This window comes from Vibrio pelagius (assembly GCF_024347575.1).
In the GTDB taxonomy this organism is placed as follows: domain Bacteria; phylum Pseudomonadota; class Gammaproteobacteria; order Enterobacterales; family Vibrionaceae; genus Vibrio; species Vibrio pelagius.
The window spans coordinates 115,344-173,014 of the sequence record NZ_AP025505.1 but is presented as its reverse complement, the minus strand read 5'-3'; the positions used below and the strand labels follow the sequence as shown (position 1 = coordinate 173,014).

Sequence of the window (57,671 nt, the reverse complement as noted above, 5' to 3'; positions counted from 1 at the left end):
ATTTATGAGTCTCGAACCAATAACCGTGAAATAGATATAACTAATCATAAGGAATGGTTTGTATATAATATTTATAACTTAGACAATTAATTTGGTCTTCGTGCGTCTAGGTTGAACAGATTGTGGGGGGATGAATTAAATCCTTGGATATTCGAAGAGAAAGAGCGTGATTCGATTATCTACTATGCATTTAATTACGGTGTGAACTTAATATATTTAACTGATTCAATTGTAATCTCGAAACCACGGCCTTTGGCCGTGGTAATTACTACTACCGAAAAAGTGCCTACATTGGGGGTAACTTACTTATTCTTTAAATGAATAACAAGGGCTATTTTTAAGTTCATTACTCGTTTATTGGCAACGCTCGCTCTTTATTACTTGGGCTCCAAAATATCAGATTAAAATTCTCAAAGGTTATTCTATTTAGTGGTCGACTAAAATTGACCAAAGATATGTAATTTTTTCAGTAAAGTCTTTGAAATTAGTTGTGAGTGAGGCCTAGTTTACGTATTTTGTTGATATCAGACACCCGTTCTGCGTTTAATCGGACACCTTTCTTCCCAAGCTTTTCTCTACTTCTATGTTTACTCTACCTATCCGGTTTGTGCTAGCTTTCTCATTAATCACCTTTCAGCTCTATACGGTGGCTATTATGGAACAACCTATTTAGCAGAGCATCTGCGACAGTAGCGTTACCGTCCATGTTGTACCACTCCCTTACCGGCAACTGGGCAACTGACTGATGACGATCGTGCTACTCGTTTGGAATCTATCCTCAGGAAGTTCTATCACGTAGCCAGTATTATCTGGACTTAGTTTTTCCATTCCCCAGTCATCTTAGGTCAGCAGAGATTTTTGTGCTAGCGTCTGTAGTTGCTTTTGATACTTTCCATTTGCGTAATGCGAGCTTTGTCTTGGTGGAAGACGATACCTTTAACTATTCTTTGTGATTTACAAGCTATTTTTGAACGAATAACGCGCGAACAATTACTAGATAAGTCCATCAAGTCATTGGATCTTTTATATACCCAAAGGTTGTTTCCTATATTGTTACTGTATTCGGCTTAATAAACCGGAAACTTAAAATAAAAACGGCGGTAAATGATAAAGTTATATCGCCAAACACAACCTACCGTTCTCATGCCGTAAAGTTTGTACAAACGTCTTCTCTTATCACGATTACCCTCAAACCCATTACGACTGCTCGATGTTCATGCGGGTAACATGTTCAAGCCACAAAGATTATCAGTGGTACACGATTAAAAACGCGATGATTCTCAGAGTTCCTATCGAGCTATCCCCACAAACAAGCCGTATTCAGTTCCTTTACCGCGGTATCACAACCGAATCTATTTCCTGACTTGAGTCTTTTGCTCGACTTACTAACCGTTGACATAGCTATACTAAACAGTTGCTGCCTCTACTTCTTATCAAACATATTTCCCAGGTGGCGGGTGTTCATTTACATACGGTTAAGGAGATAAATAAGCGTATGCAAAATGTCGTACCAGAGTTGAATTGGGCAGATCTGAGACAATTGGTCATGTATGAGTTCGCTCTCTTCAGGTGTCATCGTTATGCCACGGTTATTGCGGATGATAAGACGCATCAAATGCTTCGGGCAGGCGTTGAACGCAGCCGAAAAGGTATCCGTCCCTTCTTTGAATTATGGCCAGCACATATATAGAAGCGGTTGCGATGGATATGAATACGGCTTTCGACCTCGAAGCACTGTAACGTTGCCTCAGCGTCCGCATGGTGGGCTACCTATTCCATGCAGTCGCCAAACTTGTTCGAGAAGTTATGGACAGAGTCAGATTTGAAGAAGTTTCTCAACTTAAATAGATCAATAAAGAAAATCTGTGAATTAAACGTTCACGCTCGGTACTCTTCAAAAAAAAAGAGGCAATTTAGGTAGTAAACAGGAGAGCTATCTAAGTGAGGTACTATGTATGAACAAGGATTTAATGGGGTGTATTCACTTGAAGCTCAGCTGAAAGAGTTATGGAAGTGTCAATTAGAAAGTCAAGCGCAAGCTCTTCCCAACGGATGGATCAGCTAGAAAGTTGATCTATCTAGCTATCCAAGATCCTTCCAAGAAGTGGACAATACCGATTATATTATGTTCGAAACCGAATCGCTGAATGTACGTCATCCCCACGACAGTTGCACAGATTTATACACAAGGTCTTCAAAGGTGAAAGCAGCGCGATGAACCTTACTTAATCGCTTTACCTAGCGGGATAGATTCCATCGCTTGTTGAGTCTTATTCCATTTGCACTACGATCAGTCTTTCCTGCTACTACACGAGCACTCAGTCCACATATCTACTAATGAGTAGACGTCATTGACTCAACATTTTTTGTAACGTCTCTTTCAATTCAGTTGAATTGTTAGCCTCATTAACACATTCTAAGGTCGCTTTGTATCCAATCTTGGACTTAGCATGTACCACGAGCGGCACCAAAGCGAGCTTATTACGAGATTCTGTCTCTAAATTGACTTCTATGCCGAAAATACACTTTTCCGTCAGCACAGAGATTCCCTTTTCTAGGTGATCTATGGCATCAAGTAGGTTGGTAGTCAGTAGCATTCCCCACGGGTTGTAGTCCAACTCTCCATGCACGTGTACTTGTTTAGATGAGTAACAATGCCCTTGTGCTTGCATAGCAGACTGAATTGCAAACTCGGGAATGGTAGGATTTACTTTTCCTGGCATTGCACTTGAACCAGCCTGTACTGCTGGAAGCGTAATTTCAGATAAACCGCCCTCTGGTCCGGAAGACATTAGGCGCAGATCTTTCGCTATCTTAATGATAAAGCCAGCTAAGTTTTCAACCTCGCTCACACAACGGATTTGAGCATCAAACGACTGGCTTGATTGAAACAAGTTGTCGTTCTTTCTGATCTCTAAGTCAGTAACATTTGCAAGTACCGAGATACAACGCTCCGCATAGGCAACTGAGCAATCACCCTTTCGACCAATAATATTACCACTTAAGTTAACCGCTAGTAGTTCATGACGACATTCGTTAAGGTGTTCTTTATAAGTTTTTAACGATGCTAAGTAGCCGCTCCAAAATTGCTTAAACTCAATCGTTACCGCATCCTGCATACAGGTTCTAGCGAGTTTTGAATGGTCGCCATGATTTGCCATTAAATACTCAAGTGCATATATCAAGCGCTCGATGGTAGTATTTAAGCAATCAAGGGCTTCGATAATCGCCAAATGACTGGCGGTTTGTAAGCAGTCACTTGTTGAATGATTCATGTTAATAGTGTCATTCGGGTGAGCAGGAGAATAAGTTCCGTACGGCTGGGCATAGTAGCTATGATTGACAATATTGGCGACGACCTCGTTGACGTTCATATTAACGGAAATACCACCGCCACCATGAAATGCGTGAACAGGGAATAACTCTCTTTGATAGTTTTCTAGTATGGACTGACAGGTGTTTTCAACGTTCAGTGAAAGAACAGGATCCATTTCTCCGACTTCCCTGTTTACACGAGCAGAAGCTAATTTGATCCGTAAAACAGCCTTGATGAGGGAAGCGTAATCACCCAGTGTTTTTTGATTACCTATAGGATAAAGGTTTAGAGCTCGTTGTGTTTGAGCACCATAAGGGAGTAATGCTGGAATTTTCACTTCACCAATATTATCGACTTCGATTCTGTATTGCATATTTTTCCTTAATTGGGCGGATAGAAACCGCCCAACATATTTGACTAGCTTTCGCCGTAATAGACCCAAATACTCTTAGTCTTGGTGTAAGAAGATAGCGAATGAATGGCCATTTCTTTACCCCAGCCACTCTGTTTAAAGCCTCCAAATGGGCTGGCAAGTCCATAGCAGCCATATTTGTTTACAAACACCATACCAGCATCAATCTGATCAACCATTCGATGTGCTCGAGTCACATTAGATGTGTATATACCTGCTGCAAGCCCATATTCCGTATTATTAGCTATTCTAACGGCGTCTTCTTCAGTTCTGAATCTGATACAGGAAAGCACCGGGCCAAAGATCTCTTCGCGAGCTATACGAGCATCTTCAGGCACTTCCGAGAAAATCGTTGGTCTAACAAAGTATCCGTTGTCATTGCCATTTGATGTATCTCGCTCACCACCAGCAACCAGTTTTGCTTCGGTTTTACCTATCTCAATGTAAGACATGATTTTATTGAACTGCGCTTCATTACATTGAGGCCCTTGTTCACTTTCAGGATCTAACGGATCACCACACTTAACTGCCTCTGCTTTAGCAATCAGTTTATCGAGAACATATTCATAAATCCCTTCTTGAATTAAGAATCGTGTCGGCTCAGAGCACTTTTCACCTTTATGAGAGAACATAACAGTAAAGGCGCGATCAATAGCTGCATCCAGGTTTTCAGTATCCTCAAAGAAAATACAAGGAGACTTACCGCCAAGCTCAAGGGTGACTGATTTCATGTTTGATTGGCCGCTATTCTCAATAATTTTGCGTCCAATTGGTGTACTGCCCGTAAAGGACACTTTTTGCACATTATTGCTGACGGTTAACTGATTTGAAGCAGCTCCGTCAGCAATCACTAAGTTTAAAACCCCGTCTGGAATATCAACGTTTTCAACAATTTTTTCTATCAAATATAAGGAGGTCAAAGGTGTAAACTCAGATGGTTTAAGAATGACCGTATTTCCCATCGCTAAAGCCGGCGCGATTTTCAACGCGGCCTGATAAAGAGGAAAGTTCCAAGGTGCGATAAGTGCACATACCCCAACCGGTTCTTTATTCGTGAAGTTAAGGTATTCAGGGTCGACAGGTGAAGTTTCGCCATAAAACTTGTCAGTCCAACCTGCATAGTACTCAAAGATATCAGCACAAGTTGGGATATCATCAGCCAACGACTCTGTTAAAAGTTTCCCGTTTGGTAACGTCTCTAGCACCGCTAAGACTTCAGTATGATCACGAATAACTTGAGCAATATCGCGAAGCACTTTCGCGCGTTCAGTCCTACTCACTTTACTCCACACACCAGATTGGTGAGCTTGTGAGGCAACAACCGTCGCTTCTTCAACTAACTGCTCATCGGCTAAAGGGATGTTACACAACACATCTCTATTGCTAGGGTTGGTAACCATCCAATTATTCTCTAAGTTGCCGAGAACCCATTGGCCACCAATAAATTGTTTTTTATCTTTGCTTAGCCACTCTTTAGCTTTAGTGATTGCTAAGTTGTATTGAGTATCCATATTTTCTCCAAACTGGGCAGTTGTCATTGTGGTCAGTCCTTAAAAACTTACAGGCATCACAATTTAACAACAACTGAATAAAAGTAATTAACATATGAGATTTAATCGCTAGAATTCAAACAAATCTATAAAAGCGCGCTATTTCGGAAATTAGTGTGAAACGCAGTGACCGAGTTTGAGTTCTAAGTCGCTGTATTTGTGACTAGGAGCAAGATAATGAGACAACTACCCTCGCTTAATGCAGTTCGAGTATTTGAAGTTGCAGGTACGCACTTAAGTTTCACCGCTGCGGCAAACATTTTAAATGTTACGCAGGGGGCGGTTAGCAAACAGATAAAACAACTCGAGGAGTATTTGGGTGTACCGCTTTTCAAACGCACATCTACTCGAGGGCTTCTTGAGTTAACTCCGATTGGCGAGCAAGTTCTCGACACAATTTCTCGTTCTCTTTCTGAGGTCGAGAAAGGATTAGAGGTCATACGGAACCCCAATCTTCAACAGCGATTAGTTGTTCTTGCTCCTCCAACATTTACTAGCCGTTGGTTGAGTGCTCACCTCGTTAACTTTGCTAAAGCATTTCCCCAGTATGACTTACAGATCTATAGCAAAAGAGAGCAAAGTACCCTATACGATATTGAAATCCTCTTTGATGAAGTCAGTGAATTCTACGCAAAAGACAACTTGTTATTTAAAGAAAAATACGTAGCAGTCTGTAATCAAGACCTCGTTACCGAGAGCATGAATATCGAGGCCCACACACATAAGATGCTCCATATTCGCCACCATGGTCATAACCTCCCGGCATGGAAAGACTGGCTTGAATCTGCCAATATTCAATTGACAGAGGGACATCGAAAAGGGATTTCGATGAGTACTCAAGAGCAGGTGATAAATACAGCGATCGCTGGTGGCGGATTCGCGGTAGTGGACCTCAATATGGTTTATCACTCACTTAAAAAACAGGAGCTAATCCAATTCCACCCTCTGCAATGTCGCAGTCGCTATGGGTATTTCATTCATGTCCCGACTCCCAAAGTCGGTACGAGTAAAGTTGAAGCATTTGTGTCTTGGTTGAAAGAAGAGTGCCTTAGCGTGTCGTAGATTCAATTTTTCAAACAACCACGATTGACAAGCAGAATGTAACTGGTTGTTTTTTATGAAATTAAATTCACCGTACATACAATAATGAACTAAACTCATAAATGCCTAACTTATATTCACTCGTGTTTTGTTGGCTTTTGAATCTAAATACTCAGGTCAACAAACAAAAATTAAACATTTCGTTTACATAATGCGAGAGGTGAATATGGAATACGTACAACTAGGTAACTCTGGCCTCAAGGTGTCTCGTTTGTGCCTTGGAACGATGAACATGGGCTCTAAGGAATGGAAGCCTTGGATCTTTAATGAGAAAGAGAGCGAGCCAATCATTCGTCATGCTATCGACCATGGTGTTAACTTTATCGACCTAGCAGACTTTTATTCATATGGGGCTGGTGAAGAAGTCGTTTGTAATGTACTCAATCGCATTGGTCAACGTGACAAGTTAATTGTCACAACTAAAGTTGGCTACCAAATGAATGATGACATCAACGCACAAGGCCACTCTCGCCAGCATATAATGAACTCCATTGATGCATCGCTAAAGCGCATGAAGATGGACTATGTAGATATTTACATGCTTCATTTCTTTGATGTAAACACTCCTATCGAAGAAACAATGTGCGCTCTGAATGATATCGTTCGATCAGGCAAAGCTCGCTATATTGGTGTTTCAACCATGTATACATGGCAGCTCGCTAAGATCATCCAGGTATGTGATCAAAACGGTTGGGTAAAACCTATCAACATGCAATTACAATATAATTGTGCTTACCGAGAGGAAGAGAGAGAGATGATTCCATATTGCCAAGACCAGGGCATCGGAGTGTCGGTATTTAGTCCTCTTGCTCGGGGTATCCTCACTAATGATATGCAGTCTAACCGAAACAAAACTGATTTCTTTACTGCCGAGATGTATAACGACAAGGCTTCATTTGATATTTCTACTTCTGTTGCCCGTGTAGCCCAGAGGCACAACGTAGCTCCCGCTCAGGTAGCTCAAGCTTGGGTACTATCTAAACAATACGTTTCCTCGATGTTAGTTGGTGCCGATACACCTGAACAATTCAACAGTGCCCTAGCTGCTTTGGAGATGAATCTAGATCAAGATGATATATTTGAGTTAGAACGCAATTATACGCCTTGCGATATAATCAACGATTACACCGCAGGAAATCGTATCCCTCGTGAAGCTCGCCTTCCTCAAGGTATTTACGCTAAATAAGCCTCATATAACATAATGTTCTTTGTTGATGAGTAAGAACTGAAAAAACGGTAGTTGATGGTATGATTAGATCGCCAAAAACTACCGTTTTTGTGTCTATTAGTCCTTCCCTACCTTCCTACTAAGAAGTTTTACAGATTATCAAGTCCCACAAAACTAACCCTTTAATAATAATTACTTTAAAGCCAGGTTCCACCGCAGTGTGAATGTCGTCGTTCATCAAGCTATGCTATGACTATTAGTTGCGAACTCTACATGAAGTTATGATGTTCGATATTCCTGTTGAGCTTGTGGTATAAAATCGATGGGTAAGCTGCGCTTCTTGTGGAATCCAACAAAGGGAATAGCCCAGGTCGATACATACTCATGGGTCACCAATTGCTTTCAAGGCTGTATCCAGAAACGGTTCCCAATGAAGCATACTTCGATTTGACCGGAGTAGGTTGGCTTACGATGAGTAAATTGATAAACACTGTCTTAGAATTATTGTACCAACGACTTCTTGAGGGTAGGGAACAGCTTATGATGGATGAATTCGCTAATTTTAAAGGCCATCGGTACGCGAGCGTCATCGTTGATGTAAAAGTCATTAAGCGCTCTGAATTTGTGTAAACCTAAGTTGAAAAGATATTCGCTCATTCTTTGGAAAACTCGGCGATAATGCTGCCAGCATTGAAGTTGTCATTAATGAGATGGACACCGTATTTGCTCTCGAAGTGAAGGTACATTACCCCAAAGGTCTTATTATCTATGACTTTTCATGTCGTGGTTAAGTTCGGTCGGGAGCTCATGGACAGTTTGTGCAGACCAAATTAAAAAGCAAAGTTGTGTTTGTTTCATGTCATTTAAATGGTTCATCGCGGATTAGCGGGAACTTAAAACAAAAACGGTAGTAAGTGATATGGTTTAGTCGCCAAACAAAAATCATACACAAACTACCGTTTCCATGCCGAATCATACTTTCCTATCTTCATTCTGGGAAGGCTTTCAAATAGTAAAGTCTCACCAGACAGCAACACTTATTACCCTTACTCTTAAACCTAACTCTGAAGCTAAATGCCTCTGTGGTCTTGAAGACGAAGCTATCCATGAGTATCAATGGCGTCATGTAAAGGATGCCATGTTACTCGGTGTTCCAGTTGAACTTTCCGTTCAAACTCGAAGGATTAAGTGTCGCGACTGCGGCATAAAAACAGAGTCTCTATCTTGGTTAGAGCCTTATGCTCGCATAACGAAGCGCCTAAAAAGCTATATAGAACAACTATTACCTCTTCTCCCTATTAAGCATATCTCCCAGTTAACGAGCGTTCATTGGCACACAATTAAAGAGATAGATAAACGCCGGCTTAGACAAGTTGTACCGTCAATAAAATGGGAAGACCTAAGGCAACTCGTCATGGACGAGTTCGCCATCTTTAAAGGACATCGATATGCCACGGTCATCGCTGATGCTAAGACTCACCAAGTCATTTGGATAGGATTAGGTCGTAGCCGCAAAGACATACGACCGTTCTTCGAGCAATTAGGCGAGCATGGGATAAATATCGAAGCCGTCGCGATGGACATGAATACGGCTTTCGATCTTGAAGTTCAAGCACACTGTCCGAACGCAAAAATCGTTTACGACTTATTCCATGTTGTCGCTAAGTTCGGTCGCGAGGTGATGGATAGAGTTAGAGTCGACCAAGCCAACAAACTTAAGCAAGACAAAAAAGCGAGGCAATGGGTGAAGCGTTCACGCTGGGTACTGCTGAAAAATAGAGGCAACTTAAATACACGCCAAGAAAGCTATCTTACTGAAATATTGAATATCAATAAGGACTTAATGACCACTTATATACTCGGAGCTCAACTCAAAGAGCTTTGGTATTGTGAATCAGAAGGGCGCGCTAAGGAGCTCTGGGACGCGTGGTGGGAACAAGTGCAAGAGAGTGGGATTAAGCCATTAAAAGAGTTCGCACGAAAACTCAGACCATATCTTCACGGGGTTATCGCATCGGCAAGTTATCCGTTAAATACCTGCACGCTTGAAGGGATAAACAACAAGATAAAGCTAATCAAGCGAATGGGGTATGGTTATCGAGATACTGACTACTTCTTCTTGAAGATAAAAGCGGCTTTCCCCGGAAAGCCGCGATGAACCATTTAAATACATGCACGTTAGAACGGAGTAATCACAAGATAAGCGACAAGGTATATGTTTACAGTGATATGAACTATTTTTCGTAAAATTAAAGCGGCTTTCCTATGGAAAACCGCGATGAACGTTATTTATAGTTTTTAATTACAAAAGATTACATATTTCGTCAGCTGATTTTTATTTAGCTCTCGATGTAGCCGATTCTTGAGTAGTTATGTTGTTCTTGAATGTTGATAACGATAGATCTGGTTCAGTGTAGTTAGAGCTGTCCAGTATCGGTTCTTCCGAATTACGCACAATTGTAATTAGTCGAATAAGTGAGAATAATGCGCCAATACATATAATCATTCCAGGTAGTCCTGCAAGGTTGAATAGCATCTTGATTGCATCTACGCCAATGTAGCTAGCGCTGATCCAAGCGATGAATGCGATAGAGCCTCCCCAGACCACCTTAATCCAAATTGGTGATGACATATTCTCTGATGATGCATCATTGATACAGAGAGAACCAATCGCATCTGTGTTGGAATCTGCTGCAGTAATAAAGGTGATGAAACAAGCAATAATGAATATAGAACTAACCGCAGTTGTTAATGGAAATTGTTCAAAAAGCACATAGATTACTGATGCGAATCCAGTCATTTTATATGCTTCGTATAAAGTTCCACCAAGAGTGCTATCTAGATATAAAGAGCTTCCACTAAATGTGCTGAACCAGAAAAATGCAAACACACACGGTAGCGTTACATTTACAATAATGAACTGACGAACTGTATATCCACGAGCGATCTTACCAAGAAATAGAGATGTGAGCGGCGCCCAAGCAAACCAACTTGCAAAGAAAGCTACCGTCCACCATCCTGGCCATTGAGAATTAGCAGCTGCACCAGTTACTAAGTTCATTGAGAACCAATTTGATAAGTATAATCCAAAAGTTTCAACGCCAAGTGATAAGATGTAGCTAGTCGGGCCAATGAAGAAAAAGAACGCTATTGCAATAAAATAAATCCACGTATTGATTCTTGATAGTATTTGAATTCCTTTATGAAGACCTGTAGTAGCTGAAAATAATGCTGAGCCGATGATGATTATGGCGATAATGCCGTATGTAATTGGTGATTTATTTATACCTAAAACACTTTGTGCGCCATCATTAATGATTAGTAAGCCTGATGTTAGCGTTGCGGACATGCCCATGACTACCGCAAACAAAGCTAGACCGTCAATGACGTCCGCTAACCTTCCATCCATCATTTTGCCCAATAGAGGTCTAAACATAGAGCCGATAGAAAACTTCATTTTGAGATTGTGAAGCGCAAGGGCAAATACAAGACTAGCCACAGTATAGATTGCATAAGGAGTTATGGTCCAGTGAACGAATATTGTGGACATCGCGAACTGAGCTGCTTGAGGTGTTTGTGCTTCAACACCAGAATGAGCAGGAGGGTTGTAGTAGTGAACAATAGGCTCCGCGACAGCCCAGAATAGGATGCCCATAGCAATCACAGTGGTTAGTGATACCGCAAACCACTTAAAGGGGGTGTAAATACGTTTGGCTCCTTGACCACCAATGACAACTTTACCCAAAGGTGATACATAAGCATAAGTCACAGCGCCGACCATGCAGACAGCGGATAAATTAAATAGCCAAGATAGGTTATTGATAATTGCATTATTCATTTCAGTAGTTGCTGAGATGAAAAATTCTTTATTAATTAGTGTGAATGTTATAGTGATAATCATACATATGATTGCAGGTAAGAATGTAGCCAGTCTTAAATTTCCCATTTTATATTCTCCTTTTTGGCAACGTGTGAATAATGTTACACAAAGGTTAATTCCAAAACTGAAATTTAGTATTTTAAGTATTACTTTAAATCATAGTGTGATCTTGATTTTCTGTAATAGATTGAATTTATTTCTCTTTTTAGTTTTGTAGTTTACTGTTTACCTGACGTTAGTGTGAGTTGAAGTGTTGTATATTTTTACTTAGTGTTCACCACCAAGGTGGAGTTAGGTTTTTACAAGAAATCACTCGGTAACAAAAGTAGCCCGTGGAGGGTACTCAAAGGAGTTATAGTGAACCTCTTTGATAATGACCAATTCCCAAATATGAAATTGGTACTCGCTATGCTGTTTTTGTATTGTTTTTTGATGGGTTTGATTGATTTTTTCTAGTATACTGTTGATTGTATTAGGATTTTTCCGGCCATATGAAAAGAGCTTAAAGCAGTCACTTTAAGCTCTTTGTTTAAATTGTGGTTTAGAACGCTAGATTGGATTACTGCAGGTACGCATTTAGCATCCACATTAACTTCTCTTGTTCACGGATGTAGTCACCCATAAGTGCAGCTGTACCTTCATCAGATGCATCTCCTGCCTGTTCAAGAATGCCGCGCTGTTTGAGCAGTAGCTCGCTGAAACCATTTACAAGACCAGTTACGCAGTCTTTACCTTGCGTGGCATTTTGATGTTCATTGATCGAACTTACTTCAAGATAGCGGCTGAAAGCGTGATCGGGAGTGTGGCCTAGTGTAAGGATTCGCTCTGCGATCTCATCAATCTTGGTTTGAAGGTCAGTGTAAATCTCTTCAAATTTTACGTGTAGTTCAAAGAAAGATTCGCCTTTGATGTTCCAGTGGTATCCACGAGCATTCATGTACAGCACTTGGTAGTGAGCAAGTAGCGAATTTAGTTCATGTGCAAGTTGTTGTGATTGTTGGTTATCGAGTCCAATAAAATTCTTAGTCATTTTGTATACCTTGTCTTGTTAGATTATTTTGCTTTGTTGGATACAGTTTATGTCGGACCTATGACTAAGGAAAATGGACTATTTCTATGTTTTTGATAGGTGAAAACTATCGTAAGTTTGGGTATTGAAAGATTATGGCTCGCAATGGCTTTTAATATAACGAACTGAATTTATTCTCTAGAAATTCGAGAAAAACTCTGACCTTCTCTGGAACATGACGACGTTCTGGGTAAACCGCGTAGATATTGTGATCAGGTAGACTGTACTCTTGAAGAACTTCTATTAATTGCCCTGAATCTAAGTGGTTATTTACTATAAAAGTGGGCATCTGGCATATTCCTAGCCCTTGCAACAGCATCTCGCAAATTGCATCGCTGTTGTTGACCACGAAGTTACCCTTAGGCTCCACTTTTAATTTCTCGTTATCACGATAGAAGGTCCACTCAACACCTGCTTGGAATAGGCTGTAGTAGATACAATTATGATCTTTTAAATCAGACGGTGTTTTAGGTGTCCCATATACGGCCAGATATTCTGGAGAGGCGCACACTACGCTATGGCATTTAGCGAGCTTTTTTGCAATCAGAGATGAGTCTTTGAGCTCACCAATACGGATACCGACATCGTAACCGCCTTCAATCATCTCTACGACTTTGTCATCCATGCTCAAGATCACTTTGATGTTTGGGTACAGGTCGAGAAACTCTTTTAGTAACGGGACTAAGTGCAATCTAGAAAACGTCATTGGAGCATTGATTTTCAATGTGCCTTTGGGTTTTCCCTGATGGAGGGTGGTTGCATTGATCCCTTGCTGAGCGATGAATAGGGCGTTGCGTGCATAGTCAGAGAATTGCTCTCCAGCTTCCGTCAGTGTGAGTTTACGAGTGCTACGGTGAAATAAACGCGTGCCAAGGTTATCTTCTAGGCCGGAAATACGTTTGCTGACTGCGGATTTTGTCATACTCAAACGTTCTGCCGCTGCAGAAAACGAACCCGACTCAATGACGGCGACAAAAACAGGTATGGCTGAAAATATCTCTCTCATTGTTGAATTTTACTCAACTTAGTTGTTATTAACTAACCATTATACTCGAACGGTCGACTAATTATAATCATGCCATCTTTAAGAGGGTAGATTATGTTAGATAAATTGAGTTTGAGCTTTTTGGCCGTATTCAGCGGCTTGTTATTAGCTCTGATGATTAATGTGAATAGTGAGTTAGGCGTTGCCACTTCTGCTTTCCAAGCATCCTGGATCGCTCATGGTGTTGGGGGTATTGTAGCTATTTTTCTGTATCTGATATTTAGAAGTCGTGGCAGGGCACATGAAAAGGTAGCGATAAAGAACCGATATTGGTTTGGAGGAATACCGGGCGCTTTTACCGTGGTTTTAGCATCAATAACAGTGCAGAGTGAGATTGGCCTTACTGGCACACTAGCTCTGGCGTTGATTGGGCAATTTGCGTTATCACTCTTAATTGAACACTTTGCACTGTTCGATCAGCCGAAAGTAAGACTGTCGCTCGCCAATCTCGTTCCTACATTGTTTGTTTCAGTAGGAGCACTATTGATCATTTACGGTAAGGTGGGCGGCTAATGATTTTTGTGTTTTTAGGAGTATTGAACGGCTTCTGTATCACCTTGAGCCGAGTGTTTAATGGGCAGCTTTCTGCGAAATATGGCGCTTTTCATGCGTCTTTAGTGAACCATGTTGTTGGCTTTCTGTTTTTATCGCTACTGTTGTTTACTGTGTCGGTGTCATTATTCGGGCCTGTGCAGGCCATGCCAAGCGACCCCGTATTATATCTTGGAGGCGTAATCGGTGCTTTATATGTCGCAGTTAACAGCTTCGTAATGGTGAGGTTAGGTTCGACAAACTCCATCGTTATGGTAGTTTCTGGCCAAATGCTATTCGGTCTTGTGATGGAAATGTCCACCAAAGATTTAGCAACTTTAAAAATACAGCTCATTGGAGCTCTGCTGGTGGTTTTGGGTGTGTTTTTGAAAGGACGAAATTCGTGATGGTATGTTTAACTCGCAGTGCTATGCATCGAGTGAGTGCCAAAACTGCGAGTTAAATTACGTACTAAGGGGTAAGACTCACTTCCATCGTCTGCAAATTCGCATTGATGCTTTGATCGCCTTTTAAGCGCTGCCAAAGAGGAGTGAGCAAATCCAGTTCTCGTTCACTTGGGTAGCGTTGAGTCGCTTCAAGTAGCTTCCACTCACCATTTGTGTCTTTCTCTGCAAATATGAACTCAAATGATAAATTGTTCGCCATCCCTAGACGTAAATCAGAGACAATTAAGGTGTCGTCCTCCACTCTGTAATTCAGATAACCGTGAGAAAATGCGTTGAGTCCTTTTAATGTGTTTGGTTTCTCTTCTAAAGGCCATTGTCCAAGTGGACGGGAGATAAAATCGATCCTTTGGTCTTTATCTAAAACTGACGCTAGTCCTTCCCAGTATTGTCCATCGTCCATCACGATAACGCGCCACAGGAAAGTGTTAAAAGCTGTTGGAGTAATCAGTACTTGTTGGCTCGGTAGTTTTTGGGTGATCAAGTTCTGTTCGACACGTTCAGCAATCACTTGTTGTGACACATAACCCCAGCCTAAATAGAGAGTCGATAGTAGAACAACATTTTGGCACCATCGCCCCCCTTTTTGCTTAGATATCAAAGCAACACCAATTGCTAGTAGGAGAGGCAAGGTGTACAAAGGGTCGATGATGAATACGTTGCGAAGCTCAAAATACCCATCAAATGGCCAAATGAGCTGGGTGCCATAGGTAGTCATTGCGTCCAGCAGAGTATGTGTCACTAACACGCTAACAGAGAGAAAGAATACTCTCGGCAATGTCCAGAAAGAGTCAGTGTATCGGCGGCAGTACAGCCATGAAATCAGCAGAGCGAAAGGTGGAAGCACGAGCAACGAGTGACTAAACCCTCTGTGCTTAATGGTATTTTGAACTGCGTCACCGTAATCTAATATGACATCCAAGTCAGGTAATGTGCCCAAGGCTGCACCTGCGAGTAGAACCTTTGCGTTACAGTGCTTTCCAGCAATAGCACCAGCGACCGTTGCGCCTAGCGCAGCTTGAGTAACAGAATCCATATTGTCCGTATTAATGTTGTTGAAAGGTTACGTTGACTCAGAAAGTAAATTGAAGGCGCTTGAGAGTCAAATATCTCAACTGCTCTGCAGCCCTAAATTTACTTACTTTTACAAAAGAGTTAGCTAGTAAGTTGTTCTGCCGGCTAACTCACATTGAAGTAGACCACCTCAATATACCCTTGGAGGGTTGGGTATATTGAGGAAGATGAATAGGGGACTGTGCGTGATTGACAAATGCCGATTAGAAATAGGGCAAAGGGGCACATTCAAGAGTAGCCCCATTAGTTTGTTTCTAGTTAAAACGGCTTCTCATCATTAGCAATAAGAAATAGCCACTGCCCATAATGGCAACCAATGTGCCCGCTGCTATGTTAAATGGATAAATTAGTACTTGGCCAAACCAATCAGCCCATACCATCAGCGTGACACCGACCAATCCCCCAACCAGAATTTGAGATTTTGCTCGTTTTGCACCAAGCATCATTGCCATATGAGGGGCAACTAAGCCAACAAAAGCCACCGGTCCCATTGTCGCGGTTGAGAAGGCACATAGTAGTGCGACTAAAGAAAGCCCGACGATATTAACTAGGTTGGCATTTAAGCCACGAGCATTAGCAAATTGTCGGCCAATGGCAATCACGGTTAACCAACGAGATAATAGAAGTACCGTCGTGACTAAAATTAGGCTTGCGATAAACAGCACAAATGACTGTTGTTGAGTGACGCGGTAACTTGAACCTGTTAACCAAAGCAAAGTTTTGTAGCTATCGCCCGTTCCTTTCGCGAGGGAGAACTGGATAAAAGCCTCCAGCATTGCGGTAAATGCGATACCCGACAGAATAAAGTTCGAAGGGTTAAAATTGTGCTTCTTACCAAGCAGAAGCAAAGCGATTAATACAGTGATACTTCCTACAAAAGCGACACTCCATTCAAAACCTGCAAAGGCACTGCCTGCCGCGATGCTGGTTGTGACAATCGCAAATGTCGCACCGGATGATACTCCTAAGATATCTGGGCTAGCGAGTGGGTTATAAACCAAACGTTGTAAAATTACGCCCGCAACAGACAACGCCATACCAACAGAAACCACCGTAACCAGTCTTGGAAGGCGTAATTGCCATTGATATTCACCAGGAATTGCGAACGCTAAACCATCGCTGCTCATCGTGGACAAAATGTACAACAGGCTACCAGCTAAACAAGTCAGAGCAATTAGGCTAACAACAGCTAAAGAGACTTTGCTTTTGCCACTACCCATTGAAAGATTGAGTTGGTCCTGAGCGGTAAGTGACCTGCGGCTAAACCAGATCAAAGCAGGCGCGCCGATAGCAGCAGCGGTAACGCCACTTGGGATCGTTTCGCCTAACCAGAAGGTGAGCGCCATCGCAAGTGTGTCTGTGAGAATCAGTAAGCTCGCTCCCAGAACCGCACTTAAAATGAGTTCTTGTCTTGGCGTTCTCGCTCCTAATGCACGTGCAATGTTTGGGGTAAGTAATCCGATAAAACTGATGATCCCGACAGCGGTAATGGACGCAGAAACCAACCAAATGCCCATCGCCATTAATAAACCAAAGGCAGGCAAAACTGGAAGACCGCGCGCAGTTGCCCCTTCTTGCCCCAAGCGAAGTAGAGTAAGGATACGTGGTGCGATCAATAAAATAATCAAAGCGACGACAGTTTTCGGCAGCAACCACTCAAACCAATCCCAATTGTATTGGGTTAAATCCCCTGCGCCCCACATAAATACGTTTTGTGCAAACTGAGAATTAAGCACTACGATCGCTGCGGCAATGGACCCAAGTAAGATATTTATCACCATACCGGACACAACCAGAGGCAGCCCTGTCATGTTCTTGATGCCTGCTATTGCGACAATCAAACCAAACGCAACCAGAGCGCCAACCATTGCGGCCAGTGCAGAATACTCGGCAACGTAATCAATAAACCAAACGTTCATGACGACTAATGCTAACCATGCACCTGACGAGCTGCCCAAAGTGAGTGGCGAGGTGAGGTTATTTTGTGTCAGTTGTTGCATCAAACTACCGACCAAACCAAGCATTGCACCAACTAAAATAGCCATCGCTAAACGAGGTAGCTGTGAGTCAACAAAGAAAATCTCGGCGAAGCTGGCGGCAGAACTCGGTGTAAGTAGGAGTTCAATTTGTGCAGAAAGTGAGAGCGAGGTGTCGATTTGCAAACTCAATAGCGCGAAGCAGAAAACCGCTATAACAGAAGGGGATATTAGTTTAATGTTCATGGTGTCTTCTTCAGTTCAAGCAAGCTGTCAGTCATGGCTTCTGCTAGATAAAGCAGTGACATAGCGCCGCCGTAGTTCCAAACAGAACGTACAGAATTTACATGACCTTTTTCTACAAACGGAAGGGCTTGCCATAAACGAGAGTCTTTCAGCTTATCTTCTTGTGGAAACGGTAAAACATAAAGCACGTAGCCATCATCAATCTTTTGTAGCGTGTTAACTCGTGTTTGCTTGATACCCCAAGCTCGAGGCTCTACTTGAATTGGGTTATGAAAGCCCAATTTAGATACAACGTACTGAGTAGATGAATTATCAGAATAAAGGAATATTGAGTTGAGCGTAGAAAAGCGCATCACCACTAAATCGGAATTAGGAGCATAGTACGGAGCAAGTTTTTCTCTCAGCTCTGTAAAACGTTGTTCAATGTGATCCAATTGCGCCTGAGCTTGATGTTCTCGGTCAAGCACTTTGGCGATGGTTTTGAAATGAGCGATAGCACTTTCTGCTGCGTTCTCATTCTCAGTGAAGTTGGGTAGAAAAATCACAGGAGCAATCTGTTTAAGAATAGGCAATAGATCTTGCTGTGGTGAGGCCGCTAGAATCAGGTCTGGCTTTAGTTTTGCGATCAGCTCAAGGTTTGGCTCTGAACGTGAGCCAATGTCGGTAATGTCAGTTGGGGCTTTTGGGTTTACCACCCATGATCGGTAACTCTCAAGCTCTGGACCACCCACTGGCGTTACACCAAGGGCAATAACTTGCTCGAGTAAATCCCAATTAAGTACAACAACCCTTTTGGGTGCTTGTTCAAACTGATGTGAGCCTGATGAGTCATGCACAATGATTGCAGCGTGAGCCAAACTTGAACTCAGCAAGTTGAATGCAAGCCAAAGCAGACAAATTGACTGGCTAACTAAGCGCATACAACCGCTACCTTCTTGCTGGTTTCTGTTTCGCTTGGGGTTGGGTGATCAATCAGCTTGATAGGCGACTCATAAAGATCCGACAGACGTTGCTCATCCAGTAAAATATCTGCGGAGCCTTCGAAAGCGATTCGACCTTTTTTCAATGCAACAATGTGTGTGGCATAGCGGAGTGCTAAGTTAAGATCGTGAAGAATCACAATGATACCGACATTTTCCGTTTTGTTTAGCTCGGATAACAACTGCATTAGTTGAAATTGATGGTGTACATCGAGCGCAGAAGTGGGTTCATCAAGGATTAGAATCGGTGATTGTTGCGCAAGTAGCATTGACACCCAAGCGCGTTGTCGCTCACCGCCGGAAAGTTGATCTGCCAGAGTATCTGCGAAACGCGTTACGCCTGTACGCGCCATAGCCGCTTCAATAATTGTGTGGTCTTCATCGTTCCATCGGCCGAGTGCACCACGCCAGGGAAATCGACCCAGTTTCACTAGTTCGCGAACGGTGAGTCCTGCCGAAGTAGGTAGCTTCTGTGGTAAGTAAGCAATTTGCTTGGCCAACTCTTTGGTTTTGTAATCTTTAAGGTGATTCGAGTTGAGCGATATACTCCCTTCATCAGGTGCCATCTGGCCAGAAAGGAGGTTTACCAATGTCGACTTACCTGATCCATTGTGGCCGAGTACGATAGTCAGCTCATTGGTTGGAATTTGCAGATCATCGACTTGAAGAATAGTGCGACCACCGCGATGAATCTTGATGTCTGAAAGTTGATACATAGATTTGGCTACTATTTTTTTGCTACAGATACGAAAAATCCCCCTCAGGAGAGGGGGAGTAATACTTAATAAATTGTTAGTGAGTTACCACTTGTAGTTTGCCGTTGCTGTGACACGAGCCTCTTCACCGTAGTAGCAAATTCCAAAGTCACAACCAGCGATATATTCCTCATCCGTAAGATTGGTAACGTTCAGCTGCATGTCCCACTGTTTGTTGACTTTATAGTTCGCCATTGCATCCCAAAGTAGGTATGCAGGTACTGAGGCATTTTCAGTGGCATCAATGGTTGTGCCAGTGTAACGAGCACCAATACCAGCGGTCAAACCTTCAATGCCAACGCCAGTAAAGTCATAGGTTATCCAAGTATTTGCCATGTGTTCAGGAATGAGAGATTTACGTTGCTTCGCACTTCCTTCTCCTGATGTAGCATCCATATATGTATATGCCGCAGTGACAACGGTGTTTTCGCTGACCGCAACTTTACCTTCAATTTCTAATCCTTTGATATTTGTCTGAGTACCAGATTGTGATGTTGTAGGATTACCGTTGCCATCTAAATCTGTGATTAAAGAGTTTTCTTGGTCAATATCGAACCAAGCAACGTTAATGTAGCCATCTAAGAAGTCAGGCGTGTATTTAACACCCACTTCTTTTTGTTCACTCTCAATAGGGTCGTACAGTTTGTTGGTCGTAAAATCTAAGCTACTGATCACATAGAATGATTGAGAGTAGCTAACGTACGGTGATAGACCATTGTCCGCAACAAACATCAAACCTGTATCAAATGATAACTGGCTGTCATCTAGCTTATCTTTAAACTTACCTTCGCTTTCGACTTTAATATCGTCGTATCTTGCACCAACATTAAAAATCCATTGTTGTGCGATACGAGCTTGGTATTGGCTGTATAGACCCAATTGCTTTTTATTAATATCGTTATCAAATAGGTCAGCAGTGAGATCTGGCGCGCTTCCATATTCCGGATTTACTGAATCAACTTTACCTACAAATGACCCTGTTCCATTCCCTAACCATTTGTTTCTGTGGTATTGATAATCAAAACCAGTCACTAATTGATGTTCGATGTTTTGTGAGTACCAGTCGCCAGCAACGTGGTTATCAAACGTGTAGCTATTGCTGTCGCCATCGTTGATTAACGTATAGCGATCTAGAGAATAAAGGTCACCATCATTATTTTGCCAATCTTGATATGCTGAAGTGCTGCGCAGATACAAATCTATATAGGTGTAATTAAAATTCTGTTTGTATGCCCAAGTATCATTTATTTGATGATCAAGTTGGTAGCCAGCTGTGATTTGAGTTTTCTCAAACTTGTCGTGATTAGGTTGGCCGTAGTTGGTTTTTGGGTCAATGTACTCGCCACCAGGTAACGCTCTTAAAGTACCATCAATTGGCTTAAAGTTGTTTTGTGGTACTCCATCATCTTGAAGAAATGATGCCAAGAGTGTGAGGGTTGTCGAATCAGAAAAGTCAATAGCGTAACTTGGCGCAATGTAGATTCTTTTGTTCTCTGTACCGTCTAACATCTCATCTTGTTGATTTATCATTGCAACGAAACGGTAGCGCTGGCTTCCATCGCTGTTGGCCCAATCAGCAATATCTACACCAAGCTGAAGGTAGTTGTCAGAGCCACCAGAAAAAGAAATGCTTTTCTGAGGAATATCAGTTGGTTTTTTTTGTACTAAGTTAATAACACCACCTGGGTATGTTTCACCGTACATCACACCAGCAGGGCCTTTGATCAACTCTATTTGCTCTAAACCGTACATTTCAGACGTGAATGCCCAGAAACCTTCTTTATATAGTCGGTTGCCATCGAGATATACACTCGGCTCCAAGCCTCGAACAAACATCCACTCTGCGTCATTGTCTGGTCCATAAGGAGATGTAAAACCAGCTGTGTATCGAAATGCCTCATCCAGTTTTTGAACGTGCTTTTCTTTGATTTCTGACTCACCAACAATTGCAACAGACTTTGGCGTCTCTTGTGCTGGCGTTTCTACTTTCAGCGCTTGAGCGGTAACCGTAATCGTTTCCATTTGGCTTGTGCTGTTTGATTCTTCAGCGTGAGCAAATGGTGCTTGGACGAGTACTAACGATCCCATTGTTAGTCCGTATTTTATCGAAAGAGCAAGCTTCCCTAAGTTCATGTTGTTCATGTCAATCTCGTGGTTTTCTCGATTCTCTCAATACACAATGAAAAGAGAAACGATAATTAGTATTATTTAGTTCGAGATTCTACAGTCATTAATGCTGTTTTTGTTTGATTTTGATCACACAAAAAATATCAAACGTTAAATCTTTAATGTGATATTGATCTTGTTTTTTTATGTTTGCTTTTAAGGTTAGGGAGGTTTTGTTTATTATTTTGTACTTTTATTACAATTGGTTGCATATCTATAAGATTGTAAATATAAATGAATCATTCATAAGAAAGCGGTTTAAATTTGACGCAGAATCCTGATAATAGCCCATCCCAATTTACCTTCTAAAGTAGGCTGCAATTTCCATGTTTAATTGGTTTGAACGATTAACGAAAGCGTTTCCCGAGCATGAATCAGGAAAACCACCAAAAACTCTCGTAGGCTTTTGCCGATTTTATACAAAGGGTTTTGAATTTCCCCTTGTCGCTATGGCGATTTTAAGTGCTTTGATAGCCATTTCAGAAGTGACATTGTTGCGATACCTCGGAGAACTGGTTGATATTCTAGCGAATCAAGATAGAGCAACATTTTGGCAAGATCAGGGTGACCGCATTGAAAACATGCTGATTTTGGTTGTAGTGATCATGCCGATCTTGGGTTTTTGCCATTCAATGATCATGCATCAGACGTTGCTGGGGAATTACCCTATGTCTATTCGATGGTTGATCCACCGCTATCTTTTAAAGCAAGCGGTAGGCTTTTTCCAACGTGATTTTGCTGGACGTGTTGCGACGAAAGTCATGCAGAGTGCACTTGCCGTACGTGAAACCGTGATGAAGCTTTTGGATGTGTTGGTTTATATCTCTGTCTACTTTGTCTCGATGATTTGGATGATGGGTGAATCGGATCTTATCTTGATGCTGCCAATTTTAATTTGGTTAGTGCTTTACATCTTTATTCAGCTGTACTTTATCCCACGAATGAAACAGGTTGCGACCGATCAAGCCGACGCTCGCTCTATTATGACGGGCCGAATCGTTGATTCTTACACCAATATTTCAACCGTAAAGTTATTCGCACATTCTCAGCGTGAATTAGATTACGCAGAAAGCAGTATGAAGGGATTCCTAAAAACGGTCTATCGCCAGATGCGAATGGTAACCTGCTTGCTTTTGAGTGTTGATGCCATTAACTATCTATTACTTCTTTCGATTGCGGCGACTTCTGTCATGCTTTGGTTAGATGCGAGTGTAACCATTGGTGCTATTGCTGTTGGCATTAGTATTGCGCTGCGTGTGCAAGGTATGTCGAAATGGATCATGTGGGAAGTCAGTTCCCTGTTTGAAAACATCGGCACCGTGGTGGATGGTATGAATACCATCTCAAATGATGTTGAAGTCAAAGACGTACCAAACGCAAAACAGCTTGAAATTAAACAAGGTGCGATTGAGTTCGACAACGTACAGTTTAATTACAGTGACGAGAAATCAGTATTCAACAATCTTGATTTGAATATAAAACCGGGAGAAAAAGTCGGCATTGTAGGCCGCTCTGGTGCAGGTAAATCAACGCTGGTCAACTTGTTACTGCGTTTCTTTGATGTGAATAGCGGGACGATTCGTATCGATGGTCAAGATATCTCTAAAGTGGAACAAGAGTCTCTGCGACAACATATCGGTATGATTACTCAAGATACTTCATTGCTTCACCGTTCAATTAAGGAAAACATTTTGTATGGTGATCCAGATGCGTCGATGGATGATTTGATTGCTGCGGCAAAACAAGCCCATGCTCACGAGTTTATTCAAGAGCTTAAAGACGAGAGTGGTAATATAGCTTACGATGTAGAGGTCGGGGAGCGCGGTGTGAAGCTATCTGGTGGTCAACGCCAACGTATAGCAATTGCCCGTGTTCTGCTCAAGGATGCACCAATTCTCATTATGGATGAAGCCACATCGGCTCTAGACTCGGAAGTGGAATCGGCGATTCAAGAAAATCTAGAAGCGTTAATGGAAGGTAAGACTGTTATCGCGATTGCCCACCGTCTTTCTACGATTGCAGCGTTAGACCGTTTGATCGTAATGGACCAAGGGAAGGTCATTGAGCAAGGTTCACACAAAGAGCTGCTCGAGTTAAATGGTGTATATGCCCAGTTATGGAAGCACCAAACGGGCGGTTTCTTGGGTTAAGTCATAGAGGGAGTTCATGTGAACTCCCTTTTTCTGCCAATCACATTACGTGAGTTTGTTTCAATTTTTTAAAAGAAATTCAGAGTTTTGAAACATTTTATTTGAATTTAATCCTATTAAGGTGATGTGCCATAGTATTGAGAGAAGCAGTCTATGAAGGCGAGTACCGCAGACGCTAATAGCCAAAGGTCATAGAGTATAATCTTAAGCAACGGGGAAAGCCTGCCATCACGTAGCTGTGGGTCGGTAATACGTGTAGGTAGCGATATCCATCCCGTTAACTTTAGCATCTCGCACCAAATCACCGCGATCGACTTTGATCTTTCTTTTGACTTAGATGCTGATGAGGCAGAGGCTTACGATACCATCAACAAGGTATTAGAACCGGACTAAATTGCCCTTATGTTGACGCACTCGCACAGCGTATTTCTAAACTCCCCGCGAAATCGATTAACGCTTGTAAACAGATGGTTTACGAGTCGAACGATAAGTCTATTGATGAAGCGTTAAAGGCAGAAGCATATTGGCTATACCAAGCAAAACAGCCGCCGTTAAGCGTTTCCAGATTGCGGACGACCAAGATCTGGAGCACGATATGGAAAACCAGCGTAACTGGTAAGACTTAGTGATGAAGGTTCAGGACATCAACTAAGATTTTCTACTCAAATGATAAAAAGCTTCTGATATTCAGGAGCTTTTTTATTGTGATTTTAAAAATGAGATGAGCTGGCAGTTAATAGATTGGAGTGCTTGAGAGTGGTCCAAGCCATGGTTATTCGGTGCTAACGAGATTGATTAAAGAGGCGTAGAGGTATGGCTATGAGACTGGTTGACCCATAAAAAAATGGAGGCCAGTGGCCTCCGAATACGATCAAGGTGAATACTATTGAATCCGAAGGAAGTGAGTCTAGATAAATGAAGGGGAATTCAATTTATCTATTGCTCTTAACTTGGTCGTTAAGCTGCCATACTTACCAAGTTATCTCTTCTTTCAAGCACAATAAATATAAAAAGTTAAACATGAAAAAAGTAAAAGAAGCGACTAACCTCTATAAGTTAAGCTGCGTCGTTCACTATGTACTACTATATTTAAATGAGGCAGGCATGTCTAGGCTCAATGCGTCTTTGTATGTGATCTCAGTCTAGTTCTGGTCGTTTAATTTATAATCAGAATGGTGATTGGTAAGTTTGGTGTGATTTACTAATTTGTAGCTGGGAACTATTTATTAAGCCTGTAATATTTAGGTTCTTTGGGTGAGCTGAGCAGCTAGCTCGTTGATTGTTTTTGCAGTGTGCTTGAAAATATGTCGGTATGAGGAGCATAGATAGTTGTGCAGATAAACATCATTTTCAATGTTATCAATACGCTGTTTTGGACAGCCGCTATAACATTGACTTAAGTAAGAGCATTGCTTGCATTGCTCGGTTAAAGTCTTAAATTTTGCGTTACCAAAACGAAGTTATTGCGGACTAGATGTAAGCTCTAGTAACGGCTTTTCTTCAACGTTTCCGACCTTGTTGGCGGGATAAACAAAGTGGTCGCAAGAGTAGACATCACCGTTGGCCTCGACAATTAAGTTGTCGCCACAGGTTTTACTGAAAATACATAAGCCCGCGGGATAACCAAGTTTTTGAGCAAGCAGCATTTCAAAGGCTTGAATATAGATCTTACCCAAATCTTGCGTTACCCATTCGTCAAACACCTCAGCCATAAATTCACAGTAGCCGTGTCGTGGTATAGAAAAATAGGTAACTTGATTGGTCGCAGCCAAGTTGCTTTCGGGTTTGATAAACCTGTCTGCCTTGATTCCAGTTGGCGTCATTCACAACCGTGAGAGTGTTAAATGCAACGCCATGCTCTTTTAATAGCTGGATGACGTGACGAATACGTTCGGAGGTTGGTTTTCCGTTGGTTGAGATGCGGTACTTGTCGTGAATTGACGCACCGCCGTCTACAGAAATTCCGATAAGAAATTGGTTCTTAGCAAAGAACTCCGCCCATTGGTTATGTCCTACTATACGAAATGGTAACGAGAGCGCTTAGCTCCTAAGCGCCATTTCATCGGTTGGATTTTATGACCGCCGCTATAATTGCAATGCTCGGGCGATGGTTTGCTGCCATTTGATGTAAGCAGTAGGCTGAAGATGTGTGCCATCATAGGTAGCGCTCGGGTCAATCGCTCCATGAAACCCGAGTCCTTCATTGATATCGATGAACAGCAATTTGTGGTGCTCAGCAAGCTGCTTTAGAGCACTGTTTAACTTAGTAACCTGCTGATTCCATTCCGCAACACTGGTGTATAACGTGGATTGAATAATCACCTGATGACCGCACTCTAGAAACTGAGTCACCAAAGCTTGATAGTGGTTCATAATGCTTTCAATCGAGCGTTGTTGAATGATGTCGTTAATTCCCGCTAGAATAAAAACAGACTCAGCGTGTGTGTTCGAGACCAACTGTGCGCGCCCCAACATGCCTTTTACTGTGTCGCCGTCAATACCCTGATTTGAAACTGTTAACGATGAGAACAATTCGGCCCATCTACCAGCGTTGGTAATGCTGTCACCAAGAAATACCCAATCGCATTTTCTTTCTACTTGTTGAAATAGCTCAATGCTTGAAAGGTATTTCTCTACTGGGCAGTGAGCGTTGTCTAAATCGAGTGTTAATTCCATCTTGTTTCCTCTTGTACACCTTTTCTATTTATATACATTAGTGATTGAATCCCACTCAGCTTCAGGGTCGTTGCTAATGAATGCAATTTTGTTCTCAAACTCTTGCCACATCTCTTCTGTGTGCATTTCAAATGAGTGTCCCCAAAAATAGAATACTTCGCAGGCCTTTGCAGCTTCATAGCGGGCCCAAAAATCAGGGGCTAAAAAATGACAGTGAGGTTTTAGAAGTAGCAAGTCCTTATTGACCTTATGGTTCTCTAAATCTTCAACAACTCTCGCATATCGGTGTCCGGCTTTTTCGACCTCGTCACGAACCTTGTTGCTAACCGCACCAAATGGATAGCAAAAACCGCTGATTTCTCGATTAAATAAAGCTTCTAAACGCGCTTTGTTTTCAACTATTTCATATTCAAGATCTTGTTGACTTAGTGAGGGTAAACCAGGATGGGTAAGTGAGTGATTTGCGACATCGAAGTCTTTGTAGGTTTCGTATAGTTCATCATAAGCAAGGCTCACGATATCAATATCATTGAACTGGTCGATAAGTTGGCGTTCACTGCCATTTTTACCTAAGCACAGATTAAATGTTGCCTTCGCATCGTATTTTTTGAAGATTTCAATCAGTCGGATATCAGTAGTGACACCATCGTCCCAGCATTGAATTACTTTCACTGCGTGCTCTTCCTGTTTTAACTTGCATTGTCCCAATCAAAAAAGCCAATGTTCAGAACACTGGCTTCCATTATTTTTCTCAGGCTTATAGAGAAATGTTCAGCTCTTCCTTGCCATCAAAGATGTGGCAGAAGCTGGTATCTAGGTTGAAATAGTAGGTGTTACCAATATCTGACGTTGAGATATCTGAACCAGATACACGCGCAATCACAAGATTCGCACCGACACGGAAGTGAAGGTATTTCTCATTACCCATGTTTTCAACAACTGCTAATTTACCTTCGATTGCGTTTAGGTCGTCTTTGGTGTTCGCAATAGAGATGCTTTCTGGACGAATTCCGAAGAAAACCTTGGTATCAACGTGTTCTTCTAGCTTCGCAGTTTTCTCTGTAGGAATCACAACGCGAGAGCCAGGCGCAAGTTCAACGTAGAAGTTACCGTTTTCTTTACGCAGTGCCGTGCCAACAAGGTTCATTGCAGGGGAGCCAATGAAACTCGCCACAAACTTGTTTGCTGGGTAGTTGTATAGGTTTGTTGGTGTGTCTACCTGCATGATCTCGCCTTTGTTTAACACACAAATACGGTCGCCTAGCGTTAATGCCTCGGTTTGATCGTGGGTTACGTAGATCATGGTCGCAGGAGTGCCTTCTTCTTTTAGCGATTGGTGTAACTGAGCGATTTTTACACGCATAGAAACACGAAGTTTTGCATCAAGATTCGACAGTGGTTCATCAAAAAGAAAAACTTCAGGCTTACGTACGATCGCACGACCTACCGCTACACGCTGACGTTGGCCACCAGACATCTCTTTGGGTTTACGGTCAAGAAGATCGGTAATCTCTAGCTTTTCTGCTGCTTCTTCTACGCGAGCTTTGATTTCTTCCTTTGATTTACCTTGCATTTTCAACCCAAAGCCCATGTTATCGAACACAGTCTTATGTGGGTAAAGTGCGTAGTTCTGGAATACCATCGCGATGCCGCGTTCTTTCGGTGGTAGGTCGTTTACCACGCGCTCGCCAATGCGGATTTCGCCGCCAGTGATATCTTCTAAGCCGGCAACCATGCGCAGAGTTGTGGATTTTGCACAACCTGATGGACCAACAAATACCATGAATTCACCATCTTGGATGTCTAGGTCGATGCCATGAACGGCTTTGAATCCGTTTTCGTATTCTTTTTCAACTTTGCGTAGGCTAACTGTTGCCATGTTCAACTCCACGTTTGGGATAGGGGCCCTAAAACTAAATCGACAGCGTAGGGCTAAATTTTGTTAGGGTAAAAATACTTATCTATTTGGGTAGATAAGCACTCTTAAAGAGAGGGGAGGTGCGTCCCCTCAACCTAGAATCTTATGCAGTGACTAGTTTGCACACTGAGCAATCACGATGCTTTCTGGAGACTTATCTTCAGCGAACTTCACGCTCCACACGTATTTACCGTCCTGTGCGATGTCCACGATGGTGTCTTTCATAAAGCCACCTCTTTTGAGGTCTTTCATTTCGCCAACGTTAAGGTCACGGCCGCCTGCAGTGAATTGTGGTTTCCAGTTCATGGTGGCAACTTGAAGGTTTACTGTGCCGGCTTTTTCTTCACGAACCAATTGGTAGATACCATCGCCTTTGTATGTAAATGCACGATCAGGAACGTGCATCCATTCTGCTTGTTCAAAAGTACCTACAACGTAAAGTGTTGGTTTGATCGGACCACGATCACCTTCAACCGTTGGTAAAGAACAATCCACCATAGGGCCTGTTGCTTGCGTTACCGCTGTTTCTTCCGTTGTTGATGCACAGCCAGCAAAAAGAGTAGCAGCACAAAGTGCCGTGAGGATTTTCGTTTTCATAGTGAGTTCCGTTATTTAGATTGTTAGGTTTTCTTCTGTTTCACGGTCATAAATATGACCAAAAAAAGTGTCGAAATTCAGTTTGAATGGCTGCCCAACATTGCCTTTGTTGATCGAGGCTTTTGCACGGCAGGTTTTATTGGTATCGCCAATGTTGAACTCTTGGTATTGGTGTCCGTTCTTCTCAAAACAGCCAATCAGTTCAGCGTCAACAACATTGAAAAACTCATCGTTAATGGCAACACTGACAAATTCTGGATGAATGCTAAAAATGATTTCAGAGTCGATGTAGTTTGCCAGCTTGTGTTGGTGCTCAGATGGAATGTGCAGATTCACGTTATCAGACAGGCTCAACATAATGTCATTGTGCCAATGGCTAAGCTTGGCATTGATGTAGTTTGATGAACCTGAAGTGTTTGAATGAATTAAGTTAAATGCTTCCATCGTATATCACCGAAATTTAACGGCCAAATAGGCGCTGTAGTAAGCCTTTTTTCTCAGGCTCCTGTTGTACTTTTTTGTTTGAACGTGCTTTGGTGAGCGCGTCTAGTGCCGCTAGGTTTTTAAAGTAAGACTTTGAGTCTTTCGCAGGGTAGCCAAACAAATCGCTGTTGGCTGGGAAAGAACGGCTTACGCCAGATTTCGCCTTGATGATAGAGTTATCACCAATCTTGATATTCCCCGCGGTCCCTACCTGGCCTTGTGCAATGACGCCGTGACCGAAAATAGTGTGGCCGGCTAAGCCAACCTGAGACACGATCAGGCAGTTTTCACCAAGCTGACAGTCGTGACCAATTTGAACCTGATTATCGATTTTTGTGCCGCGACCGATAATAGTGTCGCCTAGGGTTCCGCGATCAATCGTATTGTTACAGCCAAGTTCCGCGTTGTCCTCAATGATTACACGACCGACGCTTTCTACTCGCTCATAACGTGAGTGCTTACCGGTCATGTATTCGAAACTAAAGTTACCAATCGAGTTATTCGAGTCGATGGTGACGTTATTGCCGATGACAGTGCCTTCTTTGATCACAGAATTTGCGTTAATCGCAACGTTGTTACCTATGGTCACACCGTTCATGATTATTACACCAGGGCCAAAGTGGCAATTCTCACCGATAGAACAGTGTTTACCAATGTACACATCAGGCTTCTCAGAAGTATTATCCTGATCAAAAAGTTGGTATTTATTGACGCGGTAATAACGCAATAAGTCATTCAGCTTGTCGACATCAAGCTTGTTTAGAATGATCTTGGTTTTAGCAGGAGCTAACCGAACTGCGGCGGGACCAATCACCACGGCTGCTTTTGTTTCGGAAAGCTTTTTTTCATCTTTCTGGGAAATAACAATGGCTGCACACTCTTCTGTAGACTGAGCGATAGAGCTGATGCGAGAGACGATTGCAGATGCATCGCCTTCAACAACACCACCTAATACTAGTGAGATTTCGGAAACGGTAAGCATGATTCGGTTAACTCCAGATAAGCGCTGAATTAGAAGCGATATAGTGCTTGAAGGTAAACTTTATGACCAATAGTTTCTTTGTCTTCGTCCCAAGCAAAGTAGCCGTTGTCAGTGTTTTCGTCTTTCGTGTATTCGTATTCCGCTTTGACTAACCAATCGTCACCAATTTCTTGCTCGTAGCCAACCGTACCTTTAAGAATATCCGTGTAGTATTCCGCACCGTTGTCTTTATTGATGGTTTCGTTTTCACCAAAGCGAGCACGTAGGAATAACGTACCAGCGTCTTCAAAGCTGTATGTTATGAGTGGCTCGTAATAGAACTCATTGAACTCAGAGTCACCCCAGCTCGTTTCTGTGTCTTTTGTTTGGTAGAAGAGTTCGACGCCTAGTTCCCAGTTCCCAGTACGGTAGTAAGGTTTGAATAGGTAGCTGTACGCAAGGTCATCTTGTTTGTATTCGCCCCAAGTGCCACCTGCTTCTTGGTCTGTCTTACTTTTTAGTAGCTCTACGTGAGAGTAAAAACCCATTCCGTATTTCGGGTTGTAGTACGTTAGAGGAATATGGAATGTATGTTCTGTAATCGTTTTATCTACATCAAATGCCCCGTTGCCGTTCACAACGCCAACTTGGTGGTCAACACCATAGAACGCACCTGTTGTAAAACCGTTGCCTAAAGAGATTGCTTTTTGAGCGGTTAATATATGCACCCATGTAGAAGAGGTTTCAGCGCCAGTTTGGTTACCATTTGCATCAAATGAGCGTTTAACGAGATCTTGTGTCTTTAGATCATAGGTAATTGCCATGTTTGACACTTTATGATGGTAATAAAGCTTACCGATATACGCAGTTTTGATCGTTTCTTTATCTCTCCGACCGCCTTCATAATCCGTGACTTTTTCTTCAAATTCGAACGCAGTACCAACTGTACCGTGGGCTGAGAAAAAGTCATCGAACGTAAGTTCACTTTGTTGTTCTTCGCTTTGAGCTCTAAATATCCTCTCCAAATCTTCAGTATTACGATTTGCGTATGCATAGTTTGATGCAACCACTGCATTTGCAACAAGAATTGAAAGCAATTTCTTATTCATGGTAGGGCCTTAATTGTTATTAATATATCTTTGCATAGTGGTAGTCCGTTATGAACTACTCTTTCTGGTGGCGATTATTTGGCAACTTTTTTACGATGTCTCCCTGTTTAATTGTTTATTGTGATGCTGGTCATTTTTTGATGGCTTATATGTGATAAATATCACCATTGTGGGTGAGGGAAACGTGCTTTTCTATCTATACTTTCATCTGCCTGATTAATCACAAAGTAGTAATTTATCTTTGTAAGTTGTTGATTGTTATGGGTTGAATGCTATTTCGTATGACGGGTGTCACAAAGTTATTCAAATTACACCTATGAAAGTTGACTAAACTTGGGAATAAATTAGCATTTAGTCGTACATCGTGAACTACCTAATTAAATGTGGTGACCCAATGAAGAATAAAATTATAAAAACCGCGCTGCTTTCTGCAATTTTCGCGACCTCGTTTGTTAGTGCCGAAGAAATTGCACCGGAAGCTGGCGCAGAACTCATGATTTGGACTGATGCGCCAACAATTGACTATATGGAATACGCATCGAAAGAATTTAATAAGGTCCATGGCTATAAGGTGAAATTTAAGTTCCGTGGTCTTTCACCTATGGATACGGCTGGTCGCCTTATTCAAGATGGAGGCACGACACGTGTAGCTGACGTTGCGGAAGTAGAGCACGATACGCTAGGTGGTTTGGTGGTTTCTGGTGGTGTGATGGAAAACCTTGTGAATACAGATCGTATCAACAATGAGTTCCTACCAAGCGCACAAGTAGCGGCTTTCTCTCAGGGGCTAACTTATGGATTCCCTGTAGGTATTGCTACAACTGCTTTCTTCTATAACAAAGATTTGATGCCAGAAGCACCAACTACTTTTGAAGAAGTGATGAAGTTTGGTGAAACGTTTAATGATAAGCAGCAAAATAAATACGCATTTGTATGGGATATCCAGAACTACTATGAGTCACGTATGTTCCTTGCCATGTTCGGTGGTTATGAATTCGGTAAGAACGGTACAGACGCAAAAGACATCGGCATCGCTACACCAGAAGCTCAAAAAGGTTTAGCCGCATTAAAAGATGTGCAACGAGCTCAAGGATTCAACCCGTTTGATATGCGTAACCCGCAAGTTCGCCGTGGTTTGTTTACCGAAGGTAAAGTTGCAGCAATCGTTGATGGCCCTTGGGCAATCGAGCAACACAAAGCAAACGGCATTAACTTAGGTGTGATCCCTATGCCGACCTACAAAGGTGAGCAGCCACGAACCTTCTCAACCGTCCGCCTTGCAGTTGTTTCTGCATACACCGAGTATCCAATGGCAGCACAACTATTCGCTGAGTACCTTACATCAGAAAAAATGCTTAAAGCGCGTTTCGAAATGACGCAACTAATCCCGCCAGTTCAATCAGTGTTGGATGAGGTTTCGATTAGTGCATCAGACGAGCACAAAGCAATCATCAAGCAAGCAACGTTCGCGGACGCAATGCCTTCTATTCCTGAAATGGGCTTCATTTGGTCACCAATGGCAAGTGCGATCACAGCGTTAGTCGTCAATGACCAAACTCCTGAAGCGGTTACTAACCAAGCACTCTCGATCATTAAAGAACAGATCGACTTGCAAGAATAAGGACGGCTTTAATGTCTACTATGGCTAAGACAGAACCGGTCGTGACAACTAAGTTGCCCGCTTCACTGATAATTATGGGTACTACCCAGTTTATGAAAGGTCACCAGTTACGCGGTCTTCTTTTCTTACTGGTTCAAGTGGCGTTTCTTACATGTGCACTGGATATTGCTGCTGCAATAAAGGGCTTAATCACACTTGGCGATGTCGCACAGACGCGTCAAGGGTTTAAGATTATTCAAGGTGACCATTCGATCTCTATGTTGATCGAAGGTATTACAGCGGTCATCTTTACTGTGCTGTTTGTTCTGATTTACGGCGCGAACGTTAGCGATGCACGCAAGGTTCAATCAATTAAGAAAAGCTTCAAGGAGCAGGTTAAATCTTTCTACGATGACAACTTTGCACTTCTGGCGCTTTCTCCAGCAACTTTGATGGGCTTAGGTTTCATCCTTTTGCCAATTCTAATTACGGTTCTGGTTTCGTTTACGAACTACTCTGCACCACACCATATTCCGCCACGTAACCTTGTGGATTGGGTTGGTTTTAAAAACTTCTTTGCTCTGTTTGAGATGAAGATTTGGTCACAGACGTTTGCTGGTATCGCGACGTGGACGGTTATCTGGGCAATCAGTGCAACCGTTCTGACGTGTGGCTTTGGTTTTATTCTTGCGTTAGCGCTGTCGAATAAGAGTATTAAGGGTAAACGTGTTTTCCGACTGATTTTCATTCTGCCTTACGCGATTCCAGCGTTCGTGACATTGCTGATCTTCCGATTACTACTAAACGGGATCGGTCCGGTGAATAATGCACTGAACTCATGGGGCTTTGATTCAATCGCATTCCTGTCAGATCCAGTACTGGCGAAGGTGACGGTAATTTTGGTGAGTGTTTGGGCAAGTGCGCCTTACTTTATGCTGCTTGTTTCTGGTGCGTTAACCAATATCCCAGAAGACCTATATGAAGCGAGTGAAGTGGATGGCGCGAGCAAGTTCCAACAGTTCCGTGAAATCACGTTGCCAATGGTACTTCACCAAGTAGCGCCATCACTGGTGATGACATTCGCACACAACTTCAATAACTTCGGTGCGGTATATCTTCTAACAGAAGGTGGTCCAATTAACCCAGAATACCGTTATGCCGGTCATACCGACATTCTAATTACTTGGATTTACCAGCTAACACTGAACTTCCAGCAATACCATATTGCTTCTGTAGTTTCGATTGTGATCTTCCTGTTTCTATCAGTTATCGCAATTTGGCAATTCCGTCGAATGAAGTCTTTCAAAGACGATGTGGGTATGTAAACGATGAACAAACTTCTAAGACAAACAGGCACGGCAATTGTTTATTTATTCCTAATTGCCAATGCGATTACGGTGTTATCACCAGTGATCTGGACGGTTCTTGCGTCATTCAAACCAGGCAGCAACTTATTCAGTTCTTCATTTACCGGTTTTGAATTCACGCTGGATCACTACAAAGCGCTGTTCACCGACACACCATACTTTATGTGGTACAAAAACACGCTGATTCTGGCAACGGCAAACATGCTTATCTCGCTGTTTATCGTGACGTTAACTGCTTTCATTTTCTCGCGTTACCGTTTTAAGGCGAAGCGCAATGTACTGATGGGCGTACTGGTGATTCAAATGTTCCCAGCGTTCCTATCAATGACTGCAATCTACGTTCTGCTTTCTAAGCTCAACCTGATTGATACCTACGCTGGTCTGCTACTGGTGTACGTCGCAGGTACGCTACCATTCCAGACTTGGTTGGTGAAAGGCTTCTTCGATGCGATTCCAACATCGCTGGATGAGGCGGCGAAGATTGATGGTGCAGGTCACTTAACCATTTTCTTCGACATCATTCTGCCTTTGGCAAAACCGATTCTGGTCTTCATTGCGCTGATGACATTCACCGCGCCTTGGATGGACTTCATTCTGCCAACGCTGATTCTGCGTAGCGAAGAGAAGATGACCATAGCAATCGGCATCTTTAGCTGGATTACCTCAGGCTCAGCAGAGAATTACACCCTGTTTGCTGCTGGTTCATTGCTAGTAGCTATTCCAATTACGTTGTTGTTCGTTGCAACACAAAAACACATTACAACCGGTCTCGTAAGCGGCGCTGTAAAAGAATAAAACCGGAGCTGGGGCCCCGGCCCCAGTATCTTGGTACAAAATAGCTAGGATACATTTTCATGATTAACAAAAGCTCTATCATGCATACGCCTAAGAGCGCGGATGCTTACGCCTTCAATACAGAGAAACTGCACCTTCGCCTACGTACTGGCAAGGGTGAAGTAGAGAAAGTCGAACTTTGGATCGGCGACCCATACCACTGGGCAGAGGGCGGCCTTGATGGCGGTAACCTTGGTGGCAGTGAAGCGCATGGATGGGTTGGCGGTACAGAAGTACGCATGGACTTAGAAGGTCAGACAGAGTACCACGATCACTGGATTGGCGAGTTCACGCCACCTAAACGTCGCAGCCGTTACGGTTTCATTGTTCACGGTAAGAGTGGCGAGAAGATGCTTTACGGTGAGAAACGTATCGTTGACTTAACGCCAGAAAACGAAGAGATGGAACTAAGCAACATCAGTAACTTTTTCTGTTTCCCTTACCTGAACCCACGCGATGTTCTACAAACGCCAGAATGGGTTGAAGGTACGGTTTGGTATCAAATTTTCCCTGAACGTTTTGCAAATGGTCGTGATGAAATTTCTCCAGAGGGCGTGATGCCATGGGGTACACCACCAACAAATGACAACTTTATGGGCGGTGACCTATGGGGTGTGATTGATAAGCTGGATTATCTGCAAGATCTCGGCGTAAACGGCCTGTACTTCTGCCCGATCTTTACTGCTAACGCTAGCCATAAGTACGACACAGTTGATTACATGAATGTTGATCCACACTTTGGTGGCAATGAAGCATTCAAAGCACTAGTAAAAGAAGCGCATGCGCGTGGTATGAAGGTCATGCTCGATGCGGTATTCAACCACATCGGTGATCAAAACCCGCTATGGCTTGATGTTGTTAAGAAGGGTAAAGAGTCGAAGTACGCAGATTGGTTCTGGATCAACGAATTCCCTGTTTACCCAGACACCCCCTCTGAACAGTGGGATTCTTGGAACTTGAATTACGAAACATTTGCAAATGTTGGTTCAATGCCAAAATTGAATACCGAAAACGAAGAGTGTCGAGTATACCTTCTTGATGTTGCTCGTCATTGGGTTGAAGAATTTGATATTGACGGCTGGCGCTTAGACGTAGCGAACGAGGTAGACCACGAGTTTTGGCGTGACTTCCGCCGTTTAGTAAAAGGCATTAAACCAGACTGCTACATTCTTGGTGAAATCTGGCACGAAGGTATGGCGTGGTTACGTGGTGAGCAATACGACTCACTAATGAATTATCCAATGACTCAGGCAATCACGGACTTTATTGCTCAAGACCTCTCTGACAAGAAAGGCTTTATCAACGATGTTAGCCGCTCGTACATGTCTTACCCACACAACGTAAACAAGGCGATGTTTAACCTGCTAGACAGTCACGATACCAGCCGAATCATTTCACTGTGTAAGAACAATCTAGAGAAAGCAAAATTGGCTTACCTATTTATGTTCACTCAAGTGGGCTCACCTTGTATCTATTACGGTGGTGAGGTTGGTATGACAGGTAGCCGTGGTATGAGTTACGACGAAAACCGTCGCTGCATGATCTGGGATGAAGCCGAGCAGAATCTGGAGTTTAAAGACTTTATCAAAGGTTTGATCAAGATACGTAAAGCACACCCAGAGTTGAACGCGCCAACGTTCGAATGGGCTCAAGTGAATGATGATCACTGTGTTGCGTACAAGCGCGGTGAGCTGACGTTTGTGCTGAATAACTCTGACCAAGCTAAGTCAGTCGCGGTGGAAGGTAAAGCGGTTGAGCTAGCGGCTTACGGTTACCATATCTTCGGTTTATAAACCTCTTGCTCCCTACCCTCATTCGGGTAGGGATAGATTTGGTTTCTTATTTCTATATCGGCGCAATCTAAGCGGACTAATCAGTTTCGAGCAAAGAAAAGAACAAACATTGAACAGATTTCAAGGCAGTACGTTTCATCAGTCACGAAGAATGATGCTGTTGTGTTTCAAATTATCAGTTAATGGTATCTTAAGGGGTTGAAGTGAATAGTTTTCGAGGGAAACCCGTGTCAGATTTGATCGACAAGCTGATGGATTTCGGCTTTACCAAGACCGATGCTTTGGTCTACATGAATCTTCTAAAAAATGGCAAAGGCAGTGGCTACAAGATCGCAAAGGATATCTCGTTATCGCGTTCTTCAGTCTATTCGTCGATTGATAACCTATATAACAATGGTTACATCTTCTTATCTGATGGTGATACGAAAGAATACGAAGCAAAATCGCCAGAGCTAATCTTTAGCCAGATTGAGAAAAAGACAGTTGAAAACATCTCTGTTCTGAAAAAAGAACTGTCGCGCATGATGCTACAAGAAGAGAAAGAGTTTGTGTATAGCGTAACCGGCTATGACAACCTAATGGACAAGGCTCGTGAGATGCTTGAGCAGGCTGAGTTAGAAGTTTACTTAAACTGTGACTTCGACTTATCTATCCTTGCAAAAGAACTCAATACAGCGATTGATCGTGGCGTTCGTATCATTGCGTTCTCTTTCAACAAGATCGCGTTGCCAAATCAAAAAATTGAGCGTTATTACCGTATTGATGTTGAAGAGACAGATTACCCTTCACATCGCTTTATGATGGTAACCGACATGAAATTTGCTCTAAGTTTTTCTCATCGTGAGCAGAGCTTAGGCCTTTACACCAATAATCGTTTGCTAACAAAAATAACGGCAGAGCACATCCATAACGATATTTATCTGACTGAGTACATTCTTCAGAATCCAAAACTTCAGTTCAAGATCAACACCATTCATGAACAAACCAATGAAATGGCGTTGGATGCTGCCGAGAGAGATAAGGAAAAATAAATGCAACTCGCTCCAGAACGCTACCAAGTAATTGAACAGTTCGATATGCCTCAAGTAGGGCGTAAGCGTACCGTCCGTATTTATTTGCCAGAAGGTTACGATGCACAAGATGACAAGACATACCCGGTTATCTATATGCACGACGGTCAAAACTTGTTTGATAACTCTACCAGCTTTGGCGGCTCGTCTTGGGAGATCCCCAAGAACGTTGACGGCTTCTTTGCTGGGCGTGACGGAGTGATTGTGGTTGGTATCGACAACGGCGTTGAGTTCAAAGGCTTGTGTCGTATGTACGAGTACTCACCATGGAAGATGGACCAAGATTTCGTTTTGCCTGATTGGGACCCATCGGTGTACAACTCTGGTGGTGAGGGCGCGCAATACATCAGCTTTATCACTGATACGCTTAAGCCGTACATCGATCAGAATTATAAAACCAAACCTGACCGCGATAACACCGTAATTGCGGGTAGCTCAATGGGTGGTTTTATTAGCATCTTTGCTATTTTCGAACGTCCAGATGTGTTCTCTAAAGCAGGTGTGTTCTCTCCTGCGTTCTGGTTCAACAAACCAGAGATGTTTGCTTACTTAGATAAGACTAATATTGCACAAGGTATTCAGATCTACATGGATATGGGTACAGAAGAGAGCAGTGGTCGTGGCATTGGATTTGAAAAGATCTACTTAGATGGTTCGAATGAGGCGAACGAGATGTTGCAGCATAAAGCGAATGTCGATTTGAAATACATAATTGATGAAGGTGCGCTGCACACAGAGTCAGCTTGGGCAAAACGTTACCCAGAGATGCTTAAGTTTTTGTTTGGCTGAGCCGACTCATTTATCTAGCTAATATTTTTATAGGCTACTCAAATCTTGAGTGGCCTATTTGATCATGTTAAATCCCGTCTTCATTCGTGTCTTGTACAGCAAAAGTCACCTGACGAAGAATAGTCCCCGCTAGCAGCCTCAACGTATGCTTACCAACCTTCAACACCGGAGTGTGCTCTCCATAAACCTCAACAGTCTCACGTTCGAAGACCCATCTCCAAAATGAGGAGAGTGATTTTTAGAGTTAGGTGCAGTGCCTAACTCTAAACTATTTGATGTATGCTTCTAGAATTCGATATTTATTAGGGTATGTTTCTTCGTTCGACTTTTTGAAATTGTCGATGGCTTGGTTGACGAGTTCTATTGTTACTCTATCGTTGGTTAGTTTCCCACCAGCAGCCACCACGGCATCAAGTTTCTCTATAGCTTGATCAAAGCTCTTTTCATTTTTGGCTGAAACAGCTTGCAAAAATGCTGTCGCAGCAAAGGGCACTGTAGCAGGCCCCATTAGGTTGGGATCGATACCGGTATTCAAAAGTGCTGTTATCGTATTACCTTGTGTTATATCGCTTGAACGCAGAGCCGCAAATATAAGACTGCTAGCATCATCTTCATCTAAGTTGCGATCTAGCTTGTTTATCATTGTCATCACTACATCGTCACGGGCTCCAGCAGCAATCAAATTTGATAAAACCAGACCGCCTTTTTCCTTTTGGTTTGGGTCGAGATTGCTGAGCTGCTCAGCAATATATGGGTTATTGTTTGCACCACCAAAAGTGACTAAAGGGATGATGTGGTTATATGTATCAGTGAGCTCGTAGCCTGCCGAGATCAAATAATCAATTTTCTCACGCTGAACACTCACTTCTTGATTGGAACGACTGATCATTCGAATCAGTGAACTGTAGATATTAGCGTTAATATTTTGTGAAGCATCGACCAGCTGCGAGAATAACTCGATGTTTGAATTCACTGCAGCAAAACGTAACGGATATTGAAAGTTTTGCATTTTTACACGCTTATCGATATCGACACCCTGACTAATCAGTTTGATTATCAGCTCTTGGTCATTGAGAGTCATTGCAATATAAAACACGACTTCTGGACTAAGTCGCTCTGAAAAGTAATCAATGGCCGATAGGCTTATGAATTCTGACCACTGCTGCTCCGTCAGATTGACCATATCAAAACCATAGCCATCGAGGGTTGCTTCGATAAATTTTGGGAACGTTTCAGTAGGGTTCGGTAATCGTTCCGCATTAGCTGAAGCGCCGTCATTACTTTCTATTATCTTGACGGGTTGTGCCTGTATTTTGGTCGTAGAAACCTCTACAGGTTTGTTATCTAGTGACGAAGTATGATGAAAGTAGGCACTTGAGGCGTAGCCGACACCGACAGCGAATATAATAGGTAAAGCCTTTTTGACGTTTGTCATTATCTATAACTTATTGGTATTTAATGTTATTACATTATTTGAAATGTATATCATTTTCAATTAAATATTCTAATGTAACCTTACTTGCATTAAGCCTCTTTACATCGGATAAATGGTCCTCATTTCAAAGCGAGCGTCTTCATTGATGTGATTGTCTGCGCTAACACCAAAACCCTTATCAACGACATCAAGGCCATCTTCACACAATAGATTTTTAAACCGACCCTAGCCGTAATGCGTCAGTAAGTTCTTGCGCTCTGTGACTCAAAACTTGTAGTTAAAATTGGAAAATTTTGGGTATGCTTGAAGCACCAAACACGTCGTTGAATGATAAGGAATCTATGCATAACGAAGATACAGGCCTCGATGAGCTGGGATTTATTCGCAATGATTATTCGGTTGATAAGATTCAGCCAGAGTTTAAAGCTGTCGTCGATAGCGTGGTGCAGCAACTGACATTGCGACTCCCAGAGCAAATTGATGGGATTTATTTGTATGGTAGCGTACCAAGAGGAGAGGCCGTGTTAGGTCGCTCAGATCTTGATATATCTATTATCCTCAACACGCCAATCACGGAATTAGAAAAGCGAGTATTTCAAGAGATAAGCACGACAGTTCCCCATATTCACCCACAGATCAGTAAGATAGATATAGATCCGGGTTATCTCAATACCATTCAAAAAACAGAAGAGTTTTACCATTGGCAGTTTTGGCTCAAACACTGTTGTTGCTGTGTATGGGGTAATGACAGAGCAGTTTCATTCGTTAAGCATCAGCCTAAGTTAGAGATAGCTCTTGCACTCAATGGAGATCTACACGCGTTCTTGGGCCAAATGGCAGATAGCTTCTCTAAAATGGACGACAAAGCGGTTGCGAAGATTCTCGGTAAGAAATTAGTAAGGGCAGCGTACTATTTTATCGCAGAAAAAGACGGGAGTTGGTATATCGATTTAGCTCAATGCGCCCAAGCAGCGAAAAAGCATTACCCTGATCAACAAGACGATATTGAACTCGCGTACTTATTTGCACGTGGGAAGCTAACGTCAAAAGCAGATGCCATAGAGCTCTACCAGCGATTAAGTGGCAAGATAATTAAGTGACGTCTGAAGATCAAACTAGATAACGATTAACAGCGACCGTTGTCTGTGTGGCGATATCGCTCCAAAAAACAACGTCCATGTGCTGCTGAGTAACCTTGTCGAACAGCAAAGAGGAGTGCTTGGTTTTGTGCTTGATTGACGGCGGACACATCGAAGCTCGTGTAGCGCAATAAACATTTGAGATATATACCAATAGCTAGTAGTGTCGGACGCCGTATGCAGGTGAATTGCGTCTTGGTTCTGGGGCGTGAATTACGCAGCAGTTTTTTGTTTACAAGGAGTGTAACGTGACACCATTTGTTTTGTCTCAAATACTGGTCGCAATCGCGATCTGTTTTGATCTGATGTCCTTTCAATTCAAAGAGAGGAAAAAGATCGTTACTTGTCTCTTTTTTGCTGGGACTCTCATATCAAGCCATTTTATCTTGCTTGAGCAATGGACGGCAGCGAGCCTAATGCTCATCGCCACCGTTCGCTATTTAGTGAGTGTGTTCTCTACCTCGGCAAAATTGAAGTACCTATTTTGTGGGGCTTCAATCATTTCTACTTCGGTCACTTATACTGGCCTAGTCAGTGTTGTGAGTTGTGTTGCTTCTCTGTTTCAAACGGTTGCCGCTTTCAATAAAGATGACCGCCGTTTAAGGGAGCTGATGATCATCGGTACCGCGCTTTGGCTTATTCATAACTACCTGGTTGGATCGCCAACGGCTGTCGTCATGGAAGTCCTTTTTATCTCAAGTAATTTAATTGGATATTATCGTTATTACATTAAGGGTGCGGCATTGGCGTAATTGTCAGCAAGGTTCTGGTAGGCATCCATTTTTGAATATAGGGCTTGTTCTCTAAAAGATAGGAGTCAGATGTTGAAAGAAGTTACTCAAATCCTCGATTTCATGGTCGAAATTGAAAAACTAAAAGGCGTATTGAGAAAGTCGAGACCGGTTGGCTTGAAGCGGCACGAAAACTCTGGCGAACACAGTTGGCATGTGTGTATTAGTGCTTTGATGTTAAAGGACTACGCTGACGAGGCCATTAACATCGATCGCGTGATCAAAATGCTGTTGATTCATGATCTGGGCGAGATCGATGCCGGCGACAAAATCGTTTATGAATCAGAAACCGCAGAGCAAAAGAATAAAGAGTGGAATGGCGTCAAGCGAGTGCTCGATATGCTGCCAAACCGACAAGGTGAAGAATATCTGGCACTGTGGGAAGAATTTGAACTTGGTGAAAGTGCCGATGCAAAATATGCAAAAGCCATCGACCGTATCCCTCCGCTTCTCCACAACATCAATGACGATGGCTATGGTTGGAAGAAGCATAATGTTCCCAAAGAGAAGGTTCTCAACTTCAACCAGCAAAGAATATCAGCTGGTGGAGAGAAGATATGGGAAGGTGTCGAAGCTAAACTACTACAAGCTATCTCCGATGGGATTCTAACCTAGTCATCCAGTTAGCTCTTCGATAGAGCACAATCATTCTCCTATGAATGTCATTGTGAGCTTTCGTAAGGGGTTGAGTCATGTAAAATCGGTGTTTTAAGTTTAGAGGCCGCCATGACGAAACCAGTACAACAGCAAATCGGAAACATCGCCCTTGTTGTTGAAAACTATGACGATGCAATTGAGTTCTATACGCAGAAACTTCAATTTACGCTAGTTGAAGATACCGATTTAGGCGGTGGTAAACGCTGGGTACAGGTCGCTCCGCCCAATTCTAACGGCACCAACCTTTTGCTTGCTCAAGCGAGTACCGAATCTCAAACACAAGCCATCGGTAACCAAATGGGTGGTCGCGTGTTTTTGTTTCTTCAAACCAACGACTTTTGGCGTGATTATGAATCCATGAAAGCCAAGGGTGTGATGTTTAACGAAGAGCCTAGAGTTGAAGAGTATGGAACTGTGGTTGTGTTTCAGGATCTGTACGGAAATAAGTGGGATTTGCTGCAGCTAAATCTAAGCGGAAACTAGCGGGAATAACCGTCGACCGCAATCAGGAGGTAGAGATGGAACTGAGAAAATTTAGACAGGAAGACTACGATACCCTGATTCATTGGATAGATTCAGAATGGCTCAACTATCAGTGGGGCGGTCCGAATTTTGATTTTCCATTAGACCAAAATCAACTCGAACACCATTGCGTGAAACCCGAGGTGCTGCCATTTATCTTCATTTCAAATGGAGAGGAAGCGGGTTATGTTGAGTTGCTCAAAGTGTCAGATTCTCAATATCGTATTTGCCGAGTGTTTGTCTCGAACGATTTTCGAGGGCAGGGGCTGGCTAAGATCATGCTTAAACAGCTCATTGAGAAAGCTCGAGTAGAATACAAGGCACGGGTTTTAACGCTGGCTGTGTTTGAGCGAAATGTCGTTGCCAAAGGTTGCTATGAATCTCTTGGTTTCGTGGTGACATCTCGTGAGTCTGGAACGCGCAGTTTTGATGGCGAGTTGTGGGATTTGTTGCTAATGGAAAAACACTACAATTAATAACTTTAGGAACATCAAATGAAAGCTAAAGCTGTGTTACTCGTTGCCTTGGCGATGCTGCCGATGACTGCGCTCGCTCAACAAGATGAAATCGATTGTGAGAACGCAATGAACACCTTCGAGATCAATCAATGTGCAGCGATAGAGTTACAAACCGCTGAAGAGCAATTAGAGACTTATCTTCAAGCAAGCTTTGAACATAACGCTGGAGATCCAACCTTGGTAGAAGCGATTAAGCGAGCACAGAAAGATTGGTCGACGTATATGACTGCTCATTGTGACGCTATCTACACGCAATGGCGAGATGGTTCTATTCGTGGGGTTATGGCGCTTTCTTGTAAAACTGAGCTAACCAAAGAGCGAACCCATCAAATCTGGGCCAATTTCTTAACTTATATGGACAGCACACCGCCCGTTTTACCTGAGCCAATGGTTAACAACGATTAGTGCGTTCTTGGTCTTTGCACTGTGAAATTTTTGCTGCGTTTATCCTCTCTTTATAGATAACATAAGGAGAAACGTTATGAAGTATTTTGCCAAAATTGTTCTAACACTTGTCTTTTGGTTGGGGATTACCGCCCCTTCTTTTGCTCTTGAACCTGTATACAGTGACTTTTTCGGCAAGGCGATCAGAGGTTACGATCCTGTAGCGTACTTCACTCAAAGCCAAGCCGTGGAAGGAAGCGATAATTACCGCTATGAATGGAATGGCGCTGAATGGCGATTTTCCTCACAACGACATCTCGATTTATTCAAAGTGGACCCGGAACAATACGCCCCTCAATATGGTGGATACTGTGCTTGGGCGGTGAGTAAAGGCTATACCGCCAAAATAGACCCGCGAGCTTGGAATATTGTCGATGGCAAGCTTTACCTAAATTACAGTAAATCGGTACAGCAAACTTGGCAGGGTGATATCGCTGGAAACATTGCAAACGCAGACGCCAACTGGCCAAGATTGCTGAATGAGTAAATTAACCCAATATCAATTTCTGAAACAACTAATCATTATCTGAGTTTATAAATTCAATTGACACTTACTCAGATTTATATGACATTGGCTGTATGAAATGTAATCGAACAACACTCAATCAACGAATTATCATCATTCTATAAGAATGGTGGGGATTTTGTTGTACTGAGAAAAGCTAACCCACCCGGTAAGGTGGGTTTTCTTTTTCTATCTTCCGGGCCGTATTCTTGGAGGAACTCACATGAAAAAAGTCGCCGTTTTTGGTAAGCCCGGTAGTGGCAAATCTACCTTCAGTAAAGCATTAAGCCGATCGGCAGGTTTACCGTTGCATCAACTGGATTCTATCGTCTATCAAGCGAATGGCGAGCCAGTTTCCAAAGACGTTTTTAACCAAGCTCATAACAAGATCTTGCGTGAAGACGCGTGGATAATCGATGGACTTGGCCCTCTTGGTGCATTCCATCAGCGCTTAGAATCTGCAGATACCCTTATCTACATCGATTTGCCTTATTTCGTCAGTTACTGGTTCGTTACTAAGCGCTGCCTGAAAGGGTTGTTTGTAAAGCCAGAAGGGTGGCCAGATGGCAGTTCAGTCATCAAAGGTACGCTCAATAGCTACAAGATGCTTAAACTCTGCCCGGGATTTTGGAATGATGAGTTTATGTCTCGACTGTCTCAGATCTCAGAAGGTAAACAACTGCATGTTGTTAAGAGCACAACCGAACTCAATAATCTACTTGCTCACCTCTCACAATAATAAAGGACTTTGTTCATGTTAGAATTTACCAACCTAGACCAAGTGTTACGTTACTGGCATCGGGAGAGTTTTCAATGGAGTGATGAACATGGACACTAACACTGAGATTTGGCGCAATTACTATGAGAAAGCGCTTGCTAAGCCACACTCAAAACGGACTGAATTTGTCTGTTCACTTAATCAATCTACATCAAAGGTAGCAATTGACTGCGGTTGTGGTGTGGGCAGTGATATGGGATTTTTGAGTCAGCATGGCTACCGAGTATATGGCTTTGATATTAATTCTGACTCGATTGAGATATGTGAAGAACGGTTTGCTGATAACCCTTTAGTCGAGGTTACTAACGCTTCATTCGAACAATTCCAATATCCGAAAGCTGGGATTGTACTCGCGTACTCTAGTTTGTTTTTCGCTGACCCTTCTCAGTTCGAGTCTGCGTGGCATAAGATCGTCGCGTGTATTGACATTGGGGGTGTTTTTGCTGGCGATTTCATGGGTGTGAAAGACACTTGGGCAACCCACTATCGGAGCCCGACGTCTTCTTTTACACAATCCGAAGTGCGCGACCTGTTCGACGGTTTTGAAGTTCTGAGGTTCCATGAAAGGGATGAGATGGCAAAGACCGCATTGGGACGAATGAAGCACTGGCACACCTTTTCAGTAGTAGCAGTGAAACGCTAATTTAAACATAGGTTTATGAGTCTAAATAACTTAAAAGATATGGATAAAATCGTTCACCTTTTGAAACAAGATCCAATGCGAGTAGAAGCTTTGCACTGTGTTAAGAGGCTAGAATTGCCTCAGTGTTATATTGCCGCGGGGTTTCTACGGAATTTGGTTTGGGACGCCCTACATAACAAGACTAAGCCAACGCCTTTGAATGATATTGACGTTGTCTATTTCGACGATGATGAAATGGACCCTAATGCCTGTTTCAAGCACGAAGCTTGGCTCAACACACAAATGCCACAGTTCGATTGGCAGGTTCGCAACCAAGCTCTGATGCATCACAGAAACAACGACCAACCTTATAAAAGCACGCTGGACGCGATGAGCTATTGGCCTGAAAAAGAAACGGCTGTTGGTGTTAGAGTCACGGCAAACAGTGATTACGAGTGTGTTTCCGCTTTTGGTTTTGAATCTCTATTCAACGGACACATTAGTTATAACCGGAAAAGACCGCGTTCGCTGTTTGAACAACGTGTATACGCAAAGAACTGGCTCGTCTTATGGCCATCTCTCAAAGTGGTTTATGGCAATGCAAAGGAGTCGCAAGATGTTTAAATTGGAAACGGAGCGACTGATTCTGAGAGACATGACACTCGATGATCAAGATGCTTTTGTCGCAATGTCTCAAGATACCAAGTATCAACGTTTCTATGATGAAGATGATTGTGATGCAAACAAATATAGGCAGCTCACTGAACTATTTGTGGCGCAGTCAACTGAAAGCCCAAGGCAAGCTTATCAACTCGCTGTTGAACTTAAGAGTACCAATGAGTTTATAGGTACGGTTTGTTTGCGATTAGAACAAAATCGACAAGCGTCTATGGGTTGTGCTTTCTCTCGAGCTTCACAAGGAAGTCAGTTCGCTCAAGAAGCGGCATTTAAGCTCGCTGATTTCGGTTTTGAGAAATTGGGTGTTCATCGTATTTATGCTGAGACTATCAGCCGAAACTTGGCTGCGATAAACCTTTGTCGTCGTTTAGGCATGCGTAAAGAAGCGCATTTAAAAGAGCATCGCTTCTTTAAAGGGCAGTGGTGGGACACTGTTATTATGGCTGTACTGCACAGTGAGTGGTGTGATTTTTAATCAAAGTTCAGATAATCCATCAACACTGTTTTTATATACAGTGTTGTTGTGTATCCTATCTTAAAAAAGGAGTAGTACACGATGACGTTTGTATATGAACAGCAAGTCCCTAACCCTCAAGAATTTTGCGATATGCGTGTTGCAGCAGGCTTATCTCCTAAATCACTCAAAGCAGCAACTATCGCTCTGCCTAACAGTTTGTACGGGATCTCTATTCGAGATGCCGATAAGTTGATAGCGATGGGACGAGTTGTCGGTGATGGTGCGTGTAATTTAGAAGTGGTTGATGTTGCCGTTGATCCTCAATATCAGGGTTTAGGGCTGGGTAGGAAAGTGATGGAGTATATTGATGGCTACCTAGCATCTGTAGCGTTAGAAGGTTCTTATGTCTCTATGATTGCTGATGAGCCCCTTTTTTACGAAAAGCTAGGGTACAAGCTCGTGTCACCATCTAGCCAAGGTATGACCAAGAAATTCAGACCCAATAACGTTTAAGTAGGGTAAGACAATGGAAATTAGAATCGGGAAGTTAGATGATGTTTCGAGCATTACGGATATCTTCAATTACTACATTGAACATTCTAATGCTCGCTTTGAGGAGTCGCCGCTGTCTGTAGACAATCGATTGGATTGGTTCTCTCAGTTTAAGCCAGATAGTAGACATCAAATCTATGTAGCGATCGATAGCGGTAAGCTTATAGGGTTCGCTTGCTCCCAGCCATACAGAGCAATGGCTGCCTTTGATGAGACTGTAGAGGTGACGGTTTACCTGGCGCCGTTTATTCAAGGGAAAGGGGTTGGTTCCAAGCTTTATGAGAAACTATTCGACGCTATCCAAGCTCATGGTGTTCATCGGGTTTTATCAGGTGTCGCTTTGCCGAATGAGGCTTCAATAGCGCTACATAAGCGTTTTGGTTTTATAGAAGTGGGCGTCTTTAATGAATATGCAAAGAAGAACGGTGAATACATAAGCTCGATGTGGTTAGAAAAGATGCTTAGCGAATAATTCGATATCGATTCGAAGTTGGTTAAAAAGGGAAAGTCGAGATTTTAATTGCAACCAGTCCAACCTCTAGAAGCAGTGCTCAAGCATCAAAATATATACAGTGGTATTAAAACCATATCCCTCAGTGGCTAGCGTTAGTAGAAAAAGAATTATAACGATAAGGAGAAAACCGTGAAAATAGCAGTATTAGATGATTACCAAAACGCAGTTCAAGATCTTGATTGTTTTGGTTTGTTAGAAGGGCAAGATGTCACAGTCTTCAATGAGACCTACTCAGAACAAGAATTGGTTGAGAAGTTGGCGAATGTCCAAGCTCTAGTTCTTATTCGAGAACGTACCCAGATAACGGAATCACTCTTATCCAAACTCCCGAACCTTGAAGTGATCAGTCAAACGGGCAAAGTGAGCAATCATATCGATGTGCAGCTTTGCGAAAAATACGGAGTCAAGGTACTAGAGGGGAGAGGCTCGCCAGTTGCCCCTTCAGAACTCTGTTGGGCTCTAATAATGGCAGCAAGCCGACATATACCTAGCTACACTTCGAATCTTGCAAATGACCAGTGGCAAAGTTCAGGTAGCTTAGGGCTAGGGCGAACCTTGAAAGGGTTGAAACTGGGTATTTGGGGCTATGGGAAGATAGGGCAAAGAATCGCTCAATATGCGAAAGCGTTTGAAATGTCAGTCGTAGTATGGGGAAGCCAAGCTTCGCGAGACTTGGCAAAATCACACGGCTTTGAGGCCTCTGAATCCAAACGCGCCTTCTTTCTGCAAGTGGATGTTCTGTCTCTCCATCTTCGTTTGAATGAGGTAACGCGAGGGTGTGTTACGGCTGAAGATCTAAGATCAATGAAGTCAGATTCCTTGTTTGTGAATACCAGCCGTTCAGAGCTTGTCGAGACTGATGCGCTGTTCAAGGAACTCAAATCCAATCCGAGCAAACGAGCGGCTGTCGATGTTTTTGATTGTGAGCCCGCAACTAAAAGTACAGAGCCTTTGCTTTCTCTACCTAACGTTACAGCGACCCCTCATTTAGGATATGTAGAGCAAGGAAGCTACGAGCTTTATTTTAAAATAGCGTTCGAAAATCTTGTGTCGTACATTTCCGAGAACGAAGCGCTTGGAGAAGCATGTGATTAACGGGTCGGTATGATTAAGTATGAATAACTTAACCATGAATAAATCGAGCGTTAATAGATTCATTATATTTGGCACTTTTTAAGGTGTTTAGGTTTAAGTAAGGAAACAAGTCGTGTTACGAGAAATGGACATCTCAGACTATCAGCAGGTCATGAACCTTTGGTCTGAAACGGAAGGTATGCAATTAAGAGAAGCGGACTCGGAAGAAAACATCGGAAAGTATCTCGAGCGTAACCCAAACCTGAGTTTTGTTGCTTTGGAAGGGGAGCAGATCGTAGGGGCGATATTGGTGGGAACAGACGGTCGTCGTGGTTATATCCAACATTTAGCGGTATCGAAGGCTTGCCGTGGGCAGGGCTTAGGCGCAAAGCTGATATCAAACGCAGTGGACGCCTTATCATCCATAGGGATTGCTAAAACCCACTTGTTTGTCATCAACGACAACCTGAATGCACAAGCGTTTTATGAAAATATTGGCTGGCATCCACGAGATGAAATACGTATGTTTTCATTTAACGCATCAAACGTAGGCAACATCTAGGTGTAGACGCATTTCTTTTGCTGTCGATGCAAAGCTATGAACGACAGCATCACGCAAGACATAGCTTACGATAGGTATGGTCGATTTCATTGAGATTGTCTAATTTATAAAATTTTGCCGCGTTCTTCTCACAACTTGTCTCTAAGTCGCTGCTTCCGGTGTTCTTTGGGGAAGTATGCTCTATCTCATTGTTTTATTTATAATATTATTAATAGATATGTTGAATGTCTAACGCTTGTATAGATCATAAAATATATATTGCAAATATAAATGATATTTGTTTTCATTCGCTCCGGTTTGGATTTATAAATTAAAACGGAATTAGAAAATGGATAAGAGATTGAGCTTATCTCCTCTTGCTCTCGCAATTGGAGGTGCACTCACTGTGGCTGCTGGTATGACAAATGTTATGGCAGCGGAACAAGCCAAAGTGGACGAAACCGTTCAAGTTATCGGACATCAATACGAAGGGTATGCTGAGCATATGCCTCAGTCTGGCACTAAAACGGATGTCGAATGGCTAGATGTACCACAAGCCGTATCAGTGGTTACCAAGACTGAAATGGAGGACCGAGGCGCGGTACGTTTGGTCGATGCGCTTGATGGTGTTGCGGGCGTAAACAACACTCTTGGGGAAGGGAGTCGAGACCAATTTGTTATCCGAGGCTTTGATGCACTTAATGATACGTATCGTGATGGAATGCGTGATGATGGCACACTACAGTCTTATCGAAGTCTAGCGAATATTGAGCGTGTTGAAGTTGTCAAAGGCCCAGCCGGTGCGCTTTATGGTCGAGGTTCTGCTGGAGGCATTATCAATTTAGTCACTAAACGAGCCAATGGTGATAACTTCACCAGTGTTAAAGGTAGTGTTGGTAGCAATAGCCAATTTGTAGGCCAGCTCGATAGCTCTATGGCAATTTCTGACAAGGTAAATGGCCGTATCAACGTAGAGTACCGTCAAGCCGATTCTTATGTCGATCATGTTGATTCAAATGATTTCTTTATTGCACCTACCGTTCGATTGATGCCGTCTGACGGGCACACTATTGATCTCGATGTCGAATATGCTCATCAAGAGTTAGTTCCTTATCGTGGTGTTCCATCCAAAAATGGTAAACCAGTCGACGTTTCTGAAAGCACTTTTTATGGCGGGACCAATGATTATCAAAAGTCAGATAGTCTTCGAGTTGCGGTGAATTATGAATGGCGTCTAAACAGTGACTGGGTATGGACAAACCGTGCAGCATACAACCATATTGAGCTGGAACAAAAGGGTACTCGTCAAGGAACGGTGACAGGCGATCAAGTCTCTCAAACCGTGAATAATTTTGGCTACGACCCACGTACCACAACTACATTGCAATCGGAACTCGTTTGGGAAACCGATTCTAATCAGATGATGATAGGCGCGGATTTCAACCAGATTAATATTGACCTTGTCCTAGCCAGTGACAAAACGCTTCCATCTCAAGACATTTACAACCCTGTAGTGGGCCCTACGCCCGATCCTGGCTTCAAGCCTTTCCGAGACAATACAACTACAACTACAGGGGTTTACATTCAAGACGTTTATACCTTTGGTGATCTTTCGGTAATAGGCAATGTGCGTTACGACGCTATGGAGTTAGAGCAACAAAAGGCGGGCTCTGCCAAAGAGAACCTTGATGATAATAAAGTGAGCTACCGTGGTGGTTTGGTCTACCGTCTGACTGACGATATGTCTGTGTATGCGAGCTTAGCTCGTTCTTGGCAGCTACCTTATTCTGGTATCTACATCAATCCAAAGTTAGCGGAATTTTTCCATACAGACCTTAAAGAAGTCGGCGCGAAAGCTTACTTGCTAGATGATGCGTTGATGCTAAATGCCGCGATCTTCCAGATTGATCAAGAACAACCTCAAACTGATACCAATGGCGATGTGATTAATAAGATTGAAGCGCGTCACCAAGGTATTGAACTTGAAGCACGTGGCCAAATTACAGCTCAGTGGGATGTATCGGTTGGTTACAGCTATCTTGATGCGGAAGACAAAGATACAGGTAAAAAGCCCAATGACGTATCGGATCATTTGTTCTCACTTTGGAGCACCTACCAGCTAGACGATAACTGGCGCTTAGGTGGCGGTGTTAAATACGTTGGCGATCGTTATGCAGGCAACAACGAAGCCGTCGCATTAGGTGACTACACTACAGTCGATCTAATGGCCGCATATACTACGGGCCGTCATAAAGTTCAGGCGAATGCTTACAACGTCTTTGACGAGAAATACATTTTGGGAGCAACCAACGGTACATCTGGGACTAATCAGATCGGTTACGGTGCACCAGCTGAATTCATGCTGAGCTACGGTTACCAGTTCTAAAAGCCAGCTCGTTATATAGCTATTTTGATTTTCGCGAATTAGCGAATAGTTGACCTTAGTTTAGGTCATTTTAGCCCAAGGGTCAGAGCAGAAGCTCAAGAAATATATAGCTTTGGCCCTAACCTATGTACTTAGGAGATCTCCATGCTTTACCAGAATTTGGATGGTAACCCACATAAAAAATTAGAACAGAGTGCGCTACCTCAAGCGCATCATAAATTGCGTTTGAGTATTCTGGCTGTTGCCGTTGCTTCTATAACGGCGACTAACGCGTTTGCCGCTACTGAGGATCAAACCACGACGATGGAAACGGTCGTTGTAATGGGCAGTATCATCGGCAATTCTGACTTAGAAGATGTTAAAGAGTACCCAGGCGCTCGTACCGTACTTACGCAACAACAAATTAAGAAAACCGGGGCACTTTCGATTGATTCGGCATTTCAAAGTGTTCCTGGAATTAAAGTTCAGGACGAAACGGGTACTGGTGTACTACCTAATATTTCAGTACGTGGCTTAAAGGCGAGTCGCAGTGGTCATGCGCAATTTCTGATGGATGGCGTACCACTCACACTTGCGCCTTATGGTCATACAGGACAATCGATTTTCCCAGCGACACTTTCAATGCTTGATCGTATCGATATTGTGCGCGGCGGTGCGGCTGTTCAATATGGACCAAACAACGTAGGTGGTGTGATTAACTTAGTCACCAAACCTATTCCCCATAAATGGCAAACGGAAGTCAGCAATCGTTTGACCGTTTTCGAAGATGGGGATACACCTTTAAATGATTTTTACCTGCGTACGGGCGGTTGGCTTACTGATACTCTTGCGCTTCAAGTAGAGGGCAACTTTTTAAAAGGCGAAAGTTTCCGCGAACATTCCGACACGGACGTTAAGAACTTCCAAGCGAAACTGCAGTGGTTACTCAGCGATACTCAAGAGTTGCAAGCTTTCGTGCAGCGTTATGACGCTGATACCCAAATGCCTGGTGCTTTAGCGCCTGATGACTATGAAGATGATCGCACCCAATCCAAGCGGCCGTATGATGAATACCAAGGTGAGTCGACGCGTTGGAGCCTAAAGTACTTACATGATTTGAATATTGCTGATAGCGCAGAGTTAGAAATACTGACCTTTGGGCATCGTTCTGAACGCTTATTCCAGTGGGGTTACATTCGCACTCCGGGAGAGCAATGGTCTGATCCTACTCAGCCTTCGACTGACATTCGTACATCACCTCGTGCATTCAAGGTTTTTGGTGTTGAACCTAAACTTGCGATGTACTTTGATGGCAATACGATAACGCAAAATTGGATAGTTGGTGCACGCTATGTCAATGAAGATATTGATTACAAGCTTACACAGACACCGATTGCTGGTGGCGCGACGGAAACGAAACGTGATTGGCACTTAGATACAGACGCATTCGCTGGGTATGTCAGCAACGAAGTTGGATTGTTTAATGATGCCTTAAAGGTCACACCTGGTATTCGCTATGAATCGATAGGTATGGCATTTAAAGATCTAGGCACCGATCAGAACACAGACAATAAAGTGACTGAGTGGTTGCCGGGACTGACAGTGGCTTATCACCTGTCAGAGCAATGGGTGGGTTACACCAATGCGCAGAAATCATTACGAGCACCGCAAATTGCTTACGTTCGCGGTAAAGGTAAAGAGGGTAGTGAGCTTGCATGGAATTATGAGCTAGGTGCTCGTTATAATTTGGATACGACTAGCTTCAATATCGCGTTTTATAGAATCGATTTTGAAGATCAGTTGCAGTATCAAGTCCCAACTCGAACTTTTGAAAACATAGGAAAAACACTTCACCAAGGTGTCGAGATTTCAAGTCGTTATACTCCTAGTTCACTTCAGGCTCTGAGCTTAGGTGCAGGATATAACTATTTAGATGCGACGATTGAAGAAGAGGGAGACAACAAGGGGAATCAACTTCCTTATACCTCTAAACATCAATTTAGCTGGGATGCAACTTACGCATTTAGCAACTTAGATACGACTTTGTCTGGTTACTACTTCAGTGAATCATACTCTGACAACGCCAACACCAGTACTGAAGATCCCCTTGGTATAAGAGGAAAAGTACCAGCTTACATGGTATGGAACTTGAATCTTGGCTCCGATTTATATAAGGACGAGGATAGCAAACTGCGCGTCAACTTTGCGGTCAATAATTTGTTTGATGAGGATTATTACTTCCGCGGTATTGATACGAGTCCGGTGGGTCGTTACCCAGCCCCAGGTCGCTCTTACACCTTGGATCTGAATTACCAGTTCTAATCGATAATTTATTGAAATTCAATACAAATAAAAGTCGCCAATACTCTTGGCGGCTTTCACAGTTTTAGCGTTAGAGGATAATTTAATATGAGAAATGACTCTCAATCGGTTTCGACGAACGCACGATGCGCAATCAATAGTTTATGTGTAGGTTTCGCTTTGTTGGCGTGCTTAATCTCATTCTCTAGCTTTGCAATAACAAGGGTGATTCAAGATGAACAAGGTCAGTTCGAAATTAGTGCTACACCACAGCGAATCGTTGTACTAGAGTTCTCATTTGTAGATGCATTAGCGGCGGTAGGCGTTTCCCCTGTTGGTGTCGCTGATGACAATGACGCGACACGTGTGATTCCTGCGGTACGAGAGCTAGTGGATCCTTGGCAGTCTGTTGGTATGCGATCTCAACCTAGTTTAGAAGCTATCGCTATTCTAAAGCCTGATTTGATTATCGCAGATGCTGAACGTCACCGTACTGTTTATCAAGATCTACAGCGAATTGCGCCGACATTACTACTAAAAAGCCGAGGTGAAACTTATCACGAAAACTTAGAGTCAGCGGTCAAGATTGGTGTTGCTCTTGATAAGCAATCAGTTATGGAGCAAAGAATTAAACAGCATCAACAATCTATGCTTGATTTCAAGAGCCGATTCTCTCTAAAGCAAACCATACAGTTTGCTGTCGTGTCAGATAAAGGAATGTGGCTGCATAGCCCTGCGTCTTATGCTGGAGGCGTGCTGACGACATTAGGTATTGCGAGTCCAATTGAGGAGTCCACTGAAAAGGCATATTTGCCAACTAGCTTTGAATTGTTGTTGAAGACCAACCCTGACTGGTTACTTTTAGGGGCTTATTCTCACCCTAATGTAGTCAATGATTGGCAGAAAAACCCTCTGTTTGACCTGCTTACTTCAGCAAAAAACAAGCAAGTTGTTGAAGTTTCGCCAGCCCTTTGGTCGTTAAATCGTGGCATGTTAGCGGCTGAGCAGATGGCAAAAAATCTAGAACAGATTCTGGATCGATCATGAGAGCAATGTTGATCTCTAGAAGTGGGCGAAATCTGCTAATGTTGCCGTGGCGAGCCGCTGTATTTACCTTGTTAGTGTTGTGTTTGATGCTATCTGGCTATGCGGCCTCAATGCTCGGGTGGTCTAGCTTTTCCCTAACTTTGACTGATTTAATAGGTTACTGGTTTTCGTTTGATACGAGCAACATGACTCATCAAATCTTCGCGACTCTAAGAGCACCAAGAGCTTACGCTGGGTTATTAATTGGAGCGAGTTTAGCCGTCTCAGGCCTACTGATGCAGGGGTTAACACGAAACCCTCTCGCATCTCCTTCTATTCTTGGGATTAATTCTGGTGCGGCCTGTTTTATGGCTTTAGCGGCGATAGGTGTGCCTATTATCAGTGAGCTGAATCCAATTCTCAATGCCGTTATCGGAGCTTCGTTAAGTGGTGGTGCTGTGATGATTCTCGGCGGTTTTTTTTCTGCTCGTTCCCATCCATTGCGTTTGGTTTTGGCGGGGATTGCCATTACAGCATTGTTAATCGGGTTGACTCGAGCCGCACTGATTCTTGCTGATGACATGGCTTATAGCGTGTTGCATTGGCTTACTGGCTCTTTATCTACCGTGGACGATGATCAATGGCAAGTGCTGTGGCCGCCTGCAATGATCGGGTTAGGGCTAGCGATGAGTCTGGCGCGTAATCTCAATCTACTTGCGCTTGGTGAAGAAGTAGCGGTTGGGCTGGGCAGCAATATCCGTCTTACTAGATTTATTTGTAGTGTGACCATCGTTTTGTTGGCTGGTGCAAGTGTTGCTATTGCTGGACCGATTGGTTTTGTCGGGTTGCTAGTTCCTCATCTAGTCAGACCTATGCTTGGGTACAACTACTATGTGTTGATACCTGTTTCCGCCATGGCGGGGGCTGCGTTGGTATCTTGGTCAGATGCCTTATCAAGAGCGATTGCTTTTCCGACTGAAACGCCCGTGGGTGTCATTACCGCTTTGATAGGGACGCCTTGTTTTATTCTCATTGCGACGAGGAAGTCTTAATGCATCATAACGCGAAAGTATGGTTGTTGCTTGGGTTACTCATATTGATAGCCTTTTCTGGTTTGTTTGTTGGGGCAGCATCAGTCTCTAGTATTCAAGTGATACAGAACCTAATCGCTTTTTCTAGTGATGATTTTGTTATACAGCAGTATCGGTTACCACGTATGTTACTCGCGGTCAGCGTGGGGGCAGGGTTAGGTCTTTCAGGCGTGTTAGTACAAGGGGTAATACGCAATCCCCTAGCGTCTCCTGATCTGATGGGAATTAGCGCTGGAGCTGGCCTGGCTGCTACCGCGAGTTTGGTGTGGTCACCTAATGCATCAGTGAGTTTACTTCCGATATTTGCGATGTTCGGCGGTGTGGTTGCAGCTGGATTGATTGCTTTCTTGGCGTGGTGGTCTAAACCAACACCGGCCAAACTGGCACTGATCGGTATTGCGGTGAGCGCGTTTCTAGCAAGTTGTATTGACTTCTTACTCGTCACGAACCCAATTGAGATCAACACCGCTATGGTGTGGTTAACAGGGAGTCTTTGGGGGAGGAATTGGCAGCAAGTTCCATTTATTTGGGGAGCGTTGGTTTTACTACTGCCATTGGCACTTTGGCTTGCTTGGCGTTTG

The 57,671-nt window shown here is 43.0% G+C and carries 51 protein-coding genes and 3 pseudogenes (2 of these 54 cut by a window edge); 34 read left to right on the top strand and 20 right to left on the bottom strand.

What is annotated here, in order from left to right; genetic code table 11:
- Window positions 1-34 carry the end of an FGGY-family carbohydrate kinase gene (locus vsple_RS20920; protein ID WP_261884327.1) on the top strand. It extends 1,397 nt beyond the left edge of the window, so 34 of the gene's 1,431 nt are visible here — the last part of the coding sequence; its start codon lies beyond the left edge, outside the window; it ends in the stop codon at window positions 32-34.
- A gap of 562 nt (window positions 35-596) precedes the next feature.
- Here vsple_RS20920 and vsple_RS21975 read toward each other — a convergent pair.
- The 3 genes and pseudogenes from vsple_RS21975 to vsple_RS20905 all read right to left on the bottom strand — a co-directional run.
- Window positions 597-897, bottom strand: a pseudogene (locus vsple_RS21975) (ATP-binding protein); the annotation flags it as partial.
- 1,451 nt (window positions 898-2,348) lie between these two features.
- Window positions 2,349-3,689: a lyase family protein gene (locus vsple_RS20910; protein ID WP_261884326.1), complete on the bottom strand. Its 1,341-nt coding sequence runs from the start codon at window positions 3,687-3,689 to the stop codon at window positions 2,349-2,351.
- A 44-nt stretch (window positions 3,690-3,733) separates the two neighbouring features.
- Complete coding sequence (locus vsple_RS20905) at window positions 3,734-5,239, bottom strand: aldehyde dehydrogenase family protein (RefSeq protein WP_261884325.1); 1,506 nt, start codon at window positions 5,237-5,239, stop codon at window positions 3,734-3,736.
- A 216-nt stretch (window positions 5,240-5,455) separates the two neighbouring features.
- Here vsple_RS20905 and vsple_RS20900 point away from each other — a divergent pair, with 216 nt between their 5' ends.
- The 3 genes from vsple_RS20900 (at window position 5,456) to vsple_RS20890 (ending at window position 9,705) form a co-directional block, all read left to right on the top strand.
- Entirely contained in the window at window positions 5,456-6,340 is an 885-nt protein-coding gene (locus vsple_RS20900) for a LysR family transcriptional regulator (protein WP_022593155.1), read from the top strand.
- Window positions 6,341-6,545: 205 nt separating this feature from the next.
- Window positions 6,546-7,565, top strand: a complete 1,020-nt coding sequence (locus vsple_RS20895) for an aldo/keto reductase (RefSeq protein ID WP_261884324.1) — start codon at window positions 6,546-6,548, stop codon at window positions 7,563-7,565.
- A gap of 946 nt (window positions 7,566-8,511) precedes the next feature.
- Window positions 8,512-9,705, top strand: coding sequence for an ISL3 family transposase (locus tag vsple_RS20890; protein ID WP_261883310.1), 1,194 nt, complete (start codon window positions 8,512-8,514; stop codon window positions 9,703-9,705).
- 177 nt (window positions 9,706-9,882) lie between these two features.
- On the opposite strand, the gene vsple_RS20885 is transcribed toward vsple_RS20890, so the two are convergent.
- The 3 genes from vsple_RS20885 to vsple_RS20875 form a co-directional block, all read right to left on the bottom strand.
- Window positions 9,883-11,493, bottom strand: coding sequence for a BCCT family transporter (locus tag vsple_RS20885; protein ID WP_261884323.1), 1,611 nt, complete (start codon window positions 11,491-11,493; stop codon window positions 9,883-9,885).
- Window positions 11,494-11,986: 493 nt separating this feature from the next.
- Entirely contained in the window at window positions 11,987-12,457 is a 471-nt protein-coding gene (locus vsple_RS20880; RefSeq protein WP_261884322.1) for a Dps family protein, read from the bottom strand.
- Between the two features lie 151 nt (window positions 12,458-12,608).
- Window positions 12,609-13,502, bottom strand: a complete 894-nt coding sequence (locus vsple_RS20875) for a LysR family transcriptional regulator (RefSeq protein ID WP_261884321.1) — start codon at window positions 13,500-13,502, stop codon at window positions 12,609-12,611.
- A gap of 93 nt (window positions 13,503-13,595) precedes the next feature.
- On the opposite strand from vsple_RS20875, the gene vsple_RS20870 reads away from it, so the two are divergent.
- Both vsple_RS20870 and vsple_RS20865 read left to right on the top strand, forming a co-directional pair.
- The gene (locus vsple_RS20870; protein WP_261884320.1) at window positions 13,596-14,054 is read left to right on the top strand and encodes a DMT family transporter; all 459 of its coding nucleotides are present in this window, start codon (window positions 13,596-13,598) and stop codon (window positions 14,052-14,054) included.
- On the top strand, window positions 14,054-14,479 hold the full coding sequence (locus vsple_RS20865) for a DMT family transporter (RefSeq protein ID WP_261884319.1): 426 nt from the start codon (window positions 14,054-14,056) through the stop codon (window positions 14,477-14,479). The genes vsple_RS20870 and vsple_RS20865 overlap by 1 nt, the downstream gene beginning before the upstream one ends.
- Window positions 14,480-14,543: 64 nt before the next feature.
- Here vsple_RS20865 and vsple_RS20860 read toward each other — a convergent pair whose 3' ends face one another.
- From vsple_RS20860 to vsple_RS20840, 5 genes are all read right to left on the bottom strand, one after another.
- Window positions 14,544-15,572: a metal-dependent hydrolase gene (locus vsple_RS20860; protein WP_261884318.1), complete on the bottom strand. Its 1,029-nt coding sequence runs from the start codon at window positions 15,570-15,572 to the stop codon at window positions 14,544-14,546.
- A 292-nt stretch (window positions 15,573-15,864) separates the two neighbouring features.
- Complete coding sequence (gene fhuB, locus vsple_RS20855; protein ID WP_261884317.1) at window positions 15,865-17,832, bottom strand: Fe(3+)-hydroxamate ABC transporter permease FhuB; 1,968 nt, start codon at window positions 17,830-17,832, stop codon at window positions 15,865-15,867.
- Complete coding sequence (locus vsple_RS20850; RefSeq protein ID WP_261884316.1) at window positions 17,829-18,752, bottom strand: iron-siderophore ABC transporter substrate-binding protein; 924 nt, start codon at window positions 18,750-18,752, stop codon at window positions 17,829-17,831. Before vsple_RS20850 ends, fhuB begins: the two co-directional genes overlap by 4 nt.
- Window positions 18,743-19,528, bottom strand: coding sequence for an ABC transporter ATP-binding protein (locus vsple_RS20845; RefSeq protein WP_261884315.1), 786 nt, complete (start codon window positions 19,526-19,528; stop codon window positions 18,743-18,745). The genes vsple_RS20850 and vsple_RS20845 overlap by 10 nt, the downstream gene beginning before the upstream one ends.
- 84 nt (window positions 19,529-19,612) lie before the next feature.
- The gene (locus tag vsple_RS20840; RefSeq protein WP_261884314.1) at window positions 19,613-21,709 is read right to left on the bottom strand and encodes a TonB-dependent siderophore receptor; all 2,097 of its coding nucleotides are present in this window, start codon (window positions 21,707-21,709) and stop codon (window positions 19,613-19,615) included.
- Window positions 21,710-22,059: 350 nt separating this feature from the next.
- On the opposite strand from vsple_RS20840, the gene vsple_RS20835 reads away from it, so the two are divergent.
- A complete protein-coding gene (locus vsple_RS20835) occupies window positions 22,060-23,883 on the top strand; it encodes an ABC transporter ATP-binding protein (RefSeq protein WP_261884313.1) in 1,824 nt (607 codons plus the stop codon).
- 330 nt (window positions 23,884-24,213) lie between these two features.
- Window positions 24,214-24,502: pseudogene (locus vsple_RS20830) on the top strand (enoyl-CoA hydratase/isomerase family protein); the annotation flags it as partial.
- A gap of 841 nt (window positions 24,503-25,343) precedes the next feature.
- On the opposite strand, the gene vsple_RS20825 reads toward vsple_RS20830, so the two are convergent.
- The 8 genes from vsple_RS20825 to vsple_RS20790 form a co-directional block, all read right to left on the bottom strand.
- On the bottom strand, window positions 25,344-25,706 hold the full coding sequence (locus vsple_RS20825; protein WP_261884312.1) for an SPASM domain-containing protein: 363 nt from the start codon (window positions 25,704-25,706) through the stop codon (window positions 25,344-25,346).
- A gap of 262 nt (window positions 25,707-25,968) precedes the next feature.
- A complete protein-coding gene (locus vsple_RS20820; protein ID WP_261884311.1) occupies window positions 25,969-26,559 on the bottom strand; it encodes a GDSL-type esterase/lipase family protein in 591 nt (196 codons plus the stop codon).
- Between the two features lie 24 nt (window positions 26,560-26,583).
- Complete coding sequence (locus vsple_RS20815; protein WP_261884310.1) at window positions 26,584-27,231, bottom strand: polysaccharide deacetylase family protein; 648 nt, start codon at window positions 27,229-27,231, stop codon at window positions 26,584-26,586.
- An 85-nt stretch (window positions 27,232-27,316) separates the two neighbouring features.
- Complete coding sequence (locus vsple_RS20810; protein ID WP_261884309.1) at window positions 27,317-28,438, bottom strand: ABC transporter ATP-binding protein; 1,122 nt, start codon at window positions 28,436-28,438, stop codon at window positions 27,317-27,319.
- A 153-nt stretch (window positions 28,439-28,591) separates the two neighbouring features.
- On the bottom strand, window positions 28,592-29,074 hold the full coding sequence (locus tag vsple_RS20805; protein ID WP_261884308.1) for an early set domain-containing protein: 483 nt from the start codon (window positions 29,072-29,074) through the stop codon (window positions 28,592-28,594).
- 15 nt (window positions 29,075-29,089) lie between these two features.
- Window positions 29,090-29,518: a hypothetical protein gene (locus tag vsple_RS20800; protein ID WP_261884307.1), complete on the bottom strand. Its 429-nt coding sequence runs from the start codon at window positions 29,516-29,518 to the stop codon at window positions 29,090-29,092.
- 16 nt (window positions 29,519-29,534) lie between these two features.
- Complete coding sequence (locus tag vsple_RS20795) at window positions 29,535-30,539, bottom strand: UDP-3-O-(3-hydroxymyristoyl)glucosamine N-acyltransferase (RefSeq protein ID WP_261884306.1); 1,005 nt, start codon at window positions 30,537-30,539, stop codon at window positions 29,535-29,537.
- Window positions 30,540-30,568: 29 nt separating this feature from the next.
- A complete protein-coding gene (locus vsple_RS20790; RefSeq protein ID WP_261884305.1) occupies window positions 30,569-31,627 on the bottom strand; it encodes a porin in 1,059 nt (352 codons plus the stop codon).
- A 394-nt stretch (window positions 31,628-32,021) separates the two neighbouring features.
- Here vsple_RS20790 and vsple_RS20785 point away from each other — a divergent pair, with 394 nt between their 5' ends.
- The 6 genes and pseudogenes from vsple_RS20785 to vsple_RS20760 all read left to right on the top strand — a co-directional run bounded on the left by vsple_RS20785 (window position 32,022) and on the right by vsple_RS20760 (window position 39,080).
- The gene (locus vsple_RS20785; RefSeq protein WP_261884304.1) at window positions 32,022-33,248 is read left to right on the top strand and encodes a sugar ABC transporter substrate-binding protein; all 1,227 of its coding nucleotides are present in this window, start codon (window positions 32,022-32,024) and stop codon (window positions 33,246-33,248) included.
- A gap of 176 nt (window positions 33,249-33,424) precedes the next feature.
- Window positions 33,425-34,552 (top strand): annotated as a pseudogene (locus vsple_RS20780) (carbohydrate ABC transporter permease); the annotation flags it as partial.
- A gap of 3 nt (window positions 34,553-34,555) precedes the next feature.
- A complete protein-coding gene (locus vsple_RS20775; protein ID WP_261884303.1) occupies window positions 34,556-35,389 on the top strand; it encodes a sugar ABC transporter permease in 834 nt (277 codons plus the stop codon).
- A 59-nt stretch (window positions 35,390-35,448) separates the two neighbouring features.
- Window positions 35,449-37,221 carry a glycoside hydrolase family 13 protein gene (locus tag vsple_RS20770; protein WP_261884302.1) on the top strand — a complete coding sequence of 591 codons (1,773 nt, stop codon included), beginning with the start codon at window positions 35,449-35,451 and terminating at the stop codon, window positions 37,219-37,221.
- A gap of 227 nt (window positions 37,222-37,448) precedes the next feature.
- Entirely contained in the window at window positions 37,449-38,252 is an 804-nt protein-coding gene (locus vsple_RS20765) for a TrmB family transcriptional regulator (RefSeq protein WP_261884301.1), read from the top strand.
- Window positions 38,253-39,080, top strand: a complete 828-nt coding sequence (locus vsple_RS20760; protein ID WP_261884300.1) for an alpha/beta hydrolase — start codon at window positions 38,253-38,255, stop codon at window positions 39,078-39,080.
- A gap of 268 nt (window positions 39,081-39,348) precedes the next feature.
- Here vsple_RS20760 and vsple_RS20755 read toward each other — a convergent pair whose 3' ends face one another.
- The gene (locus vsple_RS20755; RefSeq protein ID WP_261884299.1) at window positions 39,349-40,515 is read right to left on the bottom strand and encodes a hypothetical protein; all 1,167 of its coding nucleotides are present in this window, start codon (window positions 40,513-40,515) and stop codon (window positions 39,349-39,351) included.
- Between the two features lie 341 nt (window positions 40,516-40,856).
- On the opposite strand from vsple_RS20755, the gene vsple_RS20750 reads away from it, so the two are divergent.
- The 20 genes from vsple_RS20750 to vsple_RS20655 all read left to right on the top strand — a co-directional run.
- Window positions 40,857-41,615 (top strand): nucleotidyltransferase domain-containing protein, encoded by a 759-nt coding sequence (locus vsple_RS20750; RefSeq protein ID WP_261884298.1) that lies wholly within the window; start codon window positions 40,857-40,859, stop codon window positions 41,613-41,615.
- A 287-nt stretch (window positions 41,616-41,902) separates the two neighbouring features.
- Window positions 41,903-42,406 (top strand): YgjV family protein, encoded by a 504-nt coding sequence (locus vsple_RS20745; protein ID WP_261884297.1) that lies wholly within the window; start codon window positions 41,903-41,905, stop codon window positions 42,404-42,406.
- A 72-nt stretch (window positions 42,407-42,478) separates the two neighbouring features.
- A complete protein-coding gene (locus vsple_RS20740) occupies window positions 42,479-43,060 on the top strand; it encodes an HD domain-containing protein (RefSeq protein ID WP_261884346.1) in 582 nt (193 codons plus the stop codon).
- Between the two features lie 111 nt (window positions 43,061-43,171).
- Complete coding sequence (locus vsple_RS20735; RefSeq protein WP_261884296.1) at window positions 43,172-43,585, top strand: VOC family protein; 414 nt, start codon at window positions 43,172-43,174, stop codon at window positions 43,583-43,585.
- 35 nt (window positions 43,586-43,620) lie between these two features.
- The gene (locus tag vsple_RS20730; RefSeq protein WP_261884295.1) at window positions 43,621-44,100 is read left to right on the top strand and encodes a GNAT family N-acetyltransferase; all 480 of its coding nucleotides are present in this window, start codon (window positions 43,621-43,623) and stop codon (window positions 44,098-44,100) included.
- 54 nt (window positions 44,101-44,154) lie between these two features.
- A complete protein-coding gene (locus vsple_RS20725) occupies window positions 44,155-44,547 on the top strand; it encodes a lysozyme inhibitor LprI family protein (protein ID WP_420833829.1) in 393 nt (130 codons plus the stop codon).
- Between the two features lie 76 nt (window positions 44,548-44,623).
- Window positions 44,624-45,073 (top strand): YHS domain-containing (seleno)protein, encoded by a 450-nt coding sequence (locus tag vsple_RS20720; RefSeq protein WP_261884293.1) that lies wholly within the window; start codon window positions 44,624-44,626, stop codon window positions 45,071-45,073.
- A 241-nt stretch (window positions 45,074-45,314) separates the two neighbouring features.
- On the top strand, window positions 45,315-45,830 hold the full coding sequence (locus tag vsple_RS20715; protein WP_261884292.1) for a P-loop NTPase family protein: 516 nt from the start codon (window positions 45,315-45,317) through the stop codon (window positions 45,828-45,830).
- Between the two features lie 88 nt (window positions 45,831-45,918).
- Window positions 45,919-46,512, top strand: a complete 594-nt coding sequence (locus vsple_RS20710) for a class I SAM-dependent methyltransferase (protein WP_261884291.1) — start codon at window positions 45,919-45,921, stop codon at window positions 46,510-46,512.
- Window positions 46,513-46,551: 39 nt separating this feature from the next.
- On the top strand, window positions 46,552-47,115 hold the full coding sequence (locus vsple_RS20705) for a nucleotidyltransferase family protein (RefSeq protein WP_261884345.1): 564 nt from the start codon (window positions 46,552-46,554) through the stop codon (window positions 47,113-47,115).
- A complete protein-coding gene (locus vsple_RS20700) occupies window positions 47,108-47,644 on the top strand; it encodes a GNAT family N-acetyltransferase (protein ID WP_261884290.1) in 537 nt (178 codons plus the stop codon). Before vsple_RS20705 ends, vsple_RS20700 begins: the two co-directional genes overlap by 8 nt.
- An 81-nt stretch (window positions 47,645-47,725) precedes the next feature.
- Window positions 47,726-48,139: a GNAT family N-acetyltransferase gene (locus tag vsple_RS20695; protein WP_261884289.1), complete on the top strand. Its 414-nt coding sequence runs from the start codon at window positions 47,726-47,728 to the stop codon at window positions 48,137-48,139.
- 13 nt (window positions 48,140-48,152) lie between these two features.
- Window positions 48,153-48,650 carry a GNAT family N-acetyltransferase gene (locus vsple_RS20690; RefSeq protein WP_261884288.1) on the top strand — a complete coding sequence of 166 codons (498 nt, stop codon included), beginning with the start codon at window positions 48,153-48,155 and terminating at the stop codon, window positions 48,648-48,650.
- A 171-nt stretch (window positions 48,651-48,821) separates the two neighbouring features.
- On the top strand, window positions 48,822-49,787 hold the full coding sequence (locus vsple_RS20685; protein ID WP_261884287.1) for a D-2-hydroxyacid dehydrogenase family protein: 966 nt from the start codon (window positions 48,822-48,824) through the stop codon (window positions 49,785-49,787).
- A gap of 124 nt (window positions 49,788-49,911) precedes the next feature.
- Window positions 49,912-50,328, top strand: coding sequence for a GNAT family N-acetyltransferase (locus vsple_RS20680; RefSeq protein ID WP_261884344.1), 417 nt, complete (start codon window positions 49,912-49,914; stop codon window positions 50,326-50,328).
- Window positions 50,329-50,656: 328 nt separating this feature from the next.
- On the top strand, window positions 50,657-52,693 hold the full coding sequence (locus vsple_RS20675; RefSeq protein WP_261884286.1) for a TonB-dependent receptor: 2,037 nt from the start codon (window positions 50,657-50,659) through the stop codon (window positions 52,691-52,693).
- A 144-nt stretch (window positions 52,694-52,837) separates the two neighbouring features.
- Window positions 52,838-54,994 (top strand): TonB-dependent receptor family protein, encoded by a 2,157-nt coding sequence (locus vsple_RS20670; protein ID WP_261884285.1) that lies wholly within the window; start codon window positions 52,838-52,840, stop codon window positions 54,992-54,994.
- 87 nt (window positions 54,995-55,081) lie between these two features.
- Window positions 55,082-56,020, top strand: a complete 939-nt coding sequence (locus tag vsple_RS20665; RefSeq protein ID WP_261884284.1) for a Fe(3+) dicitrate ABC transporter substrate-binding protein — start codon at window positions 55,082-55,084, stop codon at window positions 56,018-56,020.
- Complete coding sequence (locus tag vsple_RS20660; protein WP_261884283.1) at window positions 56,017-57,051, top strand: FecCD family ABC transporter permease; 1,035 nt, start codon at window positions 56,017-56,019, stop codon at window positions 57,049-57,051. The genes vsple_RS20665 and vsple_RS20660 overlap by 4 nt, the downstream gene beginning before the upstream one ends.
- A protein-coding gene (locus vsple_RS20655; protein ID WP_261884282.1) for a FecCD family ABC transporter permease crosses the window boundary here: on the top strand, window positions 57,051-57,671 show its 5' portion. 351 nt of this gene lie beyond the right edge of the window; 621 of the gene's 972 nt are visible here — the first part of the coding sequence; the start codon lies at window positions 57,051-57,053; its stop codon lies off the right edge, out of view. Before vsple_RS20660 ends, vsple_RS20655 begins: the two co-directional genes overlap by 1 nt.

Coding starts and splice junctions, on each gene's coding strand:
- vsple_RS20910 (WP_261884326.1), bottom strand. CDS start 3,689: ATGCAATACAGAATCGAAGTCGATAATATTGGTGAAGTGAAAATTCCA.
- vsple_RS20905 (WP_261884325.1), bottom strand. CDS start 5,239: ATGGATACTCAATACAACTTAGCAATCACTAAAGCTAAAGAGTGGCTA.
- vsple_RS20900 (WP_022593155.1), top strand. CDS start 5,456: ATGAGACAACTACCCTCGCTTAATGCAGTTCGAGTATTTGAAGTTGCA.
- vsple_RS20895 (WP_261884324.1), top strand. CDS start 6,546: ATGGAATACGTACAACTAGGTAACTCTGGCCTCAAGGTGTCTCGTTTG.
- vsple_RS20890 (WP_261883310.1), top strand. CDS start 8,512: ATGCCGAATCATACTTTCCTATCTTCATTCTGGGAAGGCTTTCAAATA.
- vsple_RS20885 (WP_261884323.1), bottom strand. CDS start 11,493: ATGGGAAATTTAAGACTGGCTACATTCTTACCTGCAATCATATGTATG.
- vsple_RS20880 (WP_261884322.1), bottom strand. CDS start 12,457: ATGACTAAGAATTTTATTGGACTCGATAACCAACAATCACAACAACTT.
- vsple_RS20875 (WP_261884321.1), bottom strand. CDS start 13,502: ATGAGAGAGATATTTTCAGCCATACCTGTTTTTGTCGCCGTCATTGAG.
- vsple_RS20870 (WP_261884320.1), top strand. CDS start 13,596: ATGTTAGATAAATTGAGTTTGAGCTTTTTGGCCGTATTCAGCGGCTTG.
- vsple_RS20865 (WP_261884319.1), top strand. CDS start 14,054: ATGATTTTTGTGTTTTTAGGAGTATTGAACGGCTTCTGTATCACCTTG.
- vsple_RS20860 (WP_261884318.1), bottom strand. CDS start 15,572: ATGGATTCTGTTACTCAAGCTGCGCTAGGCGCAACGGTCGCTGGTGCT.
- fhuB (WP_261884317.1), bottom strand. CDS start 17,832: ATGAACATTAAACTAATATCCCCTTCTGTTATAGCGGTTTTCTGCTTC.
- vsple_RS20850 (WP_261884316.1), bottom strand. CDS start 18,752: ATGCGCTTAGTTAGCCAGTCAATTTGTCTGCTTTGGCTTGCATTCAAC.
- vsple_RS20845 (WP_261884315.1), bottom strand. CDS start 19,528: ATGTATCAACTTTCAGACATCAAGATTCATCGCGGTGGTCGCACTATT.
- vsple_RS20840 (WP_261884314.1), bottom strand. CDS start 21,709: ATGAACAACATGAACTTAGGGAAGCTTGCTCTTTCGATAAAATACGGA.
- vsple_RS20835 (WP_261884313.1), top strand. CDS start 22,060: ATGTTTAATTGGTTTGAACGATTAACGAAAGCGTTTCCCGAGCATGAA.
- vsple_RS20825 (WP_261884312.1), bottom strand. CDS start 25,706: ATGACGCCAACTGGAATCAAGGCAGACAGGTTTATCAAACCCGAAAGC.
- vsple_RS20820 (WP_261884311.1), bottom strand. CDS start 26,559: ATGGAATTAACACTCGATTTAGACAACGCTCACTGCCCAGTAGAGAAA.
- vsple_RS20810 (WP_261884309.1), bottom strand. CDS start 28,438: ATGGCAACAGTTAGCCTACGCAAAGTTGAAAAAGAATACGAAAACGGA.
- vsple_RS20805 (WP_261884308.1), bottom strand. CDS start 29,074: ATGAAAACGAAAATCCTCACGGCACTTTGTGCTGCTACTCTTTTTGCT.
- vsple_RS20800 (WP_261884307.1), bottom strand. CDS start 29,518: ATGGAAGCATTTAACTTAATTCATTCAAACACTTCAGGTTCATCAAAC.
- vsple_RS20795 (WP_261884306.1), bottom strand. CDS start 30,539: ATGCTTACCGTTTCCGAAATCTCACTAGTATTAGGTGGTGTTGTTGAA.
- vsple_RS20790 (WP_261884305.1), bottom strand. CDS start 31,627: ATGAATAAGAAATTGCTTTCAATTCTTGTTGCAAATGCAGTGGTTGCA.
- vsple_RS20785 (WP_261884304.1), top strand. CDS start 32,022: ATGAAGAATAAAATTATAAAAACCGCGCTGCTTTCTGCAATTTTCGCG.
- vsple_RS20775 (WP_261884303.1), top strand. CDS start 34,556: ATGAACAAACTTCTAAGACAAACAGGCACGGCAATTGTTTATTTATTC.
- vsple_RS20770 (WP_261884302.1), top strand. CDS start 35,449: ATGATTAACAAAAGCTCTATCATGCATACGCCTAAGAGCGCGGATGCT.
- vsple_RS20760 (WP_261884300.1), top strand. CDS start 38,253: ATGCAACTCGCTCCAGAACGCTACCAAGTAATTGAACAGTTCGATATG.
- vsple_RS20755 (WP_261884299.1), bottom strand. CDS start 40,515: ATGACAAACGTCAAAAAGGCTTTACCTATTATATTCGCTGTCGGTGTC.
- vsple_RS20750 (WP_261884298.1), top strand. CDS start 40,857: ATGCATAACGAAGATACAGGCCTCGATGAGCTGGGATTTATTCGCAAT.
- vsple_RS20735 (WP_261884296.1), top strand. CDS start 43,172: ATGACGAAACCAGTACAACAGCAAATCGGAAACATCGCCCTTGTTGTT.
- vsple_RS20730 (WP_261884295.1), top strand. CDS start 43,621: ATGGAACTGAGAAAATTTAGACAGGAAGACTACGATACCCTGATTCAT.
- vsple_RS20725 (WP_420833829.1), top strand. CDS start 44,155: ATGCTGCCGATGACTGCGCTCGCTCAACAAGATGAAATCGATTGTGAG.
- vsple_RS20720 (WP_261884293.1), top strand. CDS start 44,624: ATGAAGTATTTTGCCAAAATTGTTCTAACACTTGTCTTTTGGTTGGGG.
- vsple_RS20715 (WP_261884292.1), top strand. CDS start 45,315: ATGAAAAAAGTCGCCGTTTTTGGTAAGCCCGGTAGTGGCAAATCTACC.
- vsple_RS20710 (WP_261884291.1), top strand. CDS start 45,919: ATGGACACTAACACTGAGATTTGGCGCAATTACTATGAGAAAGCGCTT.
- vsple_RS20705 (WP_261884345.1), top strand. CDS start 46,552: ATGGATAAAATCGTTCACCTTTTGAAACAAGATCCAATGCGAGTAGAA.
- vsple_RS20700 (WP_261884290.1), top strand. CDS start 47,108: ATGTTTAAATTGGAAACGGAGCGACTGATTCTGAGAGACATGACACTC.
- vsple_RS20695 (WP_261884289.1), top strand. CDS start 47,726: ATGACGTTTGTATATGAACAGCAAGTCCCTAACCCTCAAGAATTTTGC.
- vsple_RS20690 (WP_261884288.1), top strand. CDS start 48,153: ATGGAAATTAGAATCGGGAAGTTAGATGATGTTTCGAGCATTACGGAT.
- vsple_RS20680 (WP_261884344.1), top strand. CDS start 49,912: ATGGACATCTCAGACTATCAGCAGGTCATGAACCTTTGGTCTGAAACG.
- vsple_RS20675 (WP_261884286.1), top strand. CDS start 50,657: ATGGATAAGAGATTGAGCTTATCTCCTCTTGCTCTCGCAATTGGAGGT.
- vsple_RS20670 (WP_261884285.1), top strand. CDS start 52,838: ATGCTTTACCAGAATTTGGATGGTAACCCACATAAAAAATTAGAACAG.
- vsple_RS20665 (WP_261884284.1), top strand. CDS start 55,082: ATGAGAAATGACTCTCAATCGGTTTCGACGAACGCACGATGCGCAATC.
- vsple_RS20660 (WP_261884283.1), top strand. CDS start 56,017: ATGAGAGCAATGTTGATCTCTAGAAGTGGGCGAAATCTGCTAATGTTG.